Origin of the sequence: Robertkochia marina, assembly GCF_004799345.1 — a bacterium.
GTDB lineage: Bacteria > Bacteroidota > Bacteroidia > Flavobacteriales > Flavobacteriaceae > Robertkochia > Robertkochia marina.
The window spans coordinates 173,014-230,684 of record NZ_SSMC01000001.1 but is presented as its reverse complement, the minus strand read 5'-3'; the positions used below and the strand labels follow the sequence as shown (position 1 = coordinate 230,684).

The following is a 57,671-nucleotide window of genomic DNA, read 5'->3' as shown; positions in this document are numbered from 1 at the left end:
ATAAAGACCTTGAAGAGAAAAAAGTGAACGTTGGCGGATGGGGAGATGTTAATGAAGCCAAGGAGATCATCTCTAAGTGTATCCTGAGATTCCGCGATAGCGATATCCCTTTCAAAGAAGTTAGTATCAGATAATTCTGAAATTTACTCTAATAAAAAGAAAGCAATAGCCGCAAGGTTATTGCTTTTTTTATTACCCGTGTTTTACTACATTTAGGCGAACTATTTACTAATCAACCTTAAAATATGGAATCTAATATTATCTATGTGCCCATTGCCTTGGCAGTTCTTGGGCTTGTCTTTATGTGGATGAAAGCCTCCTGGGTAAAGAAGCAGTCGACCGGGAGTGACCGAATGCGGGATATTTCTCTGCACATTAAAGAGGGGGCTTTAGCATTTTTGAAAGCCGAATACAGAATACTTTTGATCTTTGTAGCTATAGCCTCTGCGGCACTTTTTGGAATTTCAATGGTGGTAGAAACCACAAGTTGGCTCATTGTGCCTGCATTTATATCAGGAGCAGTGTTCTCTGCCCTTGCCGGTAATATTGGAATGCGTATAGCTACAGAAGCCAATGCAAGAACGGCAGAGGCTGCCAAAACCAGTTTGCCGAAAGCGCTGAATGTTTCTTTTAGCGGCGGTACGGTGATGGGGCTGGGAGTAGCCGGTTTGGCAGTGCTCGGACTGAGCTTGTTCTTCCTTTTCTTCACTTCAACTTTTATGGGGGCTGAAGGCTCCTTTTATGATAATATGACCATGGTTTTGGAGGCTTTGGCAGGGTTTTCCCTGGGGGCTGAATCAATTGCTTTGTTTGCCCGTGTAGGCGGTGGAATCTATACCAAGGCTGCCGACGTAGGGGCCGACCTGGTAGGTAAGGTAGAAGCCGGAATTCCTGAAGATGATCCGCGTAACCCTGCGACCATTGCAGACAATGTTGGTGACAACGTAGGTGATGTTGCCGGTATGGGAGCCGACCTGTTCGGATCTTATGTGGCCACGGTTCTTGCATCTATGGTGCTTGGTAATTATGTGATCAGAGATATGAGTGCTGCGGCGCCATTCTCAGATGCCTTTAATAATATGGGACCTATTATGCTGCCATTGGTTATTGCCGGAGTAGGTATTCTGGCTTCGATCATCGGGACATTTTTGGTTCGTATTGGAAGTAATGAGGCCAAAGAGGCTCAGGTGCAGCGTGCTCTCGACATCGGTAACTGGGTGGCTATTCTTATAACCCTGGTGTCTAGCTGGTTCCTGATTCAATGGATGCTTCCGGAGACTATGGAGATGAAGTTTTTTGACGAGGGATATAAGTCAGTGCCGTCGGTAAATGTATTTTATGCTGCCCTTATCGGGTTGGCTGTAGGTTTTCTGATCTCTTATGTGACCTCCTATTATACAAGCCTTGGTAAAAAGCCCGTACTTGATATTGTCAAAAACAGCTCAACGGGTGCAGCCACCAATATTATTGCCGGACTATCGGTTGGGATGAAGTCAACCTTCTGGTCGGTGTCTTTATTTGCCGTTGCCATTTATTGGTCTTATACGTTTGCAGGTTTTTATGGAGTCGCGTTGGCAGCTTCTGCCATGATGGCTACTACTGCCATGCAGCTGGCTATTGATGCCTTTGGACCCATTGCAGATAATGCAGGGGGTGTTGCAGAAATGAGCGAGCTTCCTTCAGAAGTAAGAGAACGCACGGATGTTCTTGACTCGGTCGGGAACACAACTGCAGCGATCGGGAAAGGATTTGCTATTGCTTCTGCTGCCCTGACCGCATTGGCACTTTTTGCTGCCTATGTAACCTTTACCGGGATCAATGGTATTAACCTCTTCAAAGCGAACGTGCTTGCCAACCTTTTTGTAGGGGCAATGATCCCTGTGGTGATCTCAGCGCTGGCTATGAAGTCTGTGGGTAAGGCCGCTATGAAGATGGTGCAGGAAGTAAGACGTCAGTTCAGGGAGATTCCCGGAATTCTCGAAGGAGAAGGTACGCCGGAATACGGGAAATGTGTTGAAATTTCAACCGAAGCAGCTCTCAAGGAGATGTTACTTCCCGGTATTATGACCATTGTAACCCCTATTTTTATTGGGGTGCTTTTCGGGGCAGAATCTCTTGGAGGTTATATGGCCGGAGTGTGCGTTTCAGGGGTGATCTGGGCGATATTTCAAAACAATGCCGGAGGTGCCTGGGACAATGCTAAAAAGTCTTTTGAGGCCGGAGTAGAGATCAACGGAGAGATGACCTATAAAGGATCTGATGCTCATAAGGCTGCCGTGACGGGAGATACTGTAGGAGATCCTTTTAAAGATACTTCAGGACCCTCGATGAATATCCTGATCAAGCTTACCTGTCTTGTTGGTTTGGTGATAGCCCCGATCCTTGGAGGGCATGCAGCCGGAGCAGAGCAGGCGCTCCATACCGAAGAGGTGCGCAAAGAGATCCGTGTAGAAGTGAAAGCCGCTGAAGGAGAAGACGGAAAAACCACCGCAGTGATCACCACCACGACTATGCAAAATGGAGAAGAAGTTACCGAAGAAAAGGTAATGGAAGGCAGTATGGAGGAGATCGAAGCTGCTGTGAAGGAGATCAAAGAATAACGAAGATTCTTTCTATAAATAAAAAGCACCGGTTTTTCCGGTGCTTTTTTATGTTGTAAATTCTTGACTCTCGACTCTCGACTCCCGATTCCCTACTCTAAAACAACCCATACATCTCACCATCTATCCTGGTGATGATCTCTCCGAGGTCTTCCTGGTTGTCTACAAAATTATAACGGTCTACATCTACGATCAGAAGCTTGCCCTTGGTGTATTGATGTATAAAAGCCTCATAGCGTTCGTTGAGTCGGCTGAGGTAATCAATAGAAATAGTGTTTTCGTACTCTCTCCCCCTTTTGTGGATCTGGTTAACCAGGTTGGGAATGGAGCTTCTAAGGTAGATAAGAAGGTCTGGTGATTGCACCAGGTTTTCCATCATTTCAAAAAGGCTGCGATAGTTGTCAAAATCCCTGTTGGTCATCAACCCCATGGCATGCAGGTTGGGGGCAAAGATGTAGGCATCCTCGTAAATGGTACGGTCCTGTATGATCTTTTTTCCACTCTCCCTGATCTGCAGTATCTGTCTGAAACGACTGTTCAGAAAGTATACCTGAAGATTAAAACTCCACCTCTCCATCTGGTTATAGAAATCATCCAGGTACGGATTGTCTACCACATCTTCAAAATGGGGTTCCCAGTTGTAGTGTTTGGCTAAGAGTTCTGTAAGCGTGGTTTTTCCCGCTCCAATGTTTCCGGCAATGGCAACGTGCATGTGGTTCAGTTATTAAGATGTTATGGATAGCTTCTTTGGGTAAATATACAAGATATGCACGTTCATGAAAACTATTTTAAAGTGAATTTATCAATGTCTTTGCCGGGACCGTGTTTGCTGATTTTTGAAACCGCAGCTTATCTTTTTTGCTCGGAAATAATAAGGGCTTAAGGGCCTATTGCTTCTTGATTCATTTGGCTGTTAGGGCGGAAATAGCGCGAAACGTTGCGATATACAGGAAATGTTAATAATGACGTATATGTCATTGGTTTGGTGGTTGTTGTTTTATAGGAGGGGTTGATTTATTTCTTAAAAGGTTTTGCGGGAAAAAGTTATTTCCTATTTTTGTCCCCACAATTCGGGAGGAAAGATTTGACTGATTGCAACCTCGACAAAAATGCTAAAGCAGTAATTGCACAACGCCTGTAGTTTGCAATAATCTCCTTTAGACGGGTCCCGTCAAGTCATCCTTCCTGGAATAAATAACAAAGAAGAAAGATATATGGCGTATTTGTTCACATCCGAATCGGTGAGTGAAGGGCACCCGGATAAGATCGCAGATCAGATCAGTGATGCATTATTAGATAATTTTCTGGCCTTTGATCCGGAAAGCAAGGTAGCTTGCGAGACTTTGGTAACCACAGGGCAGGTAGTGCTTGCCGGCGAGGTTAAGAGTGCTACCTATCTCGATGTGCAGTCTATTGCACGAGAGGTGATCAACGACATCGGATACACCAAAGGAGCTTATAAATTTAGCGGCGACAGCTGTGGAGTGATCTCTTTGATCCATGAGCAGTCTCAGGATATTAACCAGGGGGTAGATCGTGCTACAAAAGAGGAGCAAGGAGCCGGAGATCAGGGAATGATGTTTGGATACGCTTCTAAAGAGACGGGGAATTATATGCCTTTGGCGCTTGATATTTCTCATAAACTGTTGCAGGTTTTGGCGGAGTTGAGAAGAGAAGCCAGGGAGATAGATTACCTCAGACCCGATGCTAAGGCCCAGGTAACCATTGAATACTCTGACGACAATGTGCCACAGCGCATTGATACCATTGTGATCTCAACTCAACATGATCCGTTTCATGATGATGATGAGGTGATGCTGAATAAGATCAAGAAGGATCTGCTTGAAATTCTTATGCCCAGGGTTATAGCCCAATTGCCTGCCTATGTACAGGAACTTTTTAACGACGACATTACTTACCATATTAATCCTACCGGGAAATTTGTGATCGGAGGTCCTCACGGAGATACGGGGTTGACCGGAAGAAAGATCATTGTAGATACCTATGGAGGAAAGGGTGCCCATGGTGGTGGTGCATTCAGCGGGAAAGACCCTAGCAAGGTAGACCGAAGCGCTGCCTATGCTGCAAGACATGCCGCAAAGAATTTGGTGGCAGCAGGAATTGCCGATGAGGTATTGGTGCAGGTGAGTTATGCCATTGGCGTGGTAGAGCCAACCTCCATCCTGGTAAATACCTACGGTTCTGCTAAGGTAGACCTGACCGATGGAGAGATCGCTGAACGCGTTAAAGAGATCTTTGACATGCGTCCTTTCGCCATCGAAGAGCGTTTAAAACTCAGAGATCCCATCTATTATGAAACAGCAGCCTACGGCCATATGGGGAAAGAGCCTCGAATAGTAACCAAGGTGTTCGAATCGCCATATAACGGAAGGGTCGAAAAAGAAGTCGAACTCTTTACCTGGGAAAAACTGGATCATGTAGAGAAGGTGAAAAAGGCTTTTGCTTCAGCTTTTAAGGCTGAAACCGCAGCGAATATCTGATCGGCAACGATCGTACAATATAGTTCATAAATTTACTGACTGAAGTTATCAGGAAAGGCGGAGGGATTAGACCCTGAGAAGCCTTAGCAACCCTTTTATATATAAAAGAAGGTGCTACATTCTACCTCCATCAGGAGGAAAGATAACACTCATCTGCTTTCACAGAGCTGTCTTTCAAGCTGACTTCGGTACTCCCCAGAAATGGGTAAAAGAAAAATATATGCCGGAATTGAAAGAACATCTTTTACAGCTCGAAATTAAAAATTTTCGAACCTTATCAGGAACAACCCGAAATGTTGTCCTGTCATACCAGATCTTTGGTCAACCCCTTGGTAAGGCGCCCGTGGTCATGGTGAACCACGCCCTTACAGGGAATTCTAATGTATGCGGCCCGGAAGGATGGTGGAACGACCTGATTGGGCCCGGTAAATGCATAGATACCTCAAGATATGCCATTCTTGCTTTTAATATTCCGGGTAATGGTTATGACGGGATATTAATTGAGGACTATCCGAATTTTGTAGCCCGCGATGTAGCCCGAATCTTTCTGGAAGGGCTGGAGCAGCTTGGGGTAAAGCAATTGTATGCCTTGATAGGGGGTTCGCTTGGTGGAGGCATCGCCTGGGAAATGGCTGCGCTTGCACCGGAAATTACCCGACACCTTATTCCTGTGGCCTCCGACTGGAAGTCGACAGACTGGCTCATTGCAAATTGCCAGATCCAGGAGCGTATCCTCAATAACTCCAGTGATCCTGTACATGATGCCAGGATGCATGCTATGTTATGTTACCGTACCCCGGAGTCTTTTAATGAGCGCTTCGGCAGGTCTACCAATGAGGAGCTTCATGTTTTTAATGTGGAAAGTTGGCTGCTTCATCACGGCAGGAAACTCCAGGATCGCTTTCAATTGGGGGCCTATAAGTTGATGAACCAATTGCTGAAAACTATCGACATTACCCGCGACAGGGCACCCCACTTCGGGGTGTTGGAAAACATCAAAGCCAATATTCACATTATTGGCGTGAATTCAGACCTCTTTTTTACAGCCAAAGAAAACAGGGATACCTATAAACGCCTGGCAGCGGCAAGTGACCGGGTAGGTTACGGAGAGATCAATTCGGTGCATGGTCATGATGCCTTTCTTATAGAGACCGACCAGCTGGCCCAGCATATCCATGAGGTCTTCAATCCTGAGGCAACCAACAAGAAACCCATCGTACTGAAATTTGGAGGAAAGTCATTGGCAAATGGTCAGGGTATATCGAACGCTGTTCAGATCATCAAAGAGCGGATACAGGAAGGTAACCGAATAGCCATTGTGGTTTCGGCCAGAGGAGAGGCTACCGATCAACTGGAGGCTCTTCTTGAGAAATCAGCTGCAAAACAATCGTATGCTGCAGACTTTGAAGAGTTTAGAAGCTATCAGGAAGCCTTAGGGGCTGCCGAAGACCTGGAGCCTGTTTTTAATAGGTTGGAGGGGCTTTTATCGGGGGTGCAACTCCTGGGAGATTATAGTGCTAAGGTTAAAGATGAGGTCCTGGCTCAGGGTGAGCTACTTTCAGGGATAACCCTTACAAAATTATTACAGGAGCAGGGAATTAATGCCCGCTTTGCCGATAGCCGGGAGCTGATCAAAACTACCGAGCATTTTGGGAATGCCCAACCCATAGAGCATTTGTCGAAAGAGAATATTATCAATCACTTTACGGTATGGAACGGAACCACAGTTAATGTCCTGACCGGGTTTATTGGTTCTAATACCAGGAATGAAACCACAACCCTCGGGCGTAATGGCAGTAATTTTACAGCCGCATTAGTGGCTAATTATCTCGATGCGGGTGAGTTGCAGAATTATACCCATGTAGATGGTATTTTTACAGCCGACCCTCAATGGGTTCCTGATGCTAAAAGAATTGCAGAACTTTCTTTTAACGAAGCCAATGAATTGGCAAACTTCGGGGCGAACATCCTGCATGCGAAGACCATTATCCCTCTGCTGGAGAAAAACATTCCCCTGAGAATATTAAATACCTTTAATCCCGACAGTGAAGGTACGCTTATCAAGGCAGATCCTAAGCAGAAAGGTATCAGGTCTCTTTCTGTACTTGATAACGTAGCTCTTATCAATCTTGAAGGAAGAGGCTTGCTGGGTAAAAGCGGGGTTGATGCCCGGATCTTCAGGGCATTGGGGAAAGAGAATATCAGTGTAAGTATTATTTCTCAGGGGTCTTCTGAAAGGGGGATAGGTTTGGTGGTCAACGCAGATCGTGCCACCGATGCCGTTATTGCTCTCGAGCAGGAATTTGAAAATGACTTTTACGCCAGAGATGTGAACCAGGTCTCGGTGACAGATGATGTGGGAGTGATCTCTATTGTTGGTCAGGACCTCAGTAACTTTCATCATCCGTATACGACCCTGATCCGGAATAAGGTAGTGCCCTTACTGTTTAATAATACCGTGACGGGCAAGAACGTGAGTCTGGTTTTGAAACAGAAAGATCTGCATAAGGCGGTTAATGTGATTCACGGTGAGATCTTCGGTGTGTCCAAAGCCATTAATATAGCTGTTTTTGGGCATGGTAATGTTGGAGCAGCTTTGATAGATCAGATATTGAATGCTGCAGAGAAGATAGAAAAGCGCAAAAAGATCAAGCTGAATATTTTTACGGTTGCCAATTCGAAGAAAGTGCTGCTTCAGGCCTCCGGAATAAGCAATAATTGGAGGCAAACAATGGAGGCCGAGGGAGTGGCAGCAGATGCCGAACGGGTAATTCGTTTTGCAGAGGAGCATCATTTGGGTAATCTCGTAGCGGTAGACAATACGGCTAGCAGCGATTTTGTGAAAAACTATGAGGCTTTTATTGAGGCAGGTTTCGACCTGGTCTCTTCTAACAAGATCGCCAACACCATGCCATATGGGTTTTACCGAAGGTTACGAAAGGCTCTTGAAAAGAATCAGAAACAGTATTTGTATGAAACCAACGTGGGCGCAGGACTCCCTCTTATAGATACCATCCGCTTGCTTCACCTTTCAGGAGAGAATATTACGAGGATCCGCGGAATCTTTTCGGGGACTCTGAGTTACCTGTTTAACCGATTTTCTTCTGAAGATATTCCCTTTAGTGAGGTCTTGAAGGAGGCCTATGAGAAGGGCTATACAGAGCCTGATCCCAGGGAAGACCTCAGTGGTAATGACGTGGCGAGGAAGCTGCTTATTCTTGCCAGGGAGCTGGATCTTAAAAATGAAATTGAAGAGGTAGCTGTAGAAAACCTGGTGCCTGAGTATTTACAGCAATTGGAGCTGCCTGAGTTTTTAAAGCGGTTAACAGCTTTTGACGAACATTTTCAGAAGCTCAAAGCACAACAGAAACCCGGGCATGTGTTGCGATTCACGGGCGACCTTCATGGAGATCTTCAGCGGGATAAGGGGATTTTAGATGTGAAGTTGGTATCCGTGCCGGAGGGTGAGGCCTTGGGGCAGGTAAAGGGTGCCGATTCCATTTTTGAGATCTATACAGAATCTTACGGAGAACATCCTGTGGTTATCCAGGGGGCCGGTGCCGGAGCTGAGGTAACCGCCAGAGGGGTGTTTGGAGACATCCTAAAACTCAGTGAACGAAATCAACTTTAATTTTCAAAAAAGACTTAGTGTAATGAACGAACATCATTTTGAAACCCGGGCGATAAGATCGCAACTCGAAAGAACAGACTTCCAGGAGCACTCCGTGCCACTCTACCTCACTTCCAGTTTTGTTTTTGAGGATGCAGAGGATATGAGAGCCAGCTTTGCCGAAGAAAAGGAACGTAATATTTACAGCCGTTTTACCAATCCCAACACCTCAGAATTTGTTGACAAGATCTGTAAAATGGAAGGAGCTGAAGACGGATATGCTTTTGCTACAGGGATGTCTGCGGTGTTTTCCACTTTTGCCGCCCTTCTCAACAGCGGAGACCATATAGTATCCTGTCGCTCTGTATTCGGGTCAACACATTCTCTTTTTACAAAATATTTGCCCAAATGGAATATTGAAACCTCCTATTTTAAGGCGGAGGAGGTTGAAAACCTTCCGGAGCTCATCAGGCCCAATACGAAGGTCCTGTATGCGGAAACACCTACTAATCCCGGGGTAGACGTGCTCGACCTGCAGGCACTTTCGCGAATTGCTAAAGAACACCACCTGATTCTGATCATCGATAATTGCTTTGCGACGCCTTACCTGCAGCAGCCCATTAAATTCGGTGCTGACCTGGTGATTCATTCGGCTACAAAACTTATTGACGGACAAGGGCGTGTGCTCGGTGGGGTTACCGTTGGAAGGTCAGATCTGATAAGGGAGATCTACCTTTTTTCCAGAAATACCGGACCGGCCATGTCGCCCTTTAATGCTTGGGTATTGTCTAAAAGTCTTGAAACACTCTCTGTTCGCGTGGAAAGGCATTGTGAGAACGCGCTGAAGGTGGCTCATTTTCTGGAAGGGCACAATGCAGTAAACTGGGTAAAGCATCCTTTCCTGGAATCTCATCCCATGTTCGAGGTGGCAAAACGTCAGATGAAATATGGAGGCAGTATTGTGGCATTTGAGGTGAAAGGAGGCGTTGAAGCGGGAAGACGGTTCTTGAATAATATCGAAATGTGCTCCCTTTCGGCTAATCTTGGAGATACTCGAAGTATAGTTACTCATCCTGCCTCCACCACGCATAGTAAACTCTCTGAAACTGACAGGCTGGAGGTGGGCATTACCGATGGTTTGGTAAGGGTGTCGGTTGGATTGGAACATGTTGATGACATTATAAGAGATCTTGACAGGGCCCTGGAAAAAGCTCCTCAATAATGTCTTTGAAATGATGATGTGCAAATGAAAACAAATCAAGGGTGAAGAAGATGCTTAGGAGCTCAGATGGTTGGCAGGGCGAAGGATTGTAGTTATCTTTGCATCTTGTTTTTTAAGCTGATAAAGATGTGGGGAAGCAGCCGGTACCGATCTATGAGATCAAAGCAGTAAGCCCCAGAAAAAAAGCCGTGTTTATCAGTCAGTAAAGAGGCGAAGTGAATAGATCATTTCCCGGCATGGTTGAGAAAAAAAGAAATTAAGGAAGGTGGCTTCTGATAATGAATCAATGATATGGAGAAAATTAAAGACGTTCTAAAAAACAGGATCCTGGTTCTGGATGGTGCCATGGGTACCATGCTTCAGGATTATCGATTTTCTGAAGAAGATTTTAGAGGAGAACGATTTAAAGATATAGCACAATCTCAAAAGGGTAATAATGACTTGCTTTCGCTCACACAGCCGGAAGCTATCGCTACAATACATGCAAAATACCTGGAGGCCGGGGCTGATATCATTGAAACCAACACCTTTTCGGGTACGACCATTGCCATGGCCGATTATCAACTGGAAGAGTTTGTCTATGAACTGAATTTTGAAAGTGCGCGCATTGCCAGAAGGGTTGCAGATGAATTTACGGCACGTAATCCGGAAAAACCAAGGTTCGTTGCCGGCTCTATGGGACCTACCAATAAAACAGCCAGTATGTCTCCCGATGTGAATGACCCCGGATTCAGGGCTGTAACATTTGAAGAGCTTAGGTTGGCGTATAAGCAGCAGGCTGAAGCCCTTGCCGATGGTGGGGTGGACCTCTTCCTGGTAGAGACCGTGTTTGATACCCTCAATGCCAAAGCAGCACTCTTTGCGATCGAAGAGGTGAAAGAAGAAAGGGGACTTGATATCCCGGTGATGATTAGTGGTACGATCACTGATGCCTCAGGAAGAACCTTGTCCGGACAGACGGTAGAGGCCTTCCTGATCTCAGTTTCACATATTCCCTTATTGAGTATAGGGTTCAATTGTGCTCTTGGAGCCGATCAGTTATTACCTTATGTAAAACGCCTGGCCAAGCGTACCGATGCCTATGTCTCGGCCCATCCTAATGCAGGACTGCCCAATCATTTTGGGGAATACGACCAGACCCCGGAACAAATGCGGGAACTGATCAGGAAATATCTCGAAGAACATGTGGTGAATATTATCGGAGGGTGCTGTGGTACTTCTCCGGAGCATATCAAGGCCATTGCAGAGATCGCAGAAGAATATGAACCCAGAAAGAATGCAGTGTTAGTGTAATGAATAGTAATAACCAAAAATATCTTAAGCTTGCCGGGTTAGAACCCCTGGTGGTTACCCCGGAAACAAATTTTGTAAATATCGGAGAACGTACCAATGTGACCGGTTCCAGGAAGTTTCTTCGCCTTATCAAGGAAGAGAAATTTGAAGAGGCTCTTGAGGTGGCCAGGGCCCAGGTAGAAGGAGGTGCCCAGATCATCGATGTCAATATGGATGAAGGGATGATCGATGGGGTAGAGGCTATGACCACCTTTCTCAAGCTAATGGCTTCCGAACCGGATATCGCGAGGGTTCCCGTTATGATAGACAGCTCTAAATGGGAGATCATAGAGGCCGGACTGCAGGTGGTGCAGGGAAAATGTGTGGTCAACTCAATTTCACTGAAAGAAGGTGAGGAGGAATTCATTGCACATGCCAAAAAGGTCAAACGGTATGGTGCAGCCGTTATCGTAATGGCATTTGATGAGAAAGGACAGGCCGATTCTTACGAACGCCGCCTTGAGATCTGTGAAAGATCCTATCGTATTCTGACAGAAAAAGTAAGCTTTCCGCCTGAAGATATCATCTTTGACCCTAATATATTTCCGGTAGCCACCGGCATGGAAGAGCACCGAAAAAATGCGCTGGATTTTTTCCTTGCTACAAAATGGATTCGTGAAAACCTGCCCCATGCTCATGTGAGTGGAGGGGTGAGTAATGTGTCTTTTTCTTTTCGCGGGAATAATGCGGTGAGGGAAGCCATGCATTCTGCCTTTTTGTACCACGGTATAAAACACGGCATGACCATGGGTATTGTTAATCCTCAATTACTGGAGGTTTACGATGAGATCCCTAAGGACCTGTTGGAGCATGTGGAGGATGTGCTCTTAGATCGAAGAGAAGATGCTACAGAACGGTTGCTTGACTTTGCTGAAAAGTTTAAAGGCAACGGAAAAATAATGGCGAAGGCCAATCTGGAGTGGCGGAATGATGTTCTGCAGGACAGGATCACCCATAGCCTTGTGAAGGGTGTTGATGAGTATATCGAGATCGATGTGGAAGAGGCCAGACAGCAGGTAGCAAGACCGATACAGGTTATTGAACACCACTTGATGAACGGTATGAATGTGGTGGGAGATCTCTTCGGCAGTGGTAAAATGTTCCTGCCCCAGGTGGTAAAGTCTGCCCGGGTAATGAAAAAGGCAGTGGCCTATTTGCTGCCCTATATTGAAGCTGAAAAGGATGATGAGGCACGCAGTGCCGGAAAGGTCTTGTTGGCAACCGTTAAGGGCGATGTACACGATATCGGTAAGAACATTGTGAGCGTTGTTCTGGCCTGTAATAACTATGAGATCGTTGACCTTGGGGTGATGGTGCCCCCGGAGAGGATCATAGAAAAAGCCCTTGAAGAGCATGTTGATCTTATTGGGTTAAGTGGTTTGATCACTCCTTCTCTTGACGAGATGGTGTACCTGGCCAAAGAATTGAGTAAACAGGACCTGAATGTTCCTTTACTTATCGGCGGTGCAACGACCTCAAGGGCGCATACAGCAGTTAAGATCGCTCCTGAATTTTCGGGAAGTGTTGTTCATGTTAACGATGCGTCAAGAGCCGTTACGGTGGCAGGGAATCTCTTGAACAGATCGACTTCTGAAGAGTATAAGGGGCAGATCAAAATTGAATACGATAAACTTCGGGAAGGGTATTTGAACAGATCAAGATCGAAAAGTTACCTCAGTCTTGCCGACGCCCGGGCAAATAAACTCAAACTATCCTGGGAAGATTATATTCCTGCTAAGCCTAATGTGTTGGGTGTTAAGGAGGTTAACGCTACTGTTGCAGAGCTTGAACCTTATATTGACTGGACTCCCTTTTTCCGCTCATGGGACCTGCACGGTAAGTATCCGGCAATTCTCGAAGACAAGGTGGTGGGCGAGCAAGCCCAAGAATTATTTGAGGATGCACGCGCAATGCTCGAGGCTATAAAAAATGAAGGCTGGTTTGATATTAAGGGAGTATTCGGAGTATTTCCGGCCAATAGTATCGGGGATGATGATATTCAGCTTTATGATGAAAAGGGAAGTCCTGCTTACAGGTTTCTGACCCTGAGGCAGCAATCTCAAAAATCAGGGAAGGTGCCTAATATGGCCCTTGCCGATTTTGTAATGCCGGAGGAACATGGGAAAGATCATATAGGGGCTTTCTGTGTTACAGCAGGCTTTGGGGTAGAAGAAAAGGCAAAGGCTTTTGAAGCTGAGCATGACGATTACAACAGCATCATGGTGAAGGCACTTGCAGACCGTCTGGCAGAGGCATTTGCTGAATGGCTGCATGAAAAAGTACGAAAGGAATTTTGGGGGTATGCTCCCGGAGAAGCCCTAAGCAATGAGGCGCTGATCAAAGAAGCTTATAAAGGAATTCGTCCCGCCCCGGGATACCCGGCCTGTCCGGATCACCTGGAGAAGGATACCATTTGGAAGTTGCTGCAGGTAGAAGATCGCATTGGGGTAACCTTAACTGAAAGTAAAGCCATGTGGCCGGCCGCCTCAGTTTCCGGGTATTATTTCGCACATCCTGAAAGTAAGTATTTCGGTTTGGGTAAGATTCTCGACGATCAGGTGGAAGACTATGCTGCCCGGCGCGGAATTACCGCAGAGGATGCCGCGAGGTGGCTAAATCCGAACATTGCAGCACAATAAAAACCAGTACAACGAACATAACTTCATGAAAGTTACTGACCACATTAAGAACGCCAACGGGAAAACACTTTTTTCCTTTGAGATCATACCTCCTAAAAAAGGAAGTAACATCGACGAATTGTATCGAAATATTGATCCGCTCATGGAGTTTGATCCGCCTTTTATAGATGTGACCACCTCCAGAGAAGAGTATGTGTATATTCAGAAAGACGATCTGCTGGAGCGAAAAATTACACGGATGCGTCCCGGAACCGTAGGCATTTGTGCAGCTATTAAACATAAGTATGATGTGGATACGATTCCTCATGTGCTTTGCGGAGGCTTTACCCGGGAAGAAACCGAATACCTTTTGGTGGATTGCCACTACCTCGGTATAGATAACGTGATGGCCTTAAGAGGAGATGCCATGAAGCATCAGCGCTATTTTGAGAAGACAGAAGGAGGACACGAATACGCGTCTGACCTGGTAAAACAGATACGCGACCTCAGGGAAGGTAAGTACCTGCATGATACTGCTGAGGCCGGAGCCATGGCTGATTTCTGTGTGGGTGTGGCCGGGTATCCTGAAAAGCACCTGGAAGCCCCTTCATTAGAGTCTGACCTTAAAAAACTCAAACTGAAAGTAGATATGGGGGCCGACTATGTGGTGACCCAGATGTTTTTTAGAAATGAAGCCTTTTTCGAGTTTGTGGATAAGGCCAGGGCCATGGGTATTACCGTGCCCATTATTCCCGGAATAAAACCTATTGCCGTTAAAAAACACCTGCAGTTACTCCCCCAGGTGTTTAAGATCGATCTTCCTGAAGAGTTGATCAGTGAGGTAGAAAAGTGTAGTACCAATAAAGAAGTAAGGCAGGTTGGAGTAGAATGGTGTATTCAGCAATCCCGTGAATTAAAGGAGGCAGGCGTTCCTGTTTTACATTATTACTCCATGGGAAAATCTGATAATATTAAGGATATTGCCAGTGCCCTATTTTAAATTAATAAGTTTATTTTTGACGGGTATGAGCCCAAATCGCCTGATTTTTTTCCTGCTTTCCTTCTGCTGTTTTTCGCTTTCCTTTGCACAGGAAGAGCGCAACAATGCATACATCGATGTTCAGTATTTTCAGGGAACGGTGATGGAGCATAATGTAGATATCCTTCACCTGATCACCGGGTATCCGAACGGGGTCATTCTAAGTTGGAATAAAAGGACGGACGGGTCTGAGGAGTGGCACGAATTGTACAATTATCCGGATTTTGGTGTTAGCTTTAACTATCAGGACCTTAAGAATGAGAACCTGGGAGAAAATTACGGTCTTTACGCCCACTACAATTTCTACTTCCTTAAGCGGAGTTTGATGTTCCGGATAGGTACCGGAATTGGTATGAGTACCAATCCGTATGACAGAGAAACGAATTACCGTAACAATGTGTACGGTTCCCGATTTCTCAGCGCTACCTATATGATGCTGAACTATAAGAAGGAGCGTATTATTGACCGATGGGGTATCAATCTTGGGTTGTCTCTGATCCACTACTCAAATGCCAACATCAAAGCGCCCAATACCAGTACAAATTCTATCGTGGCAACCATCGGGGCCAATTATGACCTGGATAGCGAGCCTATGACCTATGAGGAAAAGGGGGTGTCTCTAAAGTTTACAGAACCGGTTCGCTACAATTTTGTGTTCAGAAGCGGGGTTAATGAAAGTGATATTGTGGGCAGTGGTCAGTTCCCGTTTTATGTCGGGTCTTTTTATGCCGATAAGCGCATCAATAAGAAAAGTGCGCTGCAACTGGGGGCAGATGTTTTCTTTGCTGATTTTTTAATTGAATATAACCGTCACAGAGCTATTGCTTACCCCTGGGAGAATCGAACCGGCCAGGAAGACTATCGTCGGGTTGGACTTTTTGCCGGCCATGAGTTATTCATGGGTAAGTTGAGCCTTCTCACTCAGTTCGGGTATTATGTGTACTACCCCATCGATTATGAAGATGAGATCTACCATCGTGTCGGGATCAAGAGATATTTTGGAGAGGACTTTTTTGCCGCCGTCAGCCTGAAAACGCACTGGGCCAAGGCAGAAGCCCTGGAATTTGGAATAGGATATAGACTATGATGATGACCAAACGACTTTTTGCACTTCTTTCCCCCATGATGTTACTGGTCTTTTATGGCTGTACCAATGTGGGTGACTGCCTGACAACGACAGGTACTATTGTTCAGGAGGAATTGCAGGTAGCGCCTTTTGATCGCATCCTGGTAAATGAGGATGTTGAAATGATCGTTTCCCAGGGCGATGCCTACAAGGTGGTGGTGGAAACCGGGGAAAATCTGATTGGAGATTTCAGTGCTGAGGTGGTTGAAGGAAAATTGATCCTGACCATGGGGAATACCTGTGAGTTGATCAGGCCGCATAATATCACCAAGGTCTATGTTACCGCTCCTGATCTGAAGGAGATCGTAAGCTCTACACAATTTAAGATCAGTTCGGATGGGGTGTTGAACTATGAACGATTGAAAATTAGCTCGTTTACATTTTCAGATGACCGCTGGATAGTTAATGGAGAATTCGATCTTAATGTGAATGTTGGAGAGCTCAATGTTCTTGGCAATGAAATGGCCAATTTTGAAATAAAAGGCAAGGCCGATGTTCTAAAGGTTAGGTTGAATGATGGCAGCGTAAGGTTGTACGCTCCTGAACTTACAGTAAGGGCTGCAGAGGTACTTCATCGCAGTACCTTAAATATTACCATTAACCCTACCGAGTCGGTAACCGGGGAGCTGTTAAGCACGGGTGACCTTATCCTGGTAAATACTCCTCCGGTGATCGATGTGGTTCAGAAGTACAAGGGGCAGGTCATTACCAATTAATCTTCAGTAAGTTCCCTGAAAAGATTTTCCAGGTTTTTGTTTTTCTGGTTGAGCTGTAAGGTCTTTAGTCCGTTGTCATGGGCAAAGTCAAATACCGCCGGTCGCATATCCTTCGTTGTATTAAAATGAATGTGGTACACAAAGCCAACGAGATTCTTCACTTTTTCAACATGAGGCAGCTGCTGTAAAAGGACTTCTTCGACCCGATAATCAAATTCAACTTCTATGATCTGTTCCTGATCATCTTTGAGAGATTTTATCTCCCGATCGGCCACGATGGTTCCTTTTTTGATCATGATCACCCGGTCGCACATGGCTTCCACTTCCTGCATAATATGGGTAGAAAGCAGAACGGTTTTCTTTTTTCCCAGGTTGCGTATGAGCGTTCTTATTTCCAAAAGCTGGTTAGGGTCAAGTCCTGTGGTTGGCTCATCGAGAATAAGTACTTCAGGGTCGTGTATCAGGGCTGCAGCCAAACCTACCCTTTGTTTATACCCTTTAGAGAGTTGCTTTATTTTTTTATGTGCCTCAGGAGTAAGTCCTGTAAGCTCGATCACTTCCTGTACCCGCGAACGGTCACACCGGTAGATATTGGCATTGAACTCCAGGTATTCTCTCACATACATTTCAGGATATAGAGGGTTGTTCTCAGGGAGGTAGCCTATACTTTTTTGAACTTCCTTAGCCTGGCCTTCCACATCGTATCCATTTACTGTAGCCGAGCCGGAATCGGCCTGCAGGTAGGTGGTGAGGATCTTCATCAGGGTAGATTTACCGGCGCCATTAGGACCGAGAAACCCTGTGATCTCTCCCGGATTTAAAGCAATGGAGACATCATTAAGAGCCTGTTGTGTGCCGTAAAACTTATTAATATGTTCTGTTTTAATAGACATGCTTTTGAATGTATTAAGGGAAAAGGGTTTTTTTAGAATCCCAATAATATGGATAAATGCGTTGCGAAAAATATAAAAAAGACCAGTCAAAATAAATTAATCACTAAAAAATTATAATTGGGTATTGCTGTTCCGTATTAATTTTTACCTTAGTATCACTGAGCGATCAAAAATGAATATAACAAGCTATATCTGGGACTTTTTTTATTTCTTCTTTTATTATTTAAAAGGAGTGGAGGGGCCTGTATAGTATATTGAAAATAATAATATCAGATATGTAAGTCCCGGAGAACCGGGGCTTTTTTTTTACTATGAATCGAAAAATTGCCATACAGGGAATTCAAGGATCTTTTCATCATCAGGTGGCCCTCGAATATTTTGGAGACACTGAGGTAGAAGAGTGCCTTTCTTTTGATGAGGTCATCAGCGCTATTCATAAAAAGAAAGCAGGAGCGGCCGTCATGGCTATTGAGAATTCCATAGCCGGATCTATCATTCCAAATTACGCCCTGATCGATGCTAATAAATTGCATATCATCGGAGAGCATTACCTGACCATACATCATAACCTTATGGCAATGCCGGGTCAGAAAATAGAAGAAATTAAAGAGGTGTATTCACATCCTATGGCTTTGCTTCAGTGCAAGAAATTCTTTGAAGCTTACCCGCATATAAAACTGGTGGAAGATTCTGACACAGCCGAAGTGGCGCGCAGAATACACAAAGGAGCACTAAAGGGGATAGGCGCTATTGCAAGTCGGGTTGCAGCAGATATGTATGATCTGGACATTCTGGCTTCAGAGATCCAGACCATCAAGGATAACCAGACCAGGTTCGTGATCGTACAACCCACCAACTCGGTCATACCGGTTGAAAAGATCAATAAGGCGTCGATGAAATTTGAGCTGGATCATAAAAGGGGCAGTCTTGCAACGGTGTTGAACGTCATGAGTGATTGCAAGCTGAGCCTTACCAAGATCCAGTCATTGCCAAAAATTGAGACACCCTGGAAATATGCCTTTTTCGTAGATGTGACCTTTGAGACATATGATCATTTCAAAAAGGCCAAATCGCTGTTAGAGATCATGGCCGAAGACTTTAGAATACATGGGGAATATATTAACGCGAAACAATGATTGAGAAAGCACGCAGATTAAATTCGGTGGAAGAATATTATTTTTCCAAAAAACTGGCTGAGGTCAGAGAATTAATGGCTAAAGGAGAGCCGGTAATTAATATTGGGATCGGTAGTCCGGATATGGCTCCTTCTGAAGATGTATTGGAGGCACTTACCAGTGCCGTTTATGAAGACCGGGCTCACCAGTATCAGAGTTATCGCGGACTGCCGGAGCTCAGAGAAGCTGTGGCCAAATTCTATAGACGATTCTTTCATGTGACCCTGGATCATGAAACGGAAATACTTCCGTTAATGGGGTCTAAAGAAGGGATCATGCATATATCCATGGCATTTCTTAACCCCGGAGATGAGGTGCTTATTCCTGATCCCGGGTATCCCACCTATACCTCTGTAACGAAATTGGTAGAGGCGGTGCCACGATATTACGATCTGAACGAAGAGGGTAATTGGCTGCCTGACCTGGATAAATTAGAGCAGGAAGACCTCAGTGATGTTAAACTGATGTGGCTGAGCTATCCCCATATGCCCACCGGAGCCCGGGCTGAATCAGAAGATTTCGCCAAAATAGTGGCCTTCGCCCGGAAGCATAATATTCTGTTGGTCAATGATAATCCGTACAGTTTTGTTTTGAATCATGAACCGGTAAGTATTTTGGAGGTTCCGGGGGCAGAAGATGTTGCCTTGGAGCTGAATTCCCTGAGTAAGAGTTTTAATATGGCCGGATGGCGGGTAGGGTTTTTACTGGGACAGCAAGAGTATCTCGATGCCGTCTTGAAGGTAAAGAGTAATATGGACAGTGGTATGTTTTACGGCATACAAAAAGGAGCGGTTAAAGCTCTGGATCTTTCTTCTCAATGGTATGCCAACCTGAACAGGGTATATAAAGAACGAAGAAACCTGGTCTATAAGCTTGCCGATCTTTTGGGTTGTACCTATTCCAAAGAATGTGTGGGCATGTTCGTATGGGCAAAGCTTCCCGAAGGGGCCGAACGTTCAGAGGTCTTCGCAGATAAAGTACTTTATGAAAAGAACATCTTTATTACTCCGGGCACTGTTTTCGGAAAAAATGGGGAAGGATATGTAAGATTCTCCCTTTGTGTATCTGATGAATCCCTGAAGGAGGCTATCAGAAGATGTGATAAAAAGGATATTGTGATATGAAAATAAGTATAATTGGCTTAGGACTTATTGGCGGGTCTATAGCTCTGGACCTAAAGGAGGTAGGCTCTTACGAGATCTTTGGCTATGACAACTCGCCTGATCACCTTGACCAGGCTTTGGCTATGAGCATTATTGACGCTCCCGGCAATGCGCAATCATTGAAAGAGGCAGACGTGGTTGTTCTGGCCATACCTGTAAATGCAGCCCTTCGTGAGGTGTCTGACCTGTTGGATACTATTGGAGAAAATACCCTGTTGTTGGATGTAGGGTCTACGAAGACCCTGATCTGCGATAAGGTTCGTGATCACCGTAATAGAAGGAATTTTTTAGCGACTCACCCTATAGCCGGGACTGAGTTCTCCGGACCTTCAGCAGCCATAAAGGGGTTGTTTGCGGGGAAAACGAACATTGTTTGTGAGGTGGAGAAAACAGCTTTTAAACTTCAGGAGCGGGCAATGGAGATCTTCCGTCACCTAGGGATGCGGATTCGCTATATGGATCCCAAGGCACATGATAAACATATAGCCTATGTGTCGCACTTATCGCATATCAGTTCTTTTATGCTTGGAAAAACAGTCATAGAGAAAGAGAAGAACGAAAGGGACATATTTGATATGGCCGGCAGTGGATTTGAGAGTACCGTACGACTGGCAAAAAGTTCTCCGGATATGTGGACTCCTATTTTTGAGCATAACCGTGAAAATGTTCTGGAAACCCTGGAGGGATATATTGAAAACCTCCGGCATTTTATGGAACTCTTAAAGGATGAAAATTACAAAGCCATTTATCAGGAAATGGACAATACGAACAGAATAAAAGATATTTTAAAAGGAATAACCATAAACGCTATATAAACGAACAGGTAATGAAAAATACACCAGAACTTAGAACCTGGCTTGATGATCTTAAATTGGAACACCCGGTCGTGATCGCAGGGCCATGCAGTGCTGAAACCGAAGAGCAGGTGCTTGGAATTGCTCACCAACTTAAAGATACCGATGTAAGCTATTTGAGAGCGGGAATTTGGAAGCCGAGAACCCGCCCTGGAAACTTTGAAGGGGTCGGAGCCATTGGGTTGAATTGGTTAAAAAAAGCCAAGGAAGAAACAGGACTTAAAATAGCTACAGAGGTAGCTAACAAGGCCCATGTAGATCTTGCCCTGGAAGCTGACGTGGATATGCTTTGGATCGGTGCCCGATCTACGGTGAGTCCGTTTATCGTTCAGGAGATCGCTGATGCTTTGAAAGGAACCGATAAGATCGTTCTGATCAAAAATCCCGTGAACCCTGACCTTTCCTTATGGCTGGGAGGTATTGAGCGACTTGCAAAAAGTAATATCAAGAACCTTGGGGTGATACACAGGGGCTTTTCCTCTTATGAGAAAAGCAAATATCGAAACATTCCGGAATGGCAAATTGCGATTGAACTTCAGAATAGGTTTCCTGACCTCCCATTGATCTGTGACCCTTCGCATATCACCGGAAAACGGGATATGATCTTTGATGTTTCTCAAACCGCGCTGGACCTGAACTACGACGGACTCATGATCGAAACGCACACTGATCCCGATCATGCCTGGAGTGATGCTGCTCAACAGGTTACCCCTCAAACCCTGGTACAGATCATGAAGGATTTAAAGATCAGAAAGGAGTCAGATCCGGAAGGAGAGTATAATACACAATTGAATAACCTCAGAGCGCAGATCGATGTGATCGACAATAACCTGATTGATCTTCTCGGGAAACGAATGAAGGTGGCCGATAATATCGGGGAGCTGAAAAAAGATCGAAATGTAGCTGTACTGCAAACCAAACGATGGAATGAGATTCTCGGTAAGATGATCTGGGAAGGAGAGCAGCAGGGATTGAGCGAAGAATTTGTGCTTCGCATCTTCAAAGCCATTCACCAGGAATCTATCAACCATCAGGAAAAGATTCTGAAAGGTTGATAAGGGAAGAACTAAATTAAAAAAGCGGCAGAAGCCGCTTTTTTTAGTTTTCAGAATGGTTCGGTAACTGTCGTTTAAAGATATATCTTGTGATGAAGATTCCGTTTCCATCTTCTTTGCCCGAATCACTCTCTACAGCGCTGGTTACAAATGCGAGCTCCCATCCATTGGCAGTCATTTCATTGATTTTTGAAGTTACCAACGCATCATTGGCAGCTATGTTCTGAAATCGGATTCCTGCAAGATTATAGAAGTTAAGCAGTTTGGTCTCTTCAAAGTTTTTGACCCTTATTTCGTCACGATCAGCGTGGTTTCGTTCGTTGTTCTCTTCAGTTCGGGTACTTGTATAATCTTGAAAATTCTTTTCCTCCTCTGAGGAAATGAGCCTGGATCTTCCAAGTCCGGCTGGAACGATAGATTCTACACTGGTAATTATCTTGTATTCAAGATTTTGTGAATATCCGGTAAAGGCCATAGCCATTGTAAACAATGTTAGGATTAGCTTTTTCATATTTTTAAGGGAATAATGGGTTACTAGCTTAAATGTAAGTAATTTTACCATCGAATTTTCAGGTAACAGGTAAGTAAACAGTTGATAATGAAAGGAACCGTATATAAATCGACCGGAAGCTGGTATAGCGTCAAGACCGGGGAGGGCGATTTTTATGACTGCAGGATCAAAGGGAAGTTTAGAATAAAGGGTATTAAAAGTACCAACCCTATTGCTGTAGGAGATGAGGTTAATTTCAAACTGGAGACTATCGGAGATGAGACCTTTGGGGTGATCACCGAGATTCTGGATCGCAGGAATTATGTGGTTCGAAAATCGGTCAATCTCTCTAAACGAACCCATATCATTGCGGCCAATGTTGATCTTGCCTTTTTAATGGTTACCATTAATAACCCTAAGACATACACCGATTTTATAGACCGGTTTTTGGTGACCGCAGAGGCTTATGAAATTACTCCTGTGCTCATCTTTAATAAGATCGATACTTATGCGGTTGATGATATGGCAGAGGTGAAATATCTGATCTCGGTATATGAAAAGATCGGGTATCAATGTATGGAGATGTCGGCTGTATCAGGAGAAGGAGTTGGGGAGTTGAAAAGCCTGATGAAGGGTAAAACCAGCATGTTCTCCGGACATTCGGGGGTAGGAAAGTCAACCCTTGTCAATGCCCTCCAACCGGGACTGGAACTCAAGACTGCCGAGATATCGGAACAGCATAAGCAGGGTCAGCACACCACTACCTTTGCCGAAATGTTCGATCTCGATTTTGGAGCACGTATCATAGACACCCCCGGAATTCGCGGATTCGGGATCGTGGATATGGATAAAGACGAAATTGGAGATTATTTCCCGGAATTTTTTGCGCTTAAAGGCGACTGTAAGTTTAATAATTGTCTCCATGTAGATGAGCCCAAATGTGCGGTGAAAGATGCTCTTGAAGAAGGGGCTGTGGCATGGAGCCGTTATAAAAGTTACCTGCAGATCCTGGAAGGAGATGAAGAAAACTATCGTACCGACATCTATTCAGATGATTAAATTTCTGAGCTGACTTTATGAGAGCGCTAATACAAAGGGTAAATAATGCATCAGTGATTGCCGATGGAAAACCTTCAGCTGATATTGGGCAGGGGCTTTTAGTGCTGCTCGGAGTGGAGGAAAATGATACCATAGATGATGTGTTGTGGCTAAGCAGAAAGGTCTGCGGACTTCGCATTTTCAATGATGGTGATGGGGTGATGAACCTCTCGGTCAGGGATGTTGATGGAGAACTCATAGTGGTGAGTCAATTTACCCTGCATGCCTCGACCAAAAAAGGGAACCGTCCTTCCTATATCAGGGCCGCCGGCCATGAGATCGCGGTACCTTTATACGAGGAATTTGTAGCCACACTCGAGAAGGAAACCGGGAAAAAGGTAGGTACCGGGGTTTTTGGAGCTCATATGGAGATCTCGTTGGTAAATGATGGGCCGGTGACTATTATGATCGATAGTAAATCAAGAGAATAACAAAAATATAGGAGCAATGAATATAAAAGATGCACAACTGGCAGTAGATACCTGGATCAAGGAGCATGGAGTGCGGTATTTTAATGAACTCACCAATATGGCCCAGCTTACCGAAGAGGTGGGTGAGGTTGCCAGGATCATTGCAAGAAGATATGGGGAGCAGAGCGAAAAGGAAAGCGATAAGGATAAAGATCTGGGAGAAGAACTGGCAGATGTTGTTTTTGTTGTGCTTTGCCTGGCGAATCAAACGGGAATAGATCTTCAGCAGTCTTTTGACCGAAAAATGGAGAAGAAAACCAAAAGAGATCACGACCGCCACCACAACAATGAAAAATTGAAATAAATACCTTGAAAAGAACCCCTGATCTCAGGGAATCTTTTTTATTTTTATCAGCCTGTATTCAAAAAAATCACACATTGAGAGTAAGGCTAAATTTTCCGGGAAAAGAGGTACATGGTGAAATTTCTGTAACCGGGTCTAAGAGTGAGAGTAACAGGTTATTGTTGCTCAAAGCACTGTTGCAAGACCTGGAAATAAAGAACCTTTCAAATTCGGATGATACCCGGGTAATGAAAGCGGGAATAGAAAAGACGTCGGGCATGGTTGATATTCATCATGCCGGTACGGCCATGAGATTCCTGACGGCCTATTTTGCAACCCAACCGGGATGTGATGTGGTGCTAACGGGGTCTGCCCGAATGAAAGAAAGACCCATTTCTATTTTGGTAGATGCGCTCAGAGCACTGGGTGCAGCGATCACCTACACAGAGAAAGACGGATATCCTCCCTTGCATATAAAAGGCACTTCTATTGTTAAACATGAAGTCACCCTCGATGCAGATGTGAGCAGTCAGTATATTTCAGCATTGTTATTGGTTGCTCCCAATCTTGAGAACGGACTGGAGCTTACTTTGGACGGAAAGATCACCTCTCTTCCTTATATTAAAATGACCCTGGCTCTTTTGGAGCAGGTAGGTGTAAAAACCGATTTCACCTCCAATGTCATCACTATTGCTCCATTGAAGAAAAACGAAACCAAGGTATTGACGGTTGAATCAGATTGGAGTTCGGCTTCCTATTTTTACAGTATTGCTTCTGTTTGCGAGCAGGCTTCCATTGTGATCTCGAGTTATAAACCTGATAGTCTTCAGGGCGACAGTGTCCTGCAGGAGATCTATCGCGACCTGGGGGTCGGGTCGGCCTTTATGGAAGACAGGTTGATGTTGAAGCGGGTGGCCGAAACCGAGCAGGTTTCAATGATGAAACTGGATCTTGCCAATGCTCCGGATATTGCCCAAACCATAGCAGTTAGTTGTTTTGCAAATGGAGTAGGGTGTGAGCTTACCGGTTTGCATACCCTGAAGATCAAGGAAACCGATCGCCTGGAGGCTTTAAAAACTGAACTGACCAAATTAGGAGCCTCGATCGAGGTAACCAATGATACCCTTTACCTGAAAGCAGGTGGCGATATCAGGCCGGAGATAGCGATAGACACCTATAATGATCACCGGATGGCCATGGCTTTTGCCCCGCTGGCTCTTAAGGTGCCCATAATTATCAACGATGCCGGGGTAGTGTCAAAATCTTACCCTGGGTTCTGGGATGATCTGGCTTCTCTTGGTTTTGAGGTTCAGGAATTATAAAGTTTGTGTTGTAGGTAAGGGAGCCATCCTCAGGCCGGTAAATATTCCCTGATTTCCTTGACAACCCCTATTCCGATATTGTATATTTGTGCCCGCCCGGACCATATCTGTAAGAAAAACAGTTAAATATATCATTATTCCGATATAATGGCCCAAGCCCTCACAGGAACCGGGACTCTTTCTGAATAAGAAAGGGTAGAGCTGCAGCCATGAATAAAAAATGTCTATGAAATTATCTCATTTTAACTTTGATCTCCCCAAAGACCTGCTTGCTGAGTATCCATCAGAAAACAGAGATGAAGCCCGACTCATGGTGGTACACCGCAAAGACGGCAAGATCGAACACAAGATGTTCAAGGATCTTATCGACTATTTCGATGAAGGTGATGTAATGGTGTTGAACAATACCAAGGTGTTTCCTGCCAGATTGTTCGGTAACAAAGAAAAGACCGGAGCGAGAATCGAAGTATTTTTATTGAGAGAACTCAATGTAGAGCAACGTCTGTGGGATGTGCTTGTAGACCCTGCAAGAAAGATCAGAATTGGTAATAAATTATACTTTGGTGAAGATGAAAGCCTGGTGGCCGAAGTGATCGATAATACAACTTCCAGAGGTAGAACCCTGCGTTTCCTTTACGATGGCTCTTACGATGAGTTTAGAAAGAAACTGAACGAGTTGGGAGAAACCCCGTTGCCTAAATACATTAAAAGAGAAGTAGAGCCGGAAGATGAAGAGCGTTACCAGACCATCTATGCAAAAGAAGAAGGTGCCGTGGCTGCCCCTACAGCAGGACTCCATTTTTCAAAGCATTTATTGAAGCGCCTTGAGATAAAAGGTATTGACTTTGCCGAGCTAACCCTTCACGTTGGCTTAGGTACCTTTAACCCTGTAGAGGTAGAAGACCTTTCCAAGCACAAAATGGACAGTGAAGAACTGTTTATTGCCGAGGAGGCTGCCGATATTGTGAACAAGGCTAAAAAGAATAAGAAGAGGGTTTGTGCCGTTGGTACGACCGTAATGCGTGGCCTGGAAAGTTCTGTATCATCAGAGCGAACCCTAAATTCATTTGAGGGGTGGACCAATAAATTTATCTTTCCACCCTATGAGTTCAGCATTGCCGATTGTATGGTAACCAACTTCCATACCCCGAAATCTACACTGCTGATGATGATCTCTGCCTTCGCAGGTCATGACCTGACGATGAAGGCATACAAAGAAGCTGTGAAAGAAAAATACAGATTCTATTCTTATGGAGATGCCATGCTGATCCTTTAATTTAGAGCTTTAAAACTTAAAAGAGGCCCCGGAATATTCCGGGGTTTTTTTATTTCTTCACACTCCCGACTCTCCACTCCCGAATCGCTACGCTCTACTAAAGAAACTCTTATCTTTGCAGCATGAAGCAAAAGGCGAAGAAAGATATCAGGGCCCTGACCCGGGAGCAGTTGCGGGAATTTTTTATACAACAGGGAGATAAGGCGTTTCGGGGCAACCAGGTTTATGAGTGGCTGTGGAATAAATCGGTGCATTCTTTCGAGGATATGACGAATATTTCTCTGGAAACCCGACAAATGCTGGAAGATAACTTTGTGATCAACCATATTCGTGTAGATCAAATGCAACGCAGCAGTGACGGGACCATTAAAAACGCAGTACGCCTTCACGATGATCTTGTGGTCGAATCAGTGCTTATTCCCACCCCAACCCGTACCACGGCCTGTGTATCGAGTCAGGTAGGCTGCAGTCTTGACTGTAAGTTCTGTGCCACCGCCAGGCTTAAGCGCATGAGGAATCTTAATCCTGATGAGATCTATGACCAGGTGGTCGCTATCGATAATGAGAGCCGCCTTTACTATGACCGTCCGCTCAGCAATATTGTTTTTATGGGAATGGGAGAGCCGTTGATGAATTACAAGAACGTGCTTAAGGCCATCGATATGATCACTTCTAAAGACGGACTTGGCATGTCGCCAAAAAGGATTACTGTTTCCACCTCCGGTGTGCCAAAGATGATACGTAAGCTTGCCGATGATGAGGTGAAGTTTAAACTTGCAGTTTCTCTGCACTCTGCCATTGATGAGGTACGAACCGGTATCATGCCTTTTAATGAAAACTTCCCTCTCGCCGATCTCAGGGAGGCTCTTGAATACTGGTATAGTAAGACCAAAAGCAGAATTACCTATGAGTATGTGGTTTGGAAGGGTATTAATGACCGACCGGAGGATGTGAAAGCGCTTATTAAATTTTGTCGATTTGCACCTTCAAAGGTTAATCTCATTGAATACAACCCCATAGGAGATGAACATTTCAAGCAGGCAGATTTCACGGCCATTGAAATGTACCAGCGTGAACTGGAGCGCAATGGTATTACCGTAACGGTTAGGCGTTCAAGAGGTAAGGATATTGACGCTGCTTGTGGGCAATTAGCAAATAAGAACGGATAGGATGCCACCAGGGGTAACCGTTTTAAATACCGTGATTTTTTCCGTAGGGAACTACCTCCAAAGTCTTATATTTGAAAGCTAAATGAAGGTAGTAGAGCAAATAAAACAGCCCATTCATGAAGAAATGGAACTTTTTGAAAAGAAGTTTCATGATTCTATGTCTTCCAGGGTGGCTCTGCTCAACCGTATATCTCATTACATTGTAAACCGCAAAGGGAAGCAAATGCGTCCCATGTTTGTTTTTCTGGTGGCAAAAATGGTCTCAGGGGGTTCTGTAAATGAACGTACCTACCGAGGTGCTTCGGTAATTGAATTGATCCATACGGCCACCCTTGTTCATGACGATGTGGTTGATGACAGTAATCGCAGGCGAGGTTTTTTCTCCATTAATGCTTTATGGAAAAACAAAATAGCTGTTTTGGTTGGAGATTATCTGCTTTCCAAAGGATTGCTGCTGTCAATAGATCATGAAGATTTTGACCTGCTAAAGATAATATCAGTAGCCGTTCGTGAGATGAGCGAAGGTGAACTTCTTCAGATCGAAAAAGCGCGAAGACTTGATATTACGGAAGAGGTGTACTATGAGATCATTCGTCAGAAAACAGCAACCCTCATTGCCGCCTGCTGTGCCCTTGGGGCGTGTTCGGTAGAAGAAAAGCCCGGAGAAGTTGAAAAGATGCACAGGTTTGGTGAACTCATTGGTATGGCCTTTCAGATCAAGGATGATCTTTTTGATTATACAGATGGTCCGATAGGGAAGCCTACAGGTATTGATATAAAAGAAAAGAAAATGACCTTGCCGCTTATCTACAGCTTGCAGCAGGCAGATGAAAATAAGAGGCGATGGATCATCAATTCAGTGAAAAATCACAATAAGGATAAAAAGCGTGTTAAAGAACTGATCAGCTATGTGAAAGATTCAGGGGGATTGACCTACGCTGAGCAAAAAATGATATCCTTTCAAAAAGAAGCCCTGGAATTACTGCATACCTATCCGGTGTCTCCTTACCGGGACAGCCTGGAACTGATGGTCAACTACGTCATAGAACGTAAAAAGTAACCATCTTTCTTTATTCTTCACTCAGGCATTTTTCTGAACTCTGTTTTTGAACCCGGATAAGGGTGCATGAAATCTCTTGAAATCTGTAACATATTAAGGAGTTATGCTTCTATTATATAGAGATATCGTACTTGATTCTGAAAAAAAATCTTTGCGAGGCAACCTCGGGCAAAGTATTTGCGTCTATATAAATAGAAGACCAAATGAAACCATTTTTGAAAGTCATCAACTTACATCACCACCAACCGGAACTTATTAAAAAGGCTCGGAAAGGAGATCGGGAGGCTCAAAACCAGATCTACAAACGGTTTTCGCCAACCATGCTCGGTTTGTGTCGAAGTTATGTTCGTGATCTGCATTTCGCAGAAGATGTGATGATCACCGGGTTTTTTAAGGTCTTTAAGAATTTAAATTCCTTTAAAGAAGAAGGAAGTTTTGAAGGGTGGATACGAAAGATCATGGTACGTCAGTGCATTGACCATCTGAGAAAAAAGAACCCGGAACAATTTCATGATCCTGAAGCCTTGAAATCTTCGGAGTTGACTTCCGGAGGTGATCTTCCGGATAGCCTGCAAGTGGAAGCGCTTCAAAATCTTATTGATGAAATGCCCGATGGTTACCGTACCGTTTTCCTGTTATATGCTGTAGAGGGCTATAGTCATAAAGAGATCGCAACACAGCTTGAGATCTCGGAAAGCACATCAAAGTCACAATTGTTTAAAGCCCGGAAATTGCTTCAGCAGAAATTGGCCGGGATGAAAGAATCAGTATATGAGGTCAGAAGAATTTGATAAAAAAGTCCGTTCGCTGCTGCAAGAGCGAAAAATTAAGCCGACCCCTGCCTCCTGGCATCGCCTGGAAGGATTGCTGGATGAGGCTGAAACTCAGGGAAGCTCAAAGCAAAAACTATGGTTTGTAGCTGCTTCAGTGGCCGTGATCATGGTGTTGGGAGCCTTGATGATCTCATCAGATGGCTTCTATACAGAAGCAGACCCTCTTGTAGAGCAGGAGATGGAAAGATCGTCCCCGGAAAGAAATGATGATATATATAAAGTACCGGAAGCAGGTGGGTTGGTTAAGCAGGATAATATCGAGGAAGTCTCCATTCCTGTTGAGTTATCAGAGAATTCATTTTCCACATCATCTTCGGCAGCAGTTGTTTTTGAGGGCAGGCCGGTAGAGAAAACAGTGGGCGCTGATTTTGGGAGTAATGAATTGAGATATATTCCGGTTGGCACCAATAAAGAGAAGACTCAGGTAAGTGATCGGGAGATCGAAGAATTGCTGGCCGATGCCCGTGCTGTTTTACACCAAGACGGGGCAAGCACGGCAAAGCAGGTAGATGCAGCCCTGTTGTTGGCAGATATTGAAAAAGAATTAGATCAAAACTTTAAGGATAAAGCACTTGAAGCCTTGAAAAAGGGCTTGGTAAAACTGCGTACAGCAGTTGCAGAACGTAATCAATAGTTCATTCATTAATCAATAAATCTTAGTACCATGTTTAAAATCACAAAGATCGCTGCTTTGGCGGCCCTGCTGTTTATTGCTCAGCCTTTAACGGCGCAGGAAACCGAAACAGAAATGACTCCTGCCGTGAAAGCCAGGCTGGAGCGGCTGGAGAAAGCCAAGGAAGAGATGATCAAAGAAGAAAAGGAAATGCTCAGAGAGGCCGTTGAGGATATTGAGCAGATGCTTGAGAACGGAGATATTACCGCAGAAGAAGCCGAAAAAAGAAAAAAAGAGGCTGCGCTGAAAACAGCCCAAAACATTGAGAATCGTTCTGCCATCATTGATAACAAGATCGAGCTGGTTAAACGGGGAGAATTTGTAGGAACCTCGGACGGCTATATCAGGATCGATATCAAAGACGAAGATGACTGGTTTAGTATCGTAGGCTTTGATGAATGCTTTCCGTGTAAGACGAAAAAGCCTTACGATCGTCGCACGACCAGTCACCTGGTAGTGGCTGCCGGTATTAATAATGCCCTGGTTGACGGAGGGTCGCTGGATGACAGCCCTTATCAGATAGGGGGGAGTAAATTCTTCGAGATCGGATGGCAATTCAAAACCAGGGTCTTTAAAGAGACCAATTGGTTACGGTTTGTATACGGACTAAATTTTCAATTTAACGGTTTTAAGCCGGAAGATGAGCGCTATTTTGTTCGGGAGGGTGACCTGACCTTTCTGGAAGAATTTCCGGGAAACCTTGACAAATCAAAACTGAGAATGGATAACCTGGTGCTTCCGGTGTTCTTCGAAATAGGTCCTTCAAAGAAAATTGAAAGAGATGATTACTTCAGGTATAGTATTCGCAGAAAGTTCAGGATCGGATTAGGAGGATATTTCGGAGTAAATTACAGTACGCGTCATAAACTGAAATATAAGATCGATGGCGAGCGTGTCAAAGAAAAGATCAAGAACAGCTATAATACAAGTAATACTATTTATGGCTTAGCGGGTTATGTAGGTTTCGGCGATCTGAGTCTTTACACTCGTTATGAGCTGAATACTATCTTTAAAGACCCGAACGTTGATCAGCACAACATTGCTTTTGGGCTGCGTTGGGAGCTTTGATCGTTCAGGATAGAATTGCTTATTTTTGATTCCCGCTTTTGGCGGGAATCCTTATTTTTAACCAAAGTCTTATCCATTGATCGCAAAAGAAACCATAGACAAAGTATTTGATGCCGCAAGAGTGGAAGAAGTTATAGGTGACTTTGTTCAGCTGAAACGATCGGGCTCCAATTTTAAAGGTCTGAGTCCGTTTACCGATGAGCGTACCCCTAGTTTTATGGTGTCTCCGGTAAAACAGATCTGGAAGGATTTCAGTAGTGGTAAGGGAGGTAATGTGGTAGCATTCATTATGGAGCACGAGCATTTCACCTACCCGGAAGCTATTAAATACCTGGCTAAAAAATACGGGATTGAGGTAGAGGAAACTGAGCAGAGCAACGAGCAAAAGGAAAAGGCGGGTGAACGCGAAAGTATGTATCTCGTCTCTGAATTTGCCCGTACCTACTTTAAGGATAACCTGTTTAAAACTGAGCCCGGAAAGGCTATTGGCTTAAGCTACTTCAAGGAGCGGGGCTTCAAAGTTGAGACCATAGAAGCCTTTCAATTGGGGTATTGCCTGGATCAATGGGATGCTTTTACGAAAACTGCCTTAGACAAGGGGTATCAGTTGGAGTTTCTTGAGAAGACCGGACTTACCATAGTAAAGGGGGAAGACAGGATGTTTGACCGCTTTAAAGGTCGGGTAATGTTTCCTATACATTCCATGAGTGGCCGTGTACTCGGCTTTGGTGGGCGTATTCTGAAAACGGATAAGAAGGCCGCGAAATATCTTAATTCACCGGAGAGTGAGATCTATCACAAGAGTAAGGTGTTATACGGTTTGTACCAGGCCAAACAATCTATAGCCAAAGAAGACAATTGTTACCTGGTAGAAGGATACACCGATGTTATTCAGTTTTATCAAAGCGGAATCACCAATGTGGTTGCCTCCAGTGGTACTGCCCTTACCCCTGAACAGATCAGGCTGGTTAACAGGCTGACCAAGAATATTACCGTTTTATTTGATGGCGATGCTGCAGGTTTAAGGGCGTCTATGAGAGGTATTGACCTGATCCTGGAGCAAGGAATGAATGTTAAGGTGGTTACTTTTCCTGAGGGTGAAGACCCGGACAGTTTTGCCGCCTCCAATTCTCCCGATGAGCTTCAGTATTTTCTCGATACCAACGCTAAGGATTTTATTCAGTTTAAGGCCTCCGTCTTAGTCAATGAAGCCCAGAATGATCCGGTTAAAAAGGCGGAGACCATACGTGATATAGTGCATAGTATCGGGAAGATTCCCGATAGAATACAGCGCGAAGTCTATATACAGGAATGTTCGCGTATCATGGATATTTCTGAGGAGGTATTGTTTAATAGTCTTGCCCAGTTGGGGAAGAAAGAACTTGCCGAGGCCAGTAAAAAATTTAAAAAGGAGCAGAAGGCCTTCGAGGTGGTTCGTCCGGAACAGAAGGTCGAAAAGATTGACACCCAACAATTCCTGGAGCGAAAGATCATCGAGTTACTTCTGCTTTACGGTATGGAAGAGGGCGAGTTTCAGGACCTGGTGCTGAAGGAGGATGATAAAGGTGAATTGGTATTAGAGCCTGAGGTTCATGGGGCTAAGGTATTCGAAAAGATATACCTTGATCTGCAGCAGGATGAGGTGGAGTTGTCTAATCCTTTATTCAGGGATGTATACGTTCATCTGATCGAAGAGATGCATGCCAATGAGACCTTTACGATTGAATCATTTTTAAATAAAACAGCCCCGGAGATTGCCTCTGAACTTTCATCCATTCTGATGGATGACGAAAAGTATAACCTTCATAACTGGGATAAGAACAATATTTTTGTGAAGGAGAAAAAGGCCGGAATGACCCAACTTGTAAGTGAGACCATTCTTTCGCTGCGGTGTCATCTTATTGATAAGCGGGTTGACCAGTTGCAGAATGAGGTGTTAAAAACTGAAAATGGTAGTCATGAGATCCTTGAGGAAATCATGAACTACCATCAACTTAAAAAATTATTATCAAATAAACTGAACCGAGTTCTTTAATACAATTCCAGGGCTTTAGCCTGCTGCAGCATGTCTACCATGTTGTCTACGTTTAATTTACGCATAAGACGGGCCTTGTAGGTACTGACCGTTTTTTCATTTAGGCCCAATTCTTCGGCCACATGCTTGTTACGTTTACCCGAAGCAAGAAGCTTAAGTACTTCAACTTCACGGGTAGATAATTTTCTAAAAAATCTTCTGGGTTTATTGGTACTCTCATCAAATGCCAGGCGCTGAGCCAGTTCATTGGTAATGAACATACCTCCTTCAGCAACCTTGCTAATGGCATTCTTAAGCGTATCTATAGTGGCTGTTTTGGCGACATAACCTGAAGCTCCTGCCCGCAGGGTGGAGAGTGCGTAAACATCTTCTGCCTGTGCACTGAAGATAAGCACCTTTACATCGTTGTAATCTTTTTTCATTTTCCTGAGTGCAGTAATTCCGTTCACTTCAGGAATATCCATCTCCAGAAGAACCACGTCGGGCTTCTCCTTTTCCAGGGCATCAAACAATTCTGAGGTTGTACCAACACTGGCGGTCACATTGAAGTCATCAGACCCTCCAAGTGCAGCGTTCAACCCCTCTCTTACAACGGGGTGATTATCGGCCACTAATACTTTGATCATAATGCAGTTTTTTTAATAATTATAAAAAAGATAACCAAAGCCTCGTCAGCTCAACTATAAGATCTGTGAAAGAATAAAATTTGGGGGTGTTTTACCAGATAAAAATAACTAAAAAAAATACGTCTGCAAAATAGTTGAAAAAACTTTCTTTTAATTTGTAATTATTTCAGGTTCAACGGTATGGAGCAGACCGGAATTGGCTCCATTTTATGTTTATTTGCCCTGTTTAGACGTTTATAGATGTCAAAAACTTCCTGTTCCCGGCCGGTGAAATCGCCCAGAGTTTTCCCTTTTTTATCCTGTTCCATTGCCCATTCGAGTTCCGGGTAAGAGGCTCCGATCTGATCTTCATCTGTTCTGTCATCTCCCCACAAACCATCTGTAGGAGGAGCACTCATGATGTCTGAATTGACACCCAGGTACGCCCCGATTTCATAAACTTCTGTTTTAACAAGATCGGCAATAGGGCTGAGGTCTACCCCTCCGTCACCGTATTTGGTATAGAATCCTACTCCAAAATCCTCTACTTTATTTCCTGTTCCCGCTACAAGAAGTTTTTCCAGGGCAGCAAAATAATATAAGGAGGTCATACGCAAACGGGCCCTGGTATTGGCTAAAGACATGAATCGCTCTTCTTCGTTCTCCACCTCCGGGAAGCTCTCTATCAGGGCATCAAATACAGGGGTTAGATTTACCTGGGTCATGCGAACGTTCGAATAATTGCTTTTGAGCCATTCAATGTGGTTTAAGGCGCGACTCACCTGGCTTTCTGCCTGGTGAATGGGCATCTCGAGACACAGCACCTCCAGGCCGGTCCTTGCACATAAGGTGGAAGTAACGGCAGAATCAATCCCTCCGGAAACGCCTACTACAAATCCGTTCATCCCTGCCTTTACGGCATAATCTTTAAGCCAATTAACGATATGGTCTGTTACAGCTGCTGTATTCATAATATATAAGTGAAATTTAGAGGAAGGTGGATTTCCTTTATTATTTTTGGTTTCGAATTAACTAACGCAAAAATATAGCATTCTCTTGTGAAACCACAGGAGAGAGGTAAACGAAATCATTTCCATGAGAAAGATCCTAACCGCCATATGCCTCTGTGTACTGGTTTCCTGCGTGTCAGGCGATCAAAAAGAAAAAGAAATTTCTCAGATAGAGGTAGATCTGGATGTTAAACGCTTTGACCAGGCATTTTCATCGGCCGATCCAAAAGATCTGCCCACCTTAAAAGAAAAGTTTCCTTATTTGTTTCTTTTAGAATATCCGGATAGTGTTTGGTATAATCGTATGGAGGATACCCTGCAAATCCAATTGTTTGAAGAGGTGAGTGCTGCATTTTCAGGATTTGATTCCCAAACAAAAGCCTTGACAAAACTCTTTCAACACGTGAAATATTATTATCCTGAAGTGGTTGAGCCCACCGTTGTTACGGTAACATCTGACGTAGATTACCGGTATCGTGTGATCTATGCTGATACTCTATTATTGATAGGACTTGATAATTACCTGGGTTCAGATCATGAGTTTTACAAGGGGATACAGGAATACATCCGAAAAGATTTTATGCCTGAGCGCATCGCTGTGGATGTTGCTGAGGAGGTTGCCAAAAGAGAAATTCCGATGCCTGCTAACAGGACCTTCGTAGCTAAAATGGTGTACTATGGGAAATTGTACTACCTCATGCATCAATTTTTACCGGAGGAGCCGGAAGAAATGATCATTGGCTACACAGAAGAAGAAATGGATTGGGCCAGGGCCAATCAAAGCGAGATCTGGAGGTATTTTATTGACAGTGACCTGTTGTTCTCTACCAATAGTAAACTGGAGCAACGGTTTTTATCGCCGGCGCCTTTTTCTAAGTTCTACCTGGAATTTGATCATGAGTCTCCGGGCAGGTTGGGTAGATTTATAGGCTGGGAGATCGTGAAGTCTTATATGGAAAATAATGAAGTATCTTTGCAGCAAATGCTGGAAAAACCGGCAGAAGAAATATTTAATGAATCCCGTTATAAACCCTCTAAATAATGGCTGTTAAGCATACTTCAGATATAAAAATCAGTGTTGGACTTGATGAGAATAAAATTCCTGAAGAGTTAAGGTGGAGCGCTCAGGATGGTGGCGTTGACCAGGCGAAAGCAAAGGCTGTTCTGCTGTCAATTTGGGATAGTGCTCAACAGGAAACCTTGAAAATAGACCTGTGGACCAAGGATATGCCTGTAGATGAGATGAAAAAGTTCTTTCATCAAACCCTGGTCTCAATGTCAAATACCTTCGAGCGGGCCACGCAGGATGAGAAAATGTCGGCCACTATGCGTGATTTCTGCGATTATTTTGCAGAAAAGCTGGAGCTTAAAAAAGAATAACTTTCTTGAGGCTGGTTTTTGTCTATAATGCAGGAAAGGGCTGGTTCAACGCCTTTACCGATAGTATTCATAAGGTGGTCTCGCCACGGACGTATCCCTGTGACCTGTGTAGTCTTACTCACGGATTGACAAGGATGAGGCCGGAAATTCGCAGGTATCTGACAGAATTCAATGGTGATACTGTTTTTTACCACTTAAACGACCTTCCCGATAATTGTAAAAAGCCGCTTGCAGATGCGGGTGGGGCTCCTGCTTTGTTTTTGGAGTATAAGGATGAAATGCTACTCCTATTTGATAAAACGGAATTAAGCCGGTTTGAAAGTGCGACTCTTTTTATTGCCGAATTGAAAAGAAGGCTTGAAGATATTCTCAGTTGATCTCCTGGTTAATACTGTCAATATAGTTAAGGAGCTCTTCTCTGCCCATTCCGGATGAGGAGGAGGTAACAAAGTGATTGGGAGCCTCTTCCCATGCACCCTGCTCGAGAATCTTAAGGTAATTTTCCACCTCTCGGGTAATGGCTGCGGGTTTTAATTTGTCGGCCTTGGTGAAAATAATAGAGAAAGGGATCTGGTTAACGCCAAGCCATTCCATGAACTCCACATCAATTTTTTGTGGTTCGTGGCGGATGTCAACCAATACAAAGGCAGATACCAACTGTTGTCTTTTAGAGAAATAATCGGTGATGAAGCGTTGAAAAACCTTTTTGGTGCTCTTGGAAACCCGCGCATAGCCGTAACCGGGAAGGTCAACAAGAAACCAGTTCTTATTGATCAAAAAATGATTAATGAGCTGAGTTTTTCCCGGCCTTCCGGAGGTCTTTGCAAGACTTTTTCGCTCAGTGAGCATATTGATCAATGAAGACTTCCCTACGTTCGACCTACCTATAAAGGCATATTCCGGCAGAGGGTCTTTAGGACATTTCTGTACATCTGTATTGCTGACAACAAAAGAAGCCGACTTGACTTGCATGTTCTATATGTTTCTTGAATCCAACCATTCTTTCAGGATTCTGTTAAATTCGTCCGGATGCTCCATCATAGGAGCGTGTCCGCACTTGTCGATCCAGAACAGGTTAGAATCGGGGAGTAGTTTATGGAACTCCTCTGCCACATTAGGAGGGGTAACACTGTCGTTTCTTCCCCAGATAATGCAGGTAGGCGTCACCATTTGCGGCAGGTCCTTGGCCATATTGTGCCTGATGGCGCTTTTCGCAATGGCAAGGGTTTTAACAAGTTTGCTGCGATCGTTCACTGTGGCGTAAACCTCGTCAACAATTTCTTTTGTGGCGATCTTAGGGTCGTAAAATACGTCTTCACTTTTCTTTTTAATGAATTCGTAATCTCCTCTTTTGGGGTAACCGTCGCCCATGGCACTTTCGTACAATCCGGAACTTCCCGTGATCACTAATGCCTTGACCTTTTCAGGAAACAGTTTGGTATGTAAAAGTCCAATATGGCCACCCAGGGAGTTTCCTAAAAGGATCACCTGGTCAAATTTTTTGTATTCAATAAAGGATTCCAGAAATTTTGCAAAACTTTTTACCGTTGTCTTAATGAGTGACATACTGTAAATAGGGAGTTCGGGTATGAGTACCTTGTATCCTCTTTTGGAAAAGTACTCCGTAACACCGGTAAAATTACTCAGACCTCCCATCAGACCGTGAAGTACGATTAATGGGGTTCCTTCTCCAACTTCTATATAAGTAAACTTTCCTTCCTTCTTTAATTCGTGTACCATTAATGGTTAGTTACATTTTTCGAAACAAATATAGGGATTTAACCAATATTTTAAGCCTTTTCCGCAGGAAGTGCAAAAACCCTTCAGGATTTTTAAAATGAACCTCTATAGGCTTCTTTTTTAAGGGGCTTCCCACTTGTTCACATTCTTGAAACCCAAGCTATTGCTGCAGTTGAACGGGATATATATTCAATTTATCAACAAAGTGGTAAAAAGTGCCATATTGTGGTAAAAAGTGGTAAATATTTCTATATATTTGAAAAATAAGACTAAATCCCAACCTGAAAGTGTTTGAGTTTACGGAAGAATATGAGTGTAAGGCTGATAGCAAAGGGCGCATTATGGTGCCTTCTTCGCTAAGGGCCAAACTTGCATCCGTGCTTCATGAAGGTTTGGTGGTAAAAAGATCGATCTTCCAGTCCTGCCTTGAGATCTACACTGTTGAAGAGTGGAAGAAAGAGGCAGAAAAAGTCGGAAAGTTAAATCGATTTGTGAAAAAGAACAACGACTTTATCAGGCAATTTACTGCCGGGGTTCGTTTGATCCAGATCGACGGAAACGGTCGTCTGTCTATACCTAAAAATTTGATGGAATTTGCAGGAATCACCAAAGACGTGGTTCTGAGTGAGACGATTGGAAGAATAGAGCTGTGGGATAAAGAGCGCTATTATGCCGTGCTTGATGAAGGTGCTGCAGATTTTTCTGATCTGGCGGAAGAGGTGATGGGTAATCTAACATCTGATGACAATGAGTGAGTATCATAACCCGGTATTGCTGAAGGAGACTGTAGATGGGCTTGCCATAAAGCCCGATGGTGTTTATGTGGATGTAACTTTTGGAGGTGGTGGTCACTCCCGGGAGATCATGAGCAGGCTGGGAGAAAAAGGAAGGTTGATCGCATTTGATCAGGATGAAGATGCTTTAGAGAACGCGATCGATGATGCGAGATTTACATTGGTCAATGAGAACTTCCGTTTTATAAAGCGCTTTTTAAGATTTCAAGGAGTGAGGCAGGTAGATGGTATTCTGGGTGACTTTGGGGTTTCTTCTCATCAGTTTGATGTCGCAGAACGCGGATTTTCTACCCGGTTTGATGCCGGTCTGGATATGAGGATGAGTAAGCGTAATGAGTTGTCGGCTTATGAGGTTGTTAATGAGTACTCTGAAGAGGATCTTCGAACCGTGCTTCGCATGTATGGTGAAATTAAAAATGCCGGAGCGGTTGCCAGGGCCATAGTGGCTCACAGAAAGAACGGAGATATTAAAACAACTGATGCTTTGAAGAATGCTTTGGGCAGATTGTTGCCTGCTCACCGGGAGCAAAAAATACTGGCGCCGATCTATCAGGCCATCCGTATTGAGGTGAACCAGGAGATAGAGGTGTTAAAGGAGTTTCTCTTGCAAACGCCTGAGTTGATAAAGACAGGTGGCCGCCTGAGTCTGATAAGTTATCACTCTCTTGAAGACAGGCTGGTAAAGAACTTTATCAGAAGTGGAAAGTTTGAGGGGGTGCCGGAAAAAGATTTTTATGGAAACCCATTGGTGCCGTTTAAAAAAGTAGGGGGCTTGATAAAGCCTGCTAATGAAGAGATTGAAACGAATAACAGGGCCAGGAGTGCCCGGTTGAGAATAGCTGAGCGTTTGTAGGTATGAAGGAGCGATTGCTGGATGTATTGAAGGGCAGCTTTTTGATCAGTGGAGATGCTGCAAAGAACTGGAGATTCATATTATATGCCTCTTTATTGGCTGTTATCATGATAAGCAGCGCACACAAGGCAGATAAGAAAGTACATTATCTGGCCGACCTTACCGAAGAGGTGTTGGAGTTGCGTAGTGAATTTGTGGATGTACGAACGCGATTACAACAGCGAAAGCTGGAGTCGAACATTCGGGAAAGAGTAGGTGATTATGGGTTGGTGCCTTCGAAAACACCGCCCAAAAAAATAAAAGTAGCAAGCAGTAAATAAGCATGGCGATATCTGAAAAGAACATATCTAACCGATTATACGTAGTGGCGGGGTGTATGTTTCTCTTTGCGATCGCAGTGGCGGTGAAATTAGTCACCATCCAGGTAGTTGAAGGGGATCATTACAAAGAGCTTGCAGAGAACCGTACGGTAAGAAAGTTTGTCATAGAGCCCAACAGGGGGAATCTTTACTCTGACGATGGTAGCTTGCTGGCAACTTCGGTTACGCGTTATGATATCCGTCTGGATGCCATAACTCCTTCCCAGGAAGTTTTTGAAGAGAATATTAAGCCGTTGTCTGATTCGCTGTCCGTCATTTTCGGAAAGTCACCTTCGTATTATCAGAACCTGATAAGAAAGGCCAGGGCGGCCCGGAATCGGTACCTGCTTATAGCCAGAGATCTCGGGTATACTGATTACCTGAGGGTGAGAAATTTTCCGATGTTTCGTTTAGGTCCGTTTAAAGGCGGGTTAATTGTAGAGCAAGAGACCCAGAGGGAGCACCCGCTTGGTTCTATTGCTCAGCGAAGTGTGGGGTGGGAGCGTTTTAATCCGGAAACAGGAAGATATTTCGGAGTAGGGCTGGAGCGAGCCTTTGGAACTTATTTACGCGGTAAGCAGGGTAAGCGCCTAAAACAGAAGATAGCCAAGGGGCAATGGAAGCCCATTACTGATTATAATGAGGTGGAGCCACAGGATGGTTATGATGTGGTTTCTACCATTGATATCAATATCCAGGATGTTGCTCATCATGCCTTACTTACCCAGTTGGAGAAGTACAATGCCGACCATGGTTGTGTTGTGGTTATGGAAGTGGAGACCGGAGAGGTAAAGGCAATTTCGAATTTGGGCAGAACGCAAAAAGGAACATATTACGAACGCCTCAATTATGCTATTGGAGAATCACATGAGCCGGGGTCTACCTTTAAGTTAATGTCTATGATTGCAGCCATGGAGGATGACGCGGTAGACACCAGCACTGTGATAGATACAGAGAAAGGGGTTCTTAGTTTTTACGGTAAGAAGGTGAGAGACTCCAGGTATGGAGGTTACGGAGAGATCAGTGCTTCTAAGGTGTTTGAGGTGTCGTCAAATACAGGTGTTGTGAAGATCATCGATGAGTTTTACGGAGATCAGCCTGAAAAATTTGTGAACAGGATCTATAATATGGGTCTGCATAAGCCTTTAGGTCTTCCTATAGCGGGTGAAGGGACCCCGATCATTCCGCATCCTAATGATCGTGATCGTTGGAGTGGTATTGCGTTACAGTGGATGGCTTATGGTTATGGTGTTGAATTGACTCCTTTACAGATCCTTACTTTTTACAATGCAGTGGCTAATGGCGGAGAGATGTTGAAGCCCAGGTTGATCAAGGAGGTTCGCCAATGGGATGATCAGGTAAGAAACTTTGAAAAAGAGGTGATCAATCCGTCTATCTGTTCTGCAGAGACTATTAGTAAGGTTCAGCAGATGCTGAAGAATGTTGTGGAGAAGGAGCATGGTACGGGTCACAAACTCTATAGCCCTGACTTTTCAATGGCAGGTAAAACCGGAACAGCACAAAAGAATTACAGCGATAAAAGTAAAAAGCAATACATCTCTTCTTTTGTAGGGTACTTTCCTGCAGAAAAACCGAAGTACTCCTGTATTGTTGTTATCCATGAACCTGATCAGAGCGTGGGGTATTACGGGGCTGATGTTTCCGGTCCGGTGTTTAAGAGTATTGCTCAAAAGATCTATACGAATTCTCCTTTGATCGATACGGTTGATGAGCTTGAGAAACCACAAGCCCCTGCCGTGAAGAGTTACGAGGAGTATTATGCCAAGGCGCAGAAACACTACAATCACATTCCTGACGTGAAGGGTATGAGTGGTATGGATGCGGTTTCTTTATTAGAAAATATGGGGCTTAAGGTTGAAGTGGAGGGAAATGGGAAGGTAGTGACCCAGTTTCCACGAGAAGGAGAAGCGATCAATAAGAATAAAAAAGTCATTTTAAAGCTGTCATGAAGGTGTTGAGAGATATACTATATAAGGTGAATATCGAAGCTGTGAGCGGGGGTACGGATATCCGTATTAATGATATCCATTTTGATTCCCGTAAAGCTTCTCTTGACGATGTTTTTGTGGCCGTACCGGGTACCATTACAGATGGCCATGACTATATATCCAAAGCGGTAGACCAAGGGGTTATTGCTGTGGTTTGTGAGCGAATGCCGGAGACCATGATCAATGGGGTAACCTATGTGCAGGTGCCTGACTCAAAAAAGGCCCTTGCTTTAATGGCTTCCAATTTTTATGGGAATCCTTCCCGTAATTTAAGACTGGTGGGTGTAACAGGTACCAATGGAAAAACAACGGTAACATCACTGTTATATCAACTGTTCAAAAAGGCCGGGTATAAGGTGGGGCTGCTTTCCACCGTAAGAGTTATGGTAGGAGATAAGGAGTTTCCTGCCACCCATACAACTCCCGATCCTATGAGTATCAATAAATACCTTGATATGATGAGTGCCGAAGGGGTGGAGTTTTGTTTTATGGAGGTCAGCTCTCATGGTATTGACCAGGAACGTACTACCGGGCTCCTTTTTGCCGGGGGTATTTTTACCAACCTGAGTCATGATCACCTTGATTATCATAACTCCTTTGCGGAGTACCGTGATGTTAAAAAGCGTTTTTTTGATGAATTACCGTCAAGTGCTTTCGCTATTACCAATGCCGATGATAAGAATGGTTCGGTGATGCTGCAGAACACCAAGGCTTCAAAGTATACCTACGCCATAAAGTCTTATGCTGATTTCAGAGGGCAGGTTATGGAAAATCAATTGAGTGGATTGTTGCTGAAAATTGATGAGCAGGAAGTATGGAGCAGGCTTATCGGTAATTTCAATGCTTATAATCTTCTGGCAGTATATGCTGCGGCTACTTTGCTGGGGCATGATAAATTGGAGGTTTTAAGACTGCTTAGCGAGCTGGAAAGTGTTGGTGGCCGTTTTCAGCATTTTGTGTCTGAAGGCAAAATTACGGCTATTGTTGACTATGCTCATACGCCTGACGCTTTAGAAAATGTACTGAGTACTATAAATACTGTGCGAACGGGTAATGAAAACCTTTTTACGGTGGTAGGTTGCGGAGGCGATCGGGACAAGACCAAACGCCCTAAAATGGCAGGGATCGCAGCCCGGTTGAGTACTACAGCCATATTTACATCAGATAATCCCAGGTCAGAAGATCCGGAAGCTATCATTGAAGATATGGAAAAGGGAGTGGAGCCCCAGGATTATAAGAAAACCTTATCTGTTACCGATAGAAAACAAGCTATTAAAACAGCGTGCACCATGGCTGTGCCAGGAGACATTATTCTGATCGCGGGCAAAGGTCATGAAACCTATCAGGAGGTTAAAGGGGTGAGAACTGATTTTGATGATATGGAAGTGGTTCAAACCCTGTTGAAACAACTAAATAAATAAAACACAATACCCGGTTTTGACGGGTGTACAGGAACAGCGTATGTTATATTATTTATTCGAATTTTTAGAGAACGAATATCAGCTTCCCGGAGCCGGACTCTTCGAGTTTATATCCTTCAGGGCAGCTGCTGCCATAATATTGTCCTTATTGATCTCTACCATTTTTGGTAAAAAGGTGATCAATTTTCTGCGACGTAAACAGATCGGTGAAAGCGTAAGAGAGCTGGGCCTGGAAGGGCAATCCCAGAAGGCAGGTACGCCAACCATGGGGGGTGTTATCATTATCATGGCAACCCTTATTCCGGTGTTGCTTTTTGCCAAGCTGGACAATATTTATATAGAGCTTCTTATTGCGACCACCGTCTGGATGGGTACCATTGGTTTTGTAGATGATTATATTAAAACCTTTAAGAAAGATAAGGAAGGCCTAAAAGGAGTCTTTAAGGTGATCGGCCAGGTGGGTATTGGTATTATAGTGGGGGTAACCCTGTATATGCATCCGGAGGTTACCATAAAGGAGGAGTTGAATGAGGTGAAGAAAGAAAAGATTGAGAATGTACAGACAGCAGTAGATAATGTAACCAACAAAGAATATACAGAAGAGGAGAAGTCAACAAAAACAACCATCCCTTTTGTGAAAAATAACGAGTTTGACTATGCTGTGCTTTTGTCATGGGCGGGAGATAACTACAGGGATTATGCCTGGTTGCTTTTTATTCCTATAGTGATCTTTATTATCACCGCAGTATCAAACGGTGCGAATTTAACAGATGGAATTGACGGACTTGCTGCCGGAAGTTCGGCTATAATCGCCTTAACACTGGGAATCTTTGCCTGGGTGTCAGGTAATATCATTTTCTCTGAATATCTCGATATCATGTATATCCCCAGGGTGGGAGAAGTAACCATTTTTATATCGGCCTTTGTAGGGGCATTGGTAGGTTTTCTGTGGTACAACACCTTTCCTGCCCAGGTATTTATGGGCGACACGGGGAGTCTTACCATCGGAGGGGTTATTGCGGTAATAGCAATAGCAGTAAGGAAAGAGCTGCTGATCCCTGTGTTGTGCGGAATCTTCCTTGCAGAAAACTTATCGGTGGTTATGCAGGTATCGTGGTTTAAGTATACCAGGAAGAAGTTTGGTGAGGGCAGAAGAATATTTTTGATGTCTCCCCTCCACCATCACTATCAGAAAAAAGGGTATCACGAAAGTAAGATTGTTACCCGTTTCTGGATCGTTGGGATCATCCTGGCGGTGTTGTCTATAGTGACCTTAAAAGTGCGATAAATGGAAACATTGGTTGTATTAGGAGGAGGAGAAAGTGGAGTTGGAACGGCCATATTAGGAAAGAAGCTGGGCTTTGAGGTTTTTGTTTCAGACAAGGGCCTGATCAAAGCAGCCTATAAGAACGTTCTTATTCATAACGGAATAGACTGGGAAGAAGGGGGGCATTCTGAATCCCGCATCATGCAGGCAGACCTGGTCATGAAAAGTCCGGGGATACCCGATACCGCACCTATGGTGAGATCACTGTTGGAAAAAGGTGTAGAGGTGATCTCTGAGATCGAGTTTGCCGCCCGCTATACCAAAGCAAACCTGGTAGCCATTACAGGAAGCAACGGGAAAACCACCACGACCATGCTTACGCATCACATAATGAAACAGGGTGGTTTAAACGTGGGAATGGCCGGAAATATCGGGGATAGTTTTGCCGCTATGGTGGCACGGGAAAACTTTGAACACTATGTGTTGGAGGTTAGTAGCTTTCAGCTGGATGGTATCAGATCCTTTAGGCCTCATATAGCTGTGATCACGAACATTACTCCTGACCACCTTGACCGTTATGACCACATTTTTGAAAATTACATAGCCTCCAAATTCAGGATCGCTATGAATCAAACAGAAGAAGATTACCTGATCTACGACGCCGATGATGAGGTAATTACAGGGTGGTTAAAAGATCACCCGGTGCGATCCCGAAAGATTCCCTTTTCGTTAGAAAAGGAGTTTTCTGAAGGGGTTTATATAAAAGAAAACGAACTAATAACAAGTATAAATAATCAGCAATCACGTATGTCAACAGAGACCTTAACCTTGCAGGGCAAACACAATCAAAAAAATGCTATGGCAGCCTCGGCTGTAGCCCAGCTATTAAAAATCAGAAAATCAACCATAAGAGACAGTATGCAAAGCTTTCAGGGGGTAGAACACCGTTTGGAACAAGTGCTGAAAATTCAGGATGTGTTGTTTATCAATGATTCAAAGGCTACCAATGTAAATGCTACCTATTATGCGTTGGAGAGTATGAAGCATCCAACGGTATGGATCGTAGGGGGCGTAGACAAGGGGAATGATTATTTGCCTCTCATGCCTATGGTTCGTGAGAAGGTTAAAGCCATTATTTGTCTGGGGGTAGACAATGTTAAACTGGTAAATACTTTCAGTAGCGTGGTTGATGTAATGGTTGAGACGACTTCGATGAACGAAGCTGTTCAAATAGCGCATAAGATGGCCGATAAAGGTGATACGGTATTGCTTTCGCCTGCTTGTGCTTCTTTTGATCTTTTTGAAAGCTATGAAGATCGTGGAGATAAGTTCAAGCAAGCCGTAAGAGGTTTATAATATTTTGACATTAGCTTACTGAATACCTAATAATACCTGCTACCAGTGCAAAATATTTTTAATAACATAAAGGGTGATAAAACCATATGGGCCGTAGTAGCCCTGCTGTCGCTATTCTCTTTCCTGCCGGTCTACAGTGCCAGTACCAATCTGGTGTACGTGGTAGGAAACGGGACCACCCTGGGGCATCTTATTAAACACGGTATATTGCTGGCCGTGGGGGTAGGTATTATATATGGGGTACACAAAATACGCTACAGGTATTTTAAGGGACTTTCTATTTTGGCGCTACCGGTGGTATTGGCATTGTTATTATATACCCTTGCGCAAGGTACAACGATCGGGGGTGCTAATGCCAGTAGATGGATCAGGGTGCCATTCGTGGGTATTTCCTTTCAAACCTCTACGTTGGCAGCTATTGTGCTGTTACTCAATGTGGCGCGATACCTGGCGAAGATCAAAGATAAAAAACCCTCTTTTAAGGAGTCAATTCTTCCACTTTGGTTGCCCGTATTTGCAGTTTTAGGTTTAATTTTGCCAGCCAATTTTTCTACCACAGCGATCTTATTTTTAATGGTGATCATGGTGTGCTTTCTCGGGGGCTATCCATTAAAATACCTGTTGGGAATCCTCGGGTCCGGACTCGTGGTACTGACGATGTTCGTGTTAACGGCTAAGGCATTTCCCGGGCTTTTTCCAAACAGGGTGGATACCTGGATGAATCGTATCGAAAATTTTGCCGGAGAAGGAGATTCTTCAGGCGATTATCAGATCGAGAAAGCAAAGATCGCCATAGCCAAAGGAGGCGTTGTGGGAATGGGAGCAGGAAAAAGTGTGATGAAGAATTTCCTGCCTCAAAGTTCATCAGACTTTATTTACGCCATTATTGTTGAAGAGTATGGATTAATAGGAGGGTTTACCCTGGTGTTTATATACCTGTTACTGTTATTCCGGATCGTCATCGTGGCTCATAAGGCAGATTCCGTATATGGTAAACTGGTAGTTGTTGCTGTAGGGCTGCCCATCGTATTTCAGGCCTTTGTAAATATGGCTGTTGCAGTAGAATTGTTTCCAGTTACCGGACAGACCCTGCCGCTCATCAGTAGTGGAGGTACATCTATTTGGATGACCTGTCTGGCCCTGGGAATCATATTAAGCGTAAGTGCTAAACGACAGGAGTCGTTAGAGAAGAATAAAAAAGAGAACGAACAAAACCCATTAGCTGTATTAAGTGAGTAGGTATAGGTTCATATTATCAGGTGGAGGTACGGGAGGTCATATCTATCCCGCCATCGCTATTGCCAACGCGCTCCGGAAGAAATTTCCGGAGGCGCAATTCTTGTTTGTTGGCGCCAATGATAAGATGGAAATGGAGAAGGTGCCCCAGGCGGGTTATGCTATTGAAGGACTATGGATATCGGGTATACAGCGAAAGCTCACCTTTTCAAATCTGGCCTTCCCTCTGAAACTGATAAGCAGCCTTTCAAGGTCCAGGAAAATTATAAAAAGCTTTAAACCGGATCTTGTGATCGGTACCGGAGGCTTTGCCAGCGGACCTTTATTGAGAATGGCCGCTTCTATGAAAGTACCCTGTGTTTTGCAGGAACAGAATTCGTATCCGGGCATCACCAATAAATGGTTGGCGCCGAAAGTAGAAAAGATCTTTGTGGCCTATGATGGGCTCGAAAAATTCTTCCCTGCAGATAAGATCATTAAAACAGGAAATCCGGTACGTGAAGATCTGTTGAATTCAGGGAGCAGAAAGAAAGAAGCAGCAGGATTTTTTGGGTTAGACCCTGAAAAGCCTGTCCTTTTCGTGATGGGAGGCAGTCTTGGTGCAAAACGAATAAACGAATTAGTGGCTGCTCATTTACCATTGTTCTCAAAAATGGGAGTACAGGTACTATGGCAATGTGGTAAGCTGTATTATGAAAAGTATAAAGAGTTCGAAAGTGAGACCGTAAGGGTTAAAACATTTATAGGGCGAATGGACCAGGCCTATGCAGCCGCTACTGTAATTATTTCAAGAGCCGGCGCCGGAGCAGTGTCTGAACTATCTATCGTGGCCAAACCTGTGATCTTTATTCCTTCACCCAATGTGGCAGAAGATCATCAGACCAAAAATGCCAGGGCAGTGGCCGATAAAGGAGGGGCGGTACTCATAAGGGAATCGGAACTTGAAGATCGGTTTGCTCCTGAATTTGAGAACCTGGTCAATGATAAAGATCATCAGCAAAACCTGTCGGCAAATATTAAAAAACTGGCTTTGCCGGGGGCCACAGAACAGATCGTAACAGAAATAGTAAAAATACTGAACGCAAAACAGAGAAATGTCTGATCGTAATTTTCAACATATCAGAAAGGTGTACTTCCTGGGGATAGGAGGTATCGGTATGTCTGGTCTTGCCCGTTATTTTCACAGTAACGGAGTGCATGTGGCTGGTTATGATCGTCATAAAAGCAGTATTTCAAGTGCACTTGAAGAAGAAGGTATAACCATAGGTTATGAAGATTCTGTTGATGGTATTCCGGCGGAATTCTTAGAAAATACACCCGGAACCCTCGTAGTGTATACCCCTGCCGTCCCTCAAACAAACCTGCAATACAGCTTTTTCAGGCATAAAGGGTTTCAACTTGTAAAACGGGCAGAGGTGCTGGGCATTATTACACGAGAAATGAAATGCCTCGCGGTTGCAGGTACCCATGGAAAAACCACAACCTCTTGTATCCTGGCTCATATTTTAAAAGAAACAGGATACGATATCACGGCCTTTTTGGGAGGTGTCTCTGAAGACTTTAATAATAATTTCCTGATAGAGGGGGATGATTGTGTGGTGGTAGAGGCTGATGAGTTTGACAGGTCTTTTCTTCACCTGTCACCTGATATTGCCTGCGTAACCTCTATGGATGCTGATCATCTGGATATATATGGGCAAAAAAGCGCTCTTGACCAGAGCTTTAGAGAGTTTGCTGCCCGGGTAAGACCTCAAGGGAAACTATTGATCAGATACGGATTGCCTCTTGAAGGCATGACGTATGGTTTTGAAAAAGAAGCCGATTATCGGTTTGAAAATATTAAGATCTCCAACTCAGCCTACACATGTGATTTGGTAACGCCTTATGGCGAGGCACGCAATGTTGTGTTCTTCAAACCGGGAGAACACAACTTACTTAATGCTTTAGTAGCAACAGCAATGGCGGTCGAAATGGGAGCCCCCCTCGACCGCCTTACTAAAGCCTTAGGAACCTTTAAGGGTGTAAAGCGTCGTTTCTCTTATCAGCTGCGAAAAGAGAACCTTGTGTTTATTGATGATTATGCGCATCACCCTACCGAGATCAATGCGGTATACCAGGCGGTAAAAAGTTTCCATCCGGGACAGAAGGTTACGGTGATCTTTCAGCCTCACCTGTTTAGTAGAACAAGAGATTTCATGGATGATTTTGCAGCTGCTTTGGAAAAGTTTGATGAGATCATTTTATTGGAGATATATCCGGCGAGAGAGTTGCCTGTTGAAGGCATTACCTCATCGCTGTTACTTGACAAAATAAACAACCCGAACAAACGACTCCTGAGTAAGCCTGATGTCTTGAAGGCCTTAAATCAGCATATGGAAGGGGTGGTTTTAACCCTGGGAGCCGGAGATATAGGAGAGCAAGTTGAATTGATAAAAAACGCGTTGGAGGAGTGAAAAAGTATTGGCCACATATAAGGTTGATCATCGTGATGCTTATGGCAGCAGGTCTGTTCTCATTCGCGAACCATCGGAATGCTCACCGCAAGGTGCCTGCCGATAAAGCGATCGAGTTCCTGAACGAAGATGCCCTTTACATTACCTACAACTCCGTTAATAAGTTGTTAATACAAAATGATATACCTGCTTCGGGAGTGCTGACAGAAGATTTAGATTTGAATAAGATCGAAAGTACTCTTAATGAGAACGATATGATCAAGGAGGCAGATGTGTATTTGAAGTTGAATGGTGAGCTGGGAGCCAGGATCGTTCAACGTACGCCTATTGCAAGAGTGGCTGGAAATCAGACATTTTACATCGACGAAGACGGGAAATACATGCCCTTGTCTGCGGTGTATTCAGCCCGGGTTCCTCTGGTAACAGGGAGCGTAGAGCGCGATAAACTGAACTCGGTGTATCAGCTTGCCGCTTATATATTTCATGACGATTTTCTAAGGAAAAATGTGATTGGAATTCATAAAAGTCGTGATGGCTTCGAGCTGAGATTTAGAACCGATACGTTTGTTTTAAAATTCAGTGATCTGAATAATCTGGAAAAAAAGTTCAACAATTTTAAGGCCTTTTATCAGAAAGGCGCTAAAGATAAGTCATTGGCCGTCTATGCGGCCGTTAACCTGGATTTTGACAACCAGGTGGTGTGCACCAAAAAATAGAATATGGAAAGTACTAATTACGCTGTTGGATTAGATATAGGTACCACTAAGATCGTGGCCATGATCGGTCGTAAGAACGATTATGGGAAAATAGAGATCCTTGGAATCGGGAAATCTAAGAGTCTTGGAGTACATCGGGGTGTGGTAAATAATATTACCCAAACTATTCAATCTATACAGCAGGCCCTGGAAGAGGCAGAAAGTGTATCAGGATTAAAGATCCACGATTGCGTGGTAGGTATCGCAGGGCAGCACATAAGAAGTTTACAGCACAGTGATTATATCACAAGGAGCAATTCTGAAGAGGTGATCAGTGAAGGCGATGTTGAAGATCTTTGCAACCAGGTGTATAAGCTGGTTATGTTGCCCGGGGAAGAGATCATTCACGTATTACCCCAGGAGTATAAGGTAGACGGACAGGCCGAGATCAAGGAGCCTATAGGAATGTACGGTGGCCGTCTGGAGGCTAATTTCCATGTTGTGGTGGGGCAGGTAACATCGATCAAAAATATCGGGCGTTGCGTAAAAAACTCCGGACTTGAATTGTCGGGGATCACCCTTGAACCACTGGCTTCGGCGAATGCTGTGTTAAGCCAGGAAGAGAAGGAAGCTGGGGTAGCCCTGATCGATATAGGTGGGGGAACAACCGACCTGGCTATTTTTAAAGATGGTATTATCAGGCATACAGCCGTAATACCTTTTGGTGGTAATGTCATTACAGAGGATATTAAAGAAGGGTGCTCCATCATAGAAAAGCAGGCCGAACTACTCAAGATCAAATTCGGTTCAGCCTGGCCGGGAGAGAATAAGGATAATGAGATCGTTTCCATACCCGGACTGCGTGGTCGGGAACCCAAGGAGATTACCCTAAAAAACCTCTCTAAGATCATTCATGCCCGCGTGGTAGAGATCATTGAACAGGTGTATATGGAGATCAAGAATTACGGTCATGAAGAGCAGAAGAAAAAATTAATAGCCGGTATTGTACTTACCGGTGGGGGCAGCCAGCTGAAACATTTAAAACAGTTGGTAGAATATATAACAGGAATGGACACCCGTATCGGGTATCCGAACGAACATCTTGCAGGTGATTCAGATACCGATGTGGCCAGCCCGGTATATGCCACTGCGGTAGGACTGGTAATGAAAGCCCTGGAGCAGCGCGCGCGCGGATCCATCGGAGAAAAGATGGAAGCCGAAGCGGAGGTTGCAGATATGGCGCCGCAACAAGGAACGGATCCTGAAAACCGGGGTGAGCAGCAGGACGATAAGGAGCGGGTGGTAAAGCCAACTCCGCCTAAAAAATCGTTCCTGGAGAAATTTTCAGACAGATTAAAAGATTTTTTAGATAATGCCGAATAACGACAACCCAAGTGTCGGTATTAACAAATCAATTAAAAACAGGGGTAAAACAGCGTAATTATGAGTGAAGAAAAAAACAATTTTGGCAACATCTCATTCGACTTACCTAAAAACCAAAGCAACGTGATCAAAGTGATTGGTGTTGGAGGTGGTGGTAGCAATGCGATCAACTACATGTTCCAGCAGGGTATTAACGGGGTAGACTTTGTGGTGTGTAATACAGATGCCCAGGCCCTACAGAACAGCCCGGTGCCCAATAAGGTGCAATTAGGGGTGTCTTTGACCGAAGGGTTAGGTGCAGGAGCCAATCCTGAAGTTGGTGAGCAGGCAGCTATTGAAAGTCTTGAAGAGCTTCAGGCCATGCTCGATACCAATACAAAAATGGTTTTTGTAACTGCCGGAATGGGGGGAGGTACCGGAACCGGTGCAGCACCTATCATTGCCAAATTAGCCAAAGACATGAATATCCTTACTGTGGGTATTGTAACCAGTCCTTTCCAGTTTGAAGGAAAGAATCGTTGCGCCCAGGCACAGAAGGGTGTTGAGCGTCTGCGCAGCAATGTCGATTCACTCATCGTCATCAATAATAACAAATTAAGAGAAGTATACGGTAATCTTGGGTTTAAAGCCGGATTCTCTAAAGCAGACGAGGTGTTGGCTACAGCCGCACGTGGTATTGCAGAAGTAATTACCCATCACTACACTCAGAATATTGACCTTCGGGATGCCAAAACCGTATTGTCAAACAGTGGTACCGCCATTATGGGGTCTGCAGCCTCTACCGGTTCTAACCGTGCGCAGGAAGCTATCATGAAAGCCCTGGATTCTCCATTGCTGAATGATAACAAGATCTCAGGAGCTAAAAATGTATTGTTGCTTATCGTTTCCGGTACTGAAGAGATCACCCTTGATGAGATCGGAGAGATCAATGATCATATCCAGGATGAGGCAGGGCATAATGCTAACATCATCATGGGTGTAGGTGAAGATGAAAGCCTTGGTGATGCCATCGCGGTAACCATAATTGCTACGGGTTTCAATACTGATCAGCAACACGAGATCACTAATACAGAGGTAAAACGAATCATCCACACCTTAGAAGATGAGCAAAAGGCCACTCATGACCTGAGTCCTGAGGGAGGAGCTACCGGAAGAATTGCGCCTAAAAAAGCACCGACTGCACAACCGGTTGAAAAGCCGGAACCAAAGGTAATTCGCCATCAATTGGAAGAGCCTGCTGCGCCTAAGCAGGAGGGGGTAAGGAACACCATGGATCTGATACCTGCTTCAGAGTTGATCAGGAATATTGATGTGGAATATGAGCAGGTAAATGCAAGAGAGGAAGATTTCGTGATCATTGACACCACAGCAGGTATTCGAAATATTAATGTTGTAGAGCCTGAAGAGGTAAAGGCAGAGCAGGACGAGAGCCAGATCGCTTTGAGTTTTGATATGCCGCTGCATTCAGAAAATATTCAGGAAGAAGAAAAGGAGAATACCATCACCTTTGATCTTACTGATGTTATTAAGGACATGCAGGTAAATGAACCTGAGGAAGTAGTGCCGTCTCCGGAGTATGCCGATGATGGTACTACCAGATATAGTCTTGATGACTATATGGACATGGAGAACAAGCTTAATAAGGCTCAACCAAAGCAGCAGGAGAAACCTACAGAGGTTATTGAAGAGGAGATGATGGTTGAGAAAAAGGTTTTGCCCGCCGAAGAGCCCAAAACTGTTCCCCAACCTGCGGAGGATGTTGATCCGTTTAATAGTTCTATCGAAGAAAGTCTGAGAAGAAGAGCGGAAGAGCGCAGACGCAAGTTGAAAGATTTTAATTATAAGTTTCAAAACAATTCGGCCCGTATTGACGAAATAGAAAAGCAACCCGCCTATAAGCGCATGGGAATCGATCTTGACGATCATCGTGCCAGAGAGAATGATCCTTCACGAATGAGTGTGGGTACAGATAGTAACGATGATGTACAGCTAAGAAGTAATAATTCGTTTTTACACGACAATGTTGATTAATAGCAAATAGCATTTTGTGTTATGCGAGAAACCCGGGAACTGTCAATAGTTCTCGGGTTATTTTTTTATCTTCGCACCGCTGTTTGATTAAAGCAATTTATAACTATGAGCTTACAGGATAAGGTAATGGCCGAGATGAAGGCCGCGATGAAAAGTAAAGACGCTGCAGCCCTTGAGGCCCTTCGCGCAGTGAAGTCAGAACTGCTTTTGGCAAAGTCCAATGCCGAGACCAAAGACGGACTCACAGAAGAACAGGAGATCAAGTTGCTGCAAAAATTGGTAAAACAGCGTAAAGACAGTGCTGCAGTATTTTCCGAGCAGGGCAGGGAAGATCTGGCAGGTCCGGAGCTGGCCCAGGCAGCCATCATTTCAAAGTTCCTTCCGGAGCAATTGAGCGAGGAAGAGATCGAAAAGGTGGTTGTTGCAGTTATTGAAAAGACCGGTGCCGAGAGCATGAAAGATATGGGTAAAGTCATGGGAATGGCCTCCAAAGAGCTCGCCGGAAAAGCTGATGGAAAAACCATCTCAGCTATTGTGAAAAATAAATTAGCGGGTTAAATTTGCCCACGTCAATAGACAAACGTTCGTAAGAACGGCCCCGTAGTTCAACTGGATAGAATATCAGATTTCGGCTCTGAGGGTTGGGGGTTCGAATCCTCCCGGGGTCACTACAAGCACCAAGTCCGGCAACGCAAGTTGCCGGACTTTTTGTTTCCGGCCCAACCGAAACTTGTTTCAGGGTTGGGTAAGGAAACAAAAAGTGGCAAAGGCGGATGCCTTTGCAGGACTTGGTATTTGCAAAGGCGAGCTTATTGAGGATCACGAAGTAATCCTTATGTCTTGCTTGAGCTTTTACAGGAAAATAAAAAGGCGCAAAGCCATAGGCTTTGGCGGACTTGGTATTTGCAAAGGCGAGCTTATTGAGGATCACGAAGTAATCCTTATGTCTTGCTTGAGCTTTTACAGGAAATTAAAAAGGCGCAAAGCCATAGGCTTTGGCGGACTTGGTATTTGCAAGAGGGGGACCAAGCGTTTAGAAAAGGTCCTGTGGACCTTTTTAGCGCCGGGGCCAGCTGGCGCGATGGAAGGATCACGACTGAAGGGAGTAATCCCCTGCTAATGTTGGGAGACAGATTGTTTTGCTTCCCTTCTTTTCCCCGGCCCAAAGGTGAAGCCCTCACGAGCTCCAATAAAAATTAATACTAGACGAGTAAAAGGGCTGAAGGAAAGCCCTAGCGAAGACGAGAGGTTTTGGTATTCTCGCATAACCGCATAACCGCATAACTACTCCCCGGGAGTATACCAGATCGGACTGGTATAGGCCCGCTCCTGTATGCTTTCCGGAACACCTTCGGGGCGGTCTACTCCGAATATCTTTGCATCGATGGTGGTCCACCTCGGGGTGGGTATCTCGATCACCCTTACATAGTAAAAGGCGTGTTGGGACTCATCAAATTCAGGGTCCTGCCAAAAGGCCTGTAAAAAGGGTTCTCCGATCGAATTGTCGAAGGTGGCATTTTCAATATCCACCGTATTGCCGACCGGTTCGGTAGCTCTGCCGTCAGCATTGACCTGTCGGCCGTCTGATAGGGCGATATCGTAGATGCGTTCCTGTGTTTCGCCCTGAGCATCTACCCAGCCTTTTACCATTTGTATACGATCCAGGTTGGCCCCGTCTGGATCGCGAAGGGCTCTGACCAGGAAGGTTGGAGCATCACCAGCTGCTTTGGTCAGATCGCCACCCATAGGAACTCCGTTTTCGTAACAGTAATTGGCAAAATCAGATCGGGAAAGATCGTCAGCACTGAAATTGAAACCTGCAAATACCCTGACACGTAGTCGTGTACCGGTGGTGGCATAGGTTTCCTTTCGCGCCATGGCATCCCAAATAGCTTCCCGGGTATTCTCCCTTGCCCATACGGCTGCTAATCCCGAAGCACTGGTCTTATAATGAAGAATGGAGTAATCCCGACCCTTTGGATCAGGCAGATATCCTGTTATTTTTTCATTGAAACGATTAGGATTTGCGGTGGGTTCACCAGGGGTGGCCTTTCCGAAGTAATTATCTTCGGTGGTGGTGGCCAGGGAGGTATGGGTGTCTGTGCTTCCGATTAACCCAAACTTGAATGGATTAACCCCAAGAGTAGTGTTATAAAGTAGCCCTCTTTTAAGGGCTTCCCTGGCATATTCTCTGGGGATCATTTCAGGTTCTTTGGCAGAACCAAAGCTTCCTTTATCCCAGGTTTCAAAATCGGCAAACTCATCTTTAGGAGACAACATGGGGTGAGCTTCTCCATCTCCTTTCATCTGGGTCACCTCGTAGATGGGCTCCCATTTCATTCGACGGGTGGCATAGTCTGCGTCAAGTGGTTTTTTGTCTGTCAGGGTCACCTCGTCAAACATAAGGCCATTAGAAAGGTTCCCGTTGTGGGGGATGGCCAGGAGCTTCCCACTTGTTTTATTTTCATAATCTTTCATCCATTGCCACAATACCTCCGGGTCTTCGCTGTCGTATCCTGAGATGGGAATGATCATGTCGGCTTTTTGTTTCCCATCCCTGAAGATCACATTCCGGTGGAGGTTATTTCCATCGGGAGAAGAGGTCCATTCAAATCCGATAAAGGCCGTGAAACTCCCTGGTTGGTTATGCTCTTCAGCGAATTGTGTAATTCGCTGCCACATAGATTCTTTAAGCACGGTCATTTCGGCTAGCGGATCCACTTTTTGCGAGATTCCACTACCCCAAAGGGCATAGGCTTCCCCCATCTTTCCGGCTTTTACCAGGTCATGTACGTTTTTTCCCCACTCACTTTTGAGCAGATCCGGATTGGACTCTTCTATCATAGGAGCTAATCCGAGATTCTCAGAGTGATCGGCTACAACAATAAAATCAAGGGGTCTGGCAAGTCTTGTTTTAACCCCATTGCTGGAGGTTACCGTTTCTCCTTTGGCAAACCGATAGGCGGCATCGGGTCCCAGTGTATTACCAAACATCCCGGCATCTGTCGAATAGGAGGTATGCACATGGGTGTCTCCAAAAAATACCTGGTTGGGGAAATTTTGCTCCGGATAGGGGGAGTACTTAATGTCTTTTTTATTCTCTACCTCAGGAAATACCTGGGCAGAAACAGATAAGGATAGCAGGAAGAGTAGTGTCAGGGGCCAGAGGTGAATGGCTGTTTTCATGACGGTTGTTTTTGCATGACGCAAAGTACAGTAAATCAAAGGATTAAAGGATGATAAATATCAGTAACGAAAGGGGTGTGGGGAAGCAGGCAGGCAGGTAGATGGGTAGACAGGTAAGTAAGGAATTATGAACGCTCGGTCCCGCAAAGACGAAATTCATCATTCATAATCCATTATTCATCATTGAGTTCCTCGTACCCCGTAACTTTTAA

The 57,671-nt window shown here is 44.5% G+C and carries 50 protein-coding genes, 1 tRNA gene and 1 riboswitch (1 of these 52 running past the window's edge); of the genes, 43 read left to right on the top strand and 8 right to left on the bottom strand.

Features of this window, described 5'->3' with window-relative positions; all coding sequences use genetic code 11:
* Positions 1 to 134, top strand: the 3' end of a protein-coding gene (locus E7Z59_RS00915) for an inorganic diphosphatase (RefSeq protein WP_136334413.1). The gene continues 394 nt to the left of window position 1, outside the view; only the last 134 of its 528 coding nucleotides appear in the window; the start codon falls outside the window, past its left edge; its stop codon occupies positions 132 to 134.
* Between the two features lie 111 nt (positions 135 to 245).
* Positions 246 to 2,600 (top strand): sodium-translocating pyrophosphatase, encoded by a 2,355-nt coding sequence (locus E7Z59_RS00910; protein ID WP_136334412.1) that lies wholly within the window; start codon positions 246 to 248, stop codon positions 2,598 to 2,600.
* 97 nt (positions 2,601 to 2,697) lie between these two features.
* Here the strand turns inward: E7Z59_RS00910 and E7Z59_RS00905 are convergent, their stop codons facing one another.
* Entirely contained in the window at positions 2,698 to 3,312 is a 615-nt protein-coding gene (locus E7Z59_RS00905) for a deoxynucleoside kinase (protein ID WP_136334411.1), read from the bottom strand.
* 502 nt (positions 3,313 to 3,814) lie between these two features.
* Here E7Z59_RS00905 and metK point away from each other — a divergent pair.
* The 8 genes from metK (at position 3,815) to E7Z59_RS00865 (ending at position 16,764) form a co-directional block, all read left to right on the top strand.
* Positions 3,815 to 5,101 carry a methionine adenosyltransferase gene (gene metK, locus E7Z59_RS00900; RefSeq protein WP_136334410.1) on the top strand — a complete coding sequence of 429 codons (1,287 nt, stop codon included), beginning with the start codon at positions 3,815 to 3,817 and terminating at the stop codon, positions 5,099 to 5,101.
* A 42-nt stretch (positions 5,102 to 5,143) separates the two neighbouring features.
* Positions 5,144 to 5,250, top strand: a riboswitch (SAM riboswitch).
* 71 nt (positions 5,251 to 5,321) lie between these two features.
* On the top strand, positions 5,322 to 8,732 hold the full coding sequence (thrA, locus tag E7Z59_RS00895; RefSeq protein WP_136334409.1) for a bifunctional aspartate kinase/homoserine dehydrogenase I: 3,411 nt from the start codon (positions 5,322 to 5,324) through the stop codon (positions 8,730 to 8,732).
* Positions 8,733 to 8,754: 22 nt separating this feature from the next.
* Complete coding sequence (locus E7Z59_RS00890) at positions 8,755 to 9,933, top strand: trans-sulfuration enzyme family protein (protein WP_136334408.1); 1,179 nt, start codon at positions 8,755 to 8,757, stop codon at positions 9,931 to 9,933.
* Positions 9,934 to 10,224: 291 nt separating this feature from the next.
* Positions 10,225 to 11,226, top strand: a complete 1,002-nt coding sequence (locus tag E7Z59_RS00885; protein ID WP_136334407.1) for a homocysteine S-methyltransferase family protein — start codon at positions 10,225 to 10,227, stop codon at positions 11,224 to 11,226.
* On the top strand, positions 11,226 to 13,904 hold the full coding sequence (metH, locus tag E7Z59_RS00880; RefSeq protein WP_136334406.1) for a methionine synthase: 2,679 nt from the start codon (positions 11,226 to 11,228) through the stop codon (positions 13,902 to 13,904). Before E7Z59_RS00885 ends, metH begins: the two co-directional genes overlap by 1 nt.
* Before the next feature lie 25 nt (positions 13,905 to 13,929).
* Complete coding sequence (gene metF, locus E7Z59_RS00875; protein ID WP_136334405.1) at positions 13,930 to 14,883, top strand: methylenetetrahydrofolate reductase [NAD(P)H]; 954 nt, start codon at positions 13,930 to 13,932, stop codon at positions 14,881 to 14,883.
* 25 nt (positions 14,884 to 14,908) lie between these two features.
* Positions 14,909 to 16,009: an acyloxyacyl hydrolase gene (locus E7Z59_RS00870; protein ID WP_136334404.1), complete on the top strand. Its 1,101-nt coding sequence runs from the start codon at positions 14,909 to 14,911 to the stop codon at positions 16,007 to 16,009.
* Positions 16,006 to 16,764 carry a head GIN domain-containing protein gene (locus E7Z59_RS00865; RefSeq protein ID WP_136334403.1) on the top strand — a complete coding sequence of 253 codons (759 nt, stop codon included), beginning with the start codon at positions 16,006 to 16,008 and terminating at the stop codon, positions 16,762 to 16,764. Before E7Z59_RS00870 ends, E7Z59_RS00865 begins: the two co-directional genes overlap by 4 nt.
* On the opposite strand, the gene gldA is transcribed toward E7Z59_RS00865, so the two are convergent.
* Entirely contained in the window at positions 16,761 to 17,657 is an 897-nt protein-coding gene (gene gldA, locus E7Z59_RS00860; RefSeq protein WP_136334402.1) for a gliding motility-associated ABC transporter ATP-binding subunit GldA, read from the bottom strand. The genes E7Z59_RS00865 and gldA overlap by 4 nt on opposite strands.
* A 311-nt stretch (positions 17,658 to 17,968) precedes the next feature.
* On the opposite strand from gldA, the gene E7Z59_RS00855 reads away from it, so the two are divergent.
* From E7Z59_RS00855 to E7Z59_RS00840, 4 genes are read left to right on the top strand one after another with little or no spacing between them, the layout of a single operon-like run.
* Positions 17,969 to 18,793: a prephenate dehydratase gene (locus E7Z59_RS00855; protein ID WP_136334401.1), complete on the top strand. Its 825-nt coding sequence runs from the start codon at positions 17,969 to 17,971 to the stop codon at positions 18,791 to 18,793.
* A complete protein-coding gene (locus E7Z59_RS00850) occupies positions 18,790 to 19,956 on the top strand; it encodes a pyridoxal phosphate-dependent aminotransferase (protein WP_136334400.1) in 1,167 nt (388 codons plus the stop codon). Before E7Z59_RS00855 ends, E7Z59_RS00850 begins: the two co-directional genes overlap by 4 nt.
* Positions 19,953 to 20,810: a prephenate dehydrogenase gene (locus tag E7Z59_RS00845; RefSeq protein ID WP_136334399.1), complete on the top strand. Its 858-nt coding sequence runs from the start codon at positions 19,953 to 19,955 to the stop codon at positions 20,808 to 20,810. Before E7Z59_RS00850 ends, E7Z59_RS00845 begins: the two co-directional genes overlap by 4 nt.
* An 11-nt stretch (positions 20,811 to 20,821) precedes the next feature.
* Positions 20,822 to 21,904, top strand: coding sequence for a bifunctional 3-deoxy-7-phosphoheptulonate synthase/chorismate mutase type II (locus E7Z59_RS00840; protein WP_136334398.1), 1,083 nt, complete (start codon positions 20,822 to 20,824; stop codon positions 21,902 to 21,904).
* 43 nt (positions 21,905 to 21,947) lie between these two features.
* Here the strand turns inward: E7Z59_RS00840 and E7Z59_RS00835 are convergent, their stop codons facing one another.
* A complete protein-coding gene (locus E7Z59_RS00835; RefSeq protein ID WP_136334397.1) occupies positions 21,948 to 22,415 on the bottom strand; it encodes a hypothetical protein in 468 nt (155 codons plus the stop codon).
* An 87-nt stretch (positions 22,416 to 22,502) separates the two neighbouring features.
* Between E7Z59_RS00835 and rsgA the strand changes: the two genes are divergently transcribed.
* The 11 genes from rsgA to dnaG all read left to right on the top strand — a co-directional run bounded on the left by rsgA (position 22,503) and on the right by dnaG (position 33,681).
* Positions 22,503 to 23,453, top strand: coding sequence for a ribosome small subunit-dependent GTPase A (gene rsgA / locus E7Z59_RS00830; RefSeq protein WP_136334396.1), 951 nt, complete (start codon positions 22,503 to 22,505; stop codon positions 23,451 to 23,453).
* Positions 23,454 to 23,470: 17 nt separating this feature from the next.
* Positions 23,471 to 23,923: a D-aminoacyl-tRNA deacylase gene (dtd, locus tag E7Z59_RS00825; protein ID WP_136334395.1), complete on the top strand. Its 453-nt coding sequence runs from the start codon at positions 23,471 to 23,473 to the stop codon at positions 23,921 to 23,923.
* Positions 23,924 to 23,939: 16 nt separating this feature from the next.
* Positions 23,940 to 24,266 (top strand): nucleotide pyrophosphohydrolase, encoded by a 327-nt coding sequence (locus tag E7Z59_RS00820; RefSeq protein ID WP_136334394.1) that lies wholly within the window; start codon positions 23,940 to 23,942, stop codon positions 24,264 to 24,266.
* Between the two features lie 74 nt (positions 24,267 to 24,340).
* A complete protein-coding gene (aroA, locus tag E7Z59_RS00815; protein WP_136334393.1) occupies positions 24,341 to 25,567 on the top strand; it encodes a 3-phosphoshikimate 1-carboxyvinyltransferase in 1,227 nt (408 codons plus the stop codon).
* 226 nt (positions 25,568 to 25,793) lie between these two features.
* Positions 25,794 to 26,843 (top strand): tRNA preQ1(34) S-adenosylmethionine ribosyltransferase-isomerase QueA, encoded by a 1,050-nt coding sequence (gene queA / locus E7Z59_RS00810; RefSeq protein WP_136334392.1) that lies wholly within the window; start codon positions 25,794 to 25,796, stop codon positions 26,841 to 26,843.
* 122 nt (positions 26,844 to 26,965) lie between these two features.
* Positions 26,966 to 28,012: a 23S rRNA (adenine(2503)-C(2))-methyltransferase RlmN gene (rlmN, locus tag E7Z59_RS00805; protein WP_136334391.1), complete on the top strand. Its 1,047-nt coding sequence runs from the start codon at positions 26,966 to 26,968 to the stop codon at positions 28,010 to 28,012.
* An 82-nt stretch (positions 28,013 to 28,094) separates the two neighbouring features.
* The gene (locus E7Z59_RS00800; protein ID WP_136334390.1) at positions 28,095 to 29,072 is read left to right on the top strand and encodes a polyprenyl synthetase family protein; all 978 of its coding nucleotides are present in this window, start codon (positions 28,095 to 28,097) and stop codon (positions 29,070 to 29,072) included.
* Positions 29,073 to 29,275: 203 nt separating this feature from the next.
* Complete coding sequence (locus tag E7Z59_RS00795; RefSeq protein WP_242015691.1) at positions 29,276 to 29,863, top strand: RNA polymerase sigma factor; 588 nt, start codon at positions 29,276 to 29,278, stop codon at positions 29,861 to 29,863.
* Entirely contained in the window at positions 29,844 to 30,539 is a 696-nt protein-coding gene (locus tag E7Z59_RS00790) for a hypothetical protein (protein WP_136334389.1), read from the top strand. The genes E7Z59_RS00795 and E7Z59_RS00790 overlap by 20 nt, the downstream gene beginning before the upstream one ends.
* A 30-nt stretch (positions 30,540 to 30,569) precedes the next feature.
* Positions 30,570 to 31,646: a DUF2089 domain-containing protein gene (locus E7Z59_RS00785; RefSeq protein ID WP_136334388.1), complete on the top strand. Its 1,077-nt coding sequence runs from the start codon at positions 30,570 to 30,572 to the stop codon at positions 31,644 to 31,646.
* 76 nt (positions 31,647 to 31,722) lie between these two features.
* Positions 31,723 to 33,681, top strand: coding sequence for a DNA primase (dnaG, locus tag E7Z59_RS00780; protein WP_136334387.1), 1,959 nt, complete (start codon positions 31,723 to 31,725; stop codon positions 33,679 to 33,681).
* On the opposite strand, the gene E7Z59_RS00775 is transcribed toward dnaG, so the two are convergent.
* Positions 33,678 to 34,307 carry a response regulator gene (locus E7Z59_RS00775; RefSeq protein ID WP_136334386.1) on the bottom strand — a complete coding sequence of 210 codons (630 nt, stop codon included), beginning with the start codon at positions 34,305 to 34,307 and terminating at the stop codon, positions 33,678 to 33,680. The genes dnaG and E7Z59_RS00775 overlap by 4 nt on opposite strands.
* A gap of 161 nt (positions 34,308 to 34,468) precedes the next feature.
* Complete coding sequence (nadE, locus tag E7Z59_RS00770) at positions 34,469 to 35,257, bottom strand: NAD(+) synthase (RefSeq protein WP_136334385.1); 789 nt, start codon at positions 35,255 to 35,257, stop codon at positions 34,469 to 34,471.
* 124 nt (positions 35,258 to 35,381) lie between these two features.
* On the opposite strand from nadE, the gene gldB reads away from it, so the two are divergent.
* From gldB to E7Z59_RS00755, 3 genes are read left to right on the top strand one after another with little or no spacing between them, the layout of a single operon-like run.
* Complete coding sequence (gene gldB / locus E7Z59_RS00765; protein WP_136334384.1) at positions 35,382 to 36,338, top strand: gliding motility lipoprotein GldB; 957 nt, start codon at positions 35,382 to 35,384, stop codon at positions 36,336 to 36,338.
* Positions 36,338 to 36,676 (top strand): gliding motility protein GldC, encoded by a 339-nt coding sequence (gldC, locus tag E7Z59_RS00760; protein ID WP_136334383.1) that lies wholly within the window; start codon positions 36,338 to 36,340, stop codon positions 36,674 to 36,676. Before gldB ends, gldC begins: the two co-directional genes overlap by 1 nt.
* 5 nt (positions 36,677 to 36,681) lie before the next feature.
* The gene (locus tag E7Z59_RS00755; protein ID WP_136334382.1) at positions 36,682 to 37,053 is read left to right on the top strand and encodes a hypothetical protein; all 372 of its coding nucleotides are present in this window, start codon (positions 36,682 to 36,684) and stop codon (positions 37,051 to 37,053) included.
* On the opposite strand, the gene yihA is transcribed toward E7Z59_RS00755, so the two are convergent.
* On the bottom strand, positions 37,046 to 37,648 hold the full coding sequence (gene yihA, locus E7Z59_RS00750; protein WP_136334381.1) for a ribosome biogenesis GTP-binding protein YihA/YsxC: 603 nt from the start codon (positions 37,646 to 37,648) through the stop codon (positions 37,046 to 37,048). The genes E7Z59_RS00755 and yihA overlap by 8 nt on opposite strands.
* 3 nt (positions 37,649 to 37,651) lie before the next feature.
* Positions 37,652 to 38,416 (bottom strand): alpha/beta fold hydrolase, encoded by a 765-nt coding sequence (locus E7Z59_RS00745; protein ID WP_136334380.1) that lies wholly within the window; start codon positions 38,414 to 38,416, stop codon positions 37,652 to 37,654.
* A 287-nt stretch (positions 38,417 to 38,703) separates the two neighbouring features.
* On the opposite strand from E7Z59_RS00745, the gene E7Z59_RS00740 reads away from it, so the two are divergent.
* The 15 genes from E7Z59_RS00740 to E7Z59_RS00670 all read left to right on the top strand — a co-directional run bounded on the left by E7Z59_RS00740 (position 38,704) and on the right by E7Z59_RS00670 (position 54,941).
* Complete coding sequence (locus E7Z59_RS00740; protein ID WP_136334379.1) at positions 38,704 to 39,171, top strand: division/cell wall cluster transcriptional repressor MraZ; 468 nt, start codon at positions 38,704 to 38,706, stop codon at positions 39,169 to 39,171.
* Positions 39,158 to 40,063 (top strand): 16S rRNA (cytosine(1402)-N(4))-methyltransferase RsmH, encoded by a 906-nt coding sequence (gene rsmH, locus E7Z59_RS00735; protein WP_136334378.1) that lies wholly within the window; start codon positions 39,158 to 39,160, stop codon positions 40,061 to 40,063. The genes E7Z59_RS00740 and rsmH overlap by 14 nt, the downstream gene beginning before the upstream one ends.
* A 2-nt stretch (positions 40,064 to 40,065) precedes the next feature.
* Positions 40,066 to 40,383 carry an FtsL-like putative cell division protein gene (locus tag E7Z59_RS00730; RefSeq protein WP_136334377.1) on the top strand — a complete coding sequence of 106 codons (318 nt, stop codon included), beginning with the start codon at positions 40,066 to 40,068 and terminating at the stop codon, positions 40,381 to 40,383.
* Positions 40,384 to 40,385: 2 nt separating this feature from the next.
* The gene (locus tag E7Z59_RS00725; RefSeq protein ID WP_136334376.1) at positions 40,386 to 42,392 is read left to right on the top strand and encodes a penicillin-binding protein; all 2,007 of its coding nucleotides are present in this window, start codon (positions 40,386 to 40,388) and stop codon (positions 42,390 to 42,392) included.
* Entirely contained in the window at positions 42,389 to 43,852 is a 1,464-nt protein-coding gene (locus tag E7Z59_RS00720; RefSeq protein WP_136334375.1) for a UDP-N-acetylmuramoyl-L-alanyl-D-glutamate--2,6-diaminopimelate ligase, read from the top strand. The genes E7Z59_RS00725 and E7Z59_RS00720 overlap by 4 nt, the downstream gene beginning before the upstream one ends.
* A gap of 40 nt (positions 43,853 to 43,892) precedes the next feature.
* A complete protein-coding gene (gene mraY / locus E7Z59_RS00715) occupies positions 43,893 to 45,140 on the top strand; it encodes a phospho-N-acetylmuramoyl-pentapeptide-transferase (protein ID WP_136334374.1) in 1,248 nt (415 codons plus the stop codon).
* Positions 45,141 to 46,475, top strand: coding sequence for a UDP-N-acetylmuramoyl-L-alanine--D-glutamate ligase (gene murD, locus E7Z59_RS00710; RefSeq protein WP_136334373.1), 1,335 nt, complete (start codon positions 45,141 to 45,143; stop codon positions 46,473 to 46,475). It begins immediately after the preceding gene.
* Between the two features lie 45 nt (positions 46,476 to 46,520).
* Positions 46,521 to 47,714, top strand: a complete 1,194-nt coding sequence (locus E7Z59_RS00705; protein ID WP_136334372.1) for an FtsW/RodA/SpoVE family cell cycle protein — start codon at positions 46,521 to 46,523, stop codon at positions 47,712 to 47,714.
* The gene (gene murG / locus E7Z59_RS00700) at positions 47,707 to 48,813 is read left to right on the top strand and encodes an undecaprenyldiphospho-muramoylpentapeptide beta-N-acetylglucosaminyltransferase (RefSeq protein WP_136334371.1); all 1,107 of its coding nucleotides are present in this window, start codon (positions 47,707 to 47,709) and stop codon (positions 48,811 to 48,813) included. Before E7Z59_RS00705 ends, murG begins: the two co-directional genes overlap by 8 nt.
* Positions 48,806 to 50,164, top strand: a complete 1,359-nt coding sequence (gene murC, locus E7Z59_RS00695; protein ID WP_136334370.1) for a UDP-N-acetylmuramate--L-alanine ligase — start codon at positions 48,806 to 48,808, stop codon at positions 50,162 to 50,164. Before murG ends, murC begins: the two co-directional genes overlap by 8 nt.
* Entirely contained in the window at positions 50,161 to 50,880 is a 720-nt protein-coding gene (locus E7Z59_RS00690; protein ID WP_136334369.1) for a cell division protein FtsQ/DivIB, read from the top strand. The genes murC and E7Z59_RS00690 overlap by 4 nt, the downstream gene beginning before the upstream one ends.
* A 3-nt stretch (positions 50,881 to 50,883) precedes the next feature.
* The gene (gene ftsA / locus E7Z59_RS00685; RefSeq protein WP_136334368.1) at positions 50,884 to 52,242 is read left to right on the top strand and encodes a cell division protein FtsA; all 1,359 of its coding nucleotides are present in this window, start codon (positions 50,884 to 50,886) and stop codon (positions 52,240 to 52,242) included.
* Between the two features lie 60 nt (positions 52,243 to 52,302).
* On the top strand, positions 52,303 to 54,273 hold the full coding sequence (ftsZ, locus tag E7Z59_RS00680) for a cell division protein FtsZ (protein ID WP_136334367.1): 1,971 nt from the start codon (positions 52,303 to 52,305) through the stop codon (positions 54,271 to 54,273).
* A 105-nt stretch (positions 54,274 to 54,378) separates the two neighbouring features.
* The gene (locus E7Z59_RS00675) at positions 54,379 to 54,831 is read left to right on the top strand and encodes a GatB/YqeY domain-containing protein (RefSeq protein ID WP_136334366.1); all 453 of its coding nucleotides are present in this window, start codon (positions 54,379 to 54,381) and stop codon (positions 54,829 to 54,831) included.
* Positions 54,832 to 54,867: 36 nt separating this feature from the next.
* Positions 54,868 to 54,941, top strand: a tRNA-Arg gene (locus tag E7Z59_RS00670).
* 616 nt (positions 54,942 to 55,557) lie between these two features.
* Here the strand turns inward: E7Z59_RS00670 and E7Z59_RS00665 are convergent.
* Positions 55,558 to 57,459, bottom strand: a complete 1,902-nt coding sequence (locus E7Z59_RS00665; RefSeq protein ID WP_136334365.1) for a DUF3604 domain-containing protein — start codon at positions 57,457 to 57,459, stop codon at positions 55,558 to 55,560.
* Between the last annotated feature and the right edge of the window lie 212 nt (positions 57,460 to 57,671).

Excerpts from the sequence above, each read along its gene's own strand:
- E7Z59_RS00910 (WP_136334412.1), top strand. The coding sequence starts at position 246 with ATGGAATCTAATATTATCTATGTGCCCATTGCCTTGGCAGTTCTTGGG.
- E7Z59_RS00905 (WP_136334411.1), bottom strand. The coding sequence starts at position 3,312 with ATGCACGTTGCCATTGCCGGAAACATTGGAGCGGGAAAAACCACGCTT.
- metK (WP_136334410.1), top strand. The coding sequence starts at position 3,815 with ATGGCGTATTTGTTCACATCCGAATCGGTGAGTGAAGGGCACCCGGAT.
- thrA (WP_136334409.1), top strand. The coding sequence starts at position 5,322 with ATGCCGGAATTGAAAGAACATCTTTTACAGCTCGAAATTAAAAATTTT.
- E7Z59_RS00890 (WP_136334408.1), top strand. The coding sequence starts at position 8,755 with ATGAACGAACATCATTTTGAAACCCGGGCGATAAGATCGCAACTCGAA.
- E7Z59_RS00885 (WP_136334407.1), top strand. The coding sequence starts at position 10,225 with ATGGAGAAAATTAAAGACGTTCTAAAAAACAGGATCCTGGTTCTGGAT.
- metH (WP_136334406.1), top strand. The coding sequence starts at position 11,226 with ATGAATAGTAATAACCAAAAATATCTTAAGCTTGCCGGGTTAGAACCC.
- metF (WP_136334405.1), top strand. The coding sequence starts at position 13,930 with ATGAAAGTTACTGACCACATTAAGAACGCCAACGGGAAAACACTTTTT.
- E7Z59_RS00870 (WP_136334404.1), top strand. The coding sequence starts at position 14,909 with ATGAGCCCAAATCGCCTGATTTTTTTCCTGCTTTCCTTCTGCTGTTTT.
- E7Z59_RS00865 (WP_136334403.1), top strand. The coding sequence starts at position 16,006 with ATGATGATGACCAAACGACTTTTTGCACTTCTTTCCCCCATGATGTTA.
- gldA (WP_136334402.1), bottom strand. The coding sequence starts at position 17,657 with ATGTCTATTAAAACAGAACATATTAATAAGTTTTACGGCACACAACAG.
- E7Z59_RS00855 (WP_136334401.1), top strand. The coding sequence starts at position 17,969 with ATGAATCGAAAAATTGCCATACAGGGAATTCAAGGATCTTTTCATCAT.
- E7Z59_RS00850 (WP_136334400.1), top strand. The coding sequence starts at position 18,790 with ATGATTGAGAAAGCACGCAGATTAAATTCGGTGGAAGAATATTATTTT.
- E7Z59_RS00845 (WP_136334399.1), top strand. The coding sequence starts at position 19,953 with ATGAAAATAAGTATAATTGGCTTAGGACTTATTGGCGGGTCTATAGCT.
- E7Z59_RS00840 (WP_136334398.1), top strand. The coding sequence starts at position 20,822 with ATGAAAAATACACCAGAACTTAGAACCTGGCTTGATGATCTTAAATTG.
- E7Z59_RS00835 (WP_136334397.1), bottom strand. The coding sequence starts at position 22,415 with ATGAAAAAGCTAATCCTAACATTGTTTACAATGGCTATGGCCTTTACC.
- rsgA (WP_136334396.1), top strand. The coding sequence starts at position 22,503 with ATGAAAGGAACCGTATATAAATCGACCGGAAGCTGGTATAGCGTCAAG.
- dtd (WP_136334395.1), top strand. The coding sequence starts at position 23,471 with ATGAGAGCGCTAATACAAAGGGTAAATAATGCATCAGTGATTGCCGAT.
- E7Z59_RS00820 (WP_136334394.1), top strand. The coding sequence starts at position 23,940 with ATGAATATAAAAGATGCACAACTGGCAGTAGATACCTGGATCAAGGAG.
- queA (WP_136334392.1), top strand. The coding sequence starts at position 25,794 with ATGAAATTATCTCATTTTAACTTTGATCTCCCCAAAGACCTGCTTGCT.
- rlmN (WP_136334391.1), top strand. The coding sequence starts at position 26,966 with ATGAAGCAAAAGGCGAAGAAAGATATCAGGGCCCTGACCCGGGAGCAG.
- E7Z59_RS00800 (WP_136334390.1), top strand. The coding sequence starts at position 28,095 with ATGAAGGTAGTAGAGCAAATAAAACAGCCCATTCATGAAGAAATGGAA.
- E7Z59_RS00795 (WP_242015691.1), top strand. The coding sequence starts at position 29,276 with ATGAAACCATTTTTGAAAGTCATCAACTTACATCACCACCAACCGGAA.
- E7Z59_RS00790 (WP_136334389.1), top strand. The coding sequence starts at position 29,844 with ATGAGGTCAGAAGAATTTGATAAAAAAGTCCGTTCGCTGCTGCAAGAG.
- E7Z59_RS00785 (WP_136334388.1), top strand. The coding sequence starts at position 30,570 with ATGTTTAAAATCACAAAGATCGCTGCTTTGGCGGCCCTGCTGTTTATT.
- E7Z59_RS00775 (WP_136334386.1), bottom strand. The coding sequence starts at position 34,307 with ATGATCAAAGTATTAGTGGCCGATAATCACCCCGTTGTAAGAGAGGGG.
- nadE (WP_136334385.1), bottom strand. The coding sequence starts at position 35,257 with ATGAATACAGCAGCTGTAACAGACCATATCGTTAATTGGCTTAAAGAT.
- gldB (WP_136334384.1), top strand. The coding sequence starts at position 35,382 with ATGAGAAAGATCCTAACCGCCATATGCCTCTGTGTACTGGTTTCCTGC.
- gldC (WP_136334383.1), top strand. The coding sequence starts at position 36,338 with ATGGCTGTTAAGCATACTTCAGATATAAAAATCAGTGTTGGACTTGAT.
- yihA (WP_136334381.1), bottom strand. The coding sequence starts at position 37,648 with ATGCAAGTCAAGTCGGCTTCTTTTGTTGTCAGCAATACAGATGTACAG.
- E7Z59_RS00745 (WP_136334380.1), bottom strand. The coding sequence starts at position 38,416 with ATGGTACACGAATTAAAGAAGGAAGGAAAGTTTACTTATATAGAAGTT.
- rsmH (WP_136334378.1), top strand. The coding sequence starts at position 39,158 with ATGACAATGAGTGAGTATCATAACCCGGTATTGCTGAAGGAGACTGTA.
- E7Z59_RS00730 (WP_136334377.1), top strand. The coding sequence starts at position 40,066 with ATGAAGGAGCGATTGCTGGATGTATTGAAGGGCAGCTTTTTGATCAGT.
- E7Z59_RS00725 (WP_136334376.1), top strand. The coding sequence starts at position 40,386 with ATGGCGATATCTGAAAAGAACATATCTAACCGATTATACGTAGTGGCG.
- E7Z59_RS00720 (WP_136334375.1), top strand. The coding sequence starts at position 42,389 with ATGAAGGTGTTGAGAGATATACTATATAAGGTGAATATCGAAGCTGTG.
- mraY (WP_136334374.1), top strand. The coding sequence starts at position 43,893 with ATGTTATATTATTTATTCGAATTTTTAGAGAACGAATATCAGCTTCCC.
- murD (WP_136334373.1), top strand. The coding sequence starts at position 45,141 with ATGGAAACATTGGTTGTATTAGGAGGAGGAGAAAGTGGAGTTGGAACG.
- murC (WP_136334370.1), top strand. The coding sequence starts at position 48,806 with ATGTCTGATCGTAATTTTCAACATATCAGAAAGGTGTACTTCCTGGGG.
- ftsA (WP_136334368.1), top strand. The coding sequence starts at position 50,884 with ATGGAAAGTACTAATTACGCTGTTGGATTAGATATAGGTACCACTAAG.
- ftsZ (WP_136334367.1), top strand. The coding sequence starts at position 52,303 with ATGAGTGAAGAAAAAAACAATTTTGGCAACATCTCATTCGACTTACCT.
- E7Z59_RS00675 (WP_136334366.1), top strand. The coding sequence starts at position 54,379 with ATGAGCTTACAGGATAAGGTAATGGCCGAGATGAAGGCCGCGATGAAA.
- E7Z59_RS00665 (WP_136334365.1), bottom strand. The coding sequence starts at position 57,459 with ATGAAAACAGCCATTCACCTCTGGCCCCTGACACTACTCTTCCTGCTA.